Source organism: Roseomonas sp. USHLN139 (genome assembly GCF_037145735.1).
Taxonomy (GTDB): domain Bacteria; phylum Pseudomonadota; class Alphaproteobacteria; order Acetobacterales; family Acetobacteraceae; genus Pseudoroseomonas.
On sequence record NZ_JBBCWY010000004.1, the window covers coordinates 166323 to 219526 of the forward strand.

The following is a 53204-nucleotide window of genomic DNA, read 5'->3' on the forward strand; positions in this document are numbered from 1 at the left end:
CTGCATGGCCACGGGATTGCCGGTGTTCCTGACGACGATGACGTTCTTCACCGTCGGGCAGGATTTCATCGCCTCGTCGGCATTGGATTTCAGCGGCACGGTGCGGCCGCCGCGGCGGCCCTCATCGGCGGTGATGACCAGGACGCTGTCGCAATCCTGCACGCGGCTGGCCAGGCTGTCGGGGCTGAAGCCGCCGAAGACCACCGAATGCACGGCGCCGATGCGGGCGCAGGCCAGCATGGCCACCGCCGCCTCGACGATCATCGGCAGATAGAGGCTGACCCGGTCGCCCTTCTGCACGCCGAGCCGGCGCATCGCATTGGCCAGGCGGCAGACGCGCTCATGCAGGTCGCGATAGGTGACCTTGGCGTCGACGCTGGGATCGTCGCCTTCCCAGATGATGGCGGTCTGCTCGCCGCGCGTCGCCAGGTGGCGGTCCAGGCAGGAGACGGAGGCGTTCAGCACGCCATCCTCGAACCAGCGGATCGAGACGTCGCCGGTGAAGCTGGTGTTCTTGATCCGGGTCGGCGGCGTCATCCAGGCGATGCGCTTCGCCTCCTCGCGCCAGAAGCCCTCCGGGTCGCGGCGCGCCGCCTCGGTCATGCTGCGGTGGCGCGCGGCGTCGATCTTCGCCCCGGCCGCCAGTTCGGGCTTCACTGCGATCAGCGCATCATCGGCCATGGTCGGTCCCTCCGCTCGGCGCCCTGGCCCGGGCAGGGCGGCGCCGCTTTGTTCACCGCGCATTGGGACAAGGCGGCCGCATCCGCGTCAAGGGGGACAAGGCGACCGGGGAACGCCGACCGCGCCCCCACTGTCTTCAAATCGCTACAGTTTCGACGGCGCTTTGGTCAGGCCCCGGCATCGGGGGGCACCCAGACCCGGCCCTGCCCGTCGATCCGCGCCGGCACCTGCTCCAGGCTGTCGCCGGCGCAGGGGCCGGTGGTGCAGAAGCCGTCCTGGATGCGGAAGCAGGCGCCATGCACGGCGCAGACGATCATCCGCCCCCTCCCGTCGAGAAAGCGGTCCGGCACCATGTCCAGCGGCACGCCGATATGCGGGCAGGAATTGACGAAGACATGCACCGCCTCGCCCTGGCGCACGGCGAAGAGGCCGATGAAGCTGCCATCGGGCCCCGGGAAGCCCTTCGACTGGCCATCCACGATGTCTTCCAGGCGGCAGAGCAGGCGTTCGTCGGACATGGGCCGATGCGGTAGGCCAGCTTCCGGCAGCGATCAAGCCGGCCGCCACCGCGCCGCGGCGCGCCTTGTGCGCTTTACGATTTGGTCATCTTTTCCGCCCCACCATGAGGCTGCCGCCTTTCCGGCGGCCAGGAAGCCCGAGCCATGCCGCCCTCCGCCCTTCTCGCCGCCGCGCTGGCCCTCGCCCTGCTGGCCCCGGGCACGGCGCTCGCCCAGGGCAGCGTGCTGCGCGACCCCGGCTACGGGGCGCAGGGATACGGCAACCCGGGCTACGGCAGCCAGGTGCCGCCGGGTTATGGCGCTCCGGGGTATGGCGCTCCGGGGTATGGTGCGCCGGGTTATGGCCCGGCGCCGCGCGGCTATGGCGCCCCGGGATACCGGCCGCCGCCCTATCAGGAGCAGCAGGGCGGGCGCACCAACTACTACGGGGCGGATGGCCGGCTGCTCGGCTCGACCGAGCGCTCGGCCGGCGGCGGGGTGCTGCGTTCCTATGATGCCGAGGGGCGCTATCTCGGCCGGCGCGACATCCCGCGCGGCCAGGGCATGCCGCCCGGGCTGAACGGCCAGCCGCAGACCGGCCGGCCGGAGGTGCAGGTCTATGTCGATCCGGGCCCGCTGCTGACCCCGCCGCCGCCGCAGCCGCAGGACCCGCCGCCGCGCAACAGCACCCCCTGGTTCGGCGACCGCAACCGGCGCTGAACGCCCCGGCTGCGGCCGATCCTCACCCCGCCAGCCTCGCCGGGACGCCGCCCATCTGGCAGAGCAGCGCCCAATGCGCGTCGGAGACCGGCATCACCGACAGGCGCGACTGCCGGATCAACCCGATCTCGGCGAGTTCCGGCGTCGCCTTGATGGTCGCCAGGCTCACCGGCCGCGGCACCGGACCCAGCGCGCGCATGTCGGTGCAGACCCAGCGGCCGCTCTCGTCGGTCGGGTCGGGATAGGCCGCGCGGGCCACCTCGACGATGCCGACGATCTCCTTGCCGATGTTCGAATGGTAGAAGAAGGCCCGGTCGCCGGGGGCCATCGCCTTCAGGAACTTGGCCGCCTGGGCGTTGCGCACGCCGGTCCAGGGCTCGACGCCATTGGCCACCTGCTGCTCCCAGGAGAAGGCATCGGGCTCCGACTTGACCAGCCAGCGCGCCATGTCAGCCGACCCGCTGGCCGCCGGCATAGACCTGGCGGAAGGGGCGGATGCTGACCTTGGCGAAGAGGCCCGCCTGGGCATAGGGGTCGGCGGCGGCGAAGGCCTCGGCCGCGGCCTGGTCGGCGGCCTCGACGATCAGCACGCTGCCGCAGGGCTTGCCCTCGGCGTCCAGCACCGGGCCGGCCTGGACCAGCGCCTCGACCTGGCTGTCCAGGTATTCCAGATGGGTCGGGCGGGTGGCCAGGCGCAGCTCGAGGGCGGCGGGCTTGTCCTCGCAGACGATGGCGAACAGCATGGGTGGATCCTCTCCGTGTCGCGGGCGGCACAGTTCTGTGCGGCGCCAGGCTGTGTCATGACGTAACCGCGTGCGGCGACGGCTTCAATCCTCGGCCCACTGGCCCTAGTTTGCCGGCCGTGAGCAGCACCCCCCCCGCGCCCCGCCCGGCGTCCCCTTCCGCTTCGCGCTCCGCCGCATCGCCGCGCGCTGGCGGCGGGCTGCACCGCTTCGCCAATCCCGGCCGCTTCCTGCGGCTGACCGAGCGCGTCCTGCCCTGGCTCTGGGCCGCGGCGGGCCTGGTGCTGGGCATCGGTGCCGCCTGGGCGCTGGTCTTCTCGCCGCCCGACTGGCAGCAGGGCGAGACGGTGCGCATCATGTATGTCCATGTGCCGATGGCCTGGCTGGCCATGGGCGGCTACCTCGGCCTGGCCATCGCCTCGCTGATGTCGCTGATCTGGCGGCATCCGCTGGCCGATATCGCGGCGCGGGAGCTCTCGCCCGTGGGCGCCATGGTCACCGCGCTGTGCCTGGCCACCGGCAGCCTCTGGGGCCGGCCGATGTGGGGCACCTGGTGGGCCTGGGACGCGCGGATGACCTCCGTTCTCGTCCTCTTCTTCCTCTGGGTCGGGCATGCGGCGCTGGTCCGCGCCTTCGACGAGGAGGAGCGCGGCGCGCGCGCGGCGGCGATCCTGGCGCTGGTCGGCGCGGTGAACCTGCCGGTGATCAAGTGGAGCGTCGACTGGTTCAACACCCTGCACCAGTCGGCCTCGGTCACCCGGGTGGCGGCGCCGGGGCTGCATGTCGATATCCTCTATCCGCTGCTGACCTGCGCGCTCGGCTTCAGCCTGGCCTTCGCGGCGCTGGTGCTGGCGCGCGTGCGCGCGGCGGTGATGGAGAAGCGGCTGCGGCAGCTGCAGCTGGCCCAGGCCCGCCAGAACGATTCGCGCCAGAACGACTCGCGCCGCCCCGAGGCCGGCTGATGCCGCGCGACCTTCACGGCGGGCTCGGCTTGACCCACATCATGGCGGGATCCGGGAGCAAGGCCGCATGACGCAGCATTGGTGGCATGTGGCGATTTCCTGGGGGCTGGCCGCGGCCGGCTTCGGGGCCATGGCCTGGATGGCGGCGCGCCGTCATGCCAGCGCGAAGCGGCGCACCGCGCTGCTCGGCCCGCGCGAGAGGAGGCAGGGGTGAGTCTGAGCCGCAAGCAGCGGCGGATGTGGCTGGTGGTGCTGGCGGGGCTCGGCCTCGGCACGGCGACCGCCCTGACGCTGACCGCCTTCCAGGACAACCTTGTTTTCTTCCTCGCCCCTTCGGATATCGCGACGAAGAATCCGGGCCCGGATCGTGCCTTCCGCCTGGGCGGGCTGGTCGAGGCCGGCAGCCTGCAGCGCAGCCAGACCGCCGATGGCCGCCCCGAGGCGCGGTTCCGCGTCACCGACGGGCCGGTCACCGTGCCGGTCAGCTATGTCGGCGTGCTGCCCGACCTGTTCCGCGAGGGCCAGGGCGTGGTGACGCTGGGCCGGCTCGGCGCCGACGGCCAGTTCCGCGCCAGCGAGGTGCTGGCCCGCCATGACGAGACCTATATGCCGCCCGAGGTCGCCGATGCGCTGAAGCGCAGCGGCCACTGGGACCCGTCCAAGGGCGCCGCGCCGCCGGCCGCCAGCTGGAACACCCTCTCCCCCGGCCAGCCGGCAACCCCGGAGCGCAGCGGCGGATGATCGCGGAACTCGGCCATTTTTCCCTCTGCCTGGCCTTCGCGCTGGCCTTCGCCCAGACGGTTCTTCCCCTGTGGGGCGCGGCGCGGGGTCATTCCCGGCTGGTCGCGGCCGCGGCGCCGCTGGCGGTCGGGCAGCTGCTCGCCACGGCAGCGGCCTTCGCGGCGCTGCTGGCAGTCTTCGCCGTCAACGACACCAGCGTCATCAACGTGGTGCAGAACAGCCATTCGGCCAAGCCGATGCTCTACAAGCTGGCCGGCGCCTGGGGCAACCACGAGGGCTCGATGCTGCTCTGGGTGCTGATCCTGGCGCTCTGCGGCGGGGCGGTGGCCGGCTTCGGCCGCGACCTGCCGGGGCTGCTGCGGGCGCGGGTGCTCGCAGTGCTGGGCATGGTGGCGCTGGGTTTTCTCGGCTTCGTCCTGGCGACGTCGAACCCCTTCGGCCGGGTCTGGCCGCCGGCGGCCGATGGCCAGGGGCTGAACCCGGTGCTGCAGGATCCCGGCCTCGCCTTCCACCCGCCGCTGCTCTACCTCGGCTATGTCGGCTATGCGGTGACCTTCGCCTTCGCCGTCGCCGCGCTGATGGAAGGCCGGGTCGACGCCGCCTGGGGCCGCTGGGTCCGCCCCTGGGCGCTGGCCGCCTGGTGCTTCCTGACGCTCGGCATCGCGCTGGGCTCCTGGTGGGCCTATTACGAGCTCGGCTGGGGCGGCTGGTGGTTCTGGGACCCGGTCGAGAATGCCTCCCTCCTTCCCTGGCTGGCCGGCAGCGCCCTGCTGCATTCGGCGATCGTCGTCGAGAAGCGCGAGGCGCTGAAGGTCTGGTCGGTGCTGCTGGCGCTGCTGGCCTTCGGCTTCTCGCTGCTGGGCACCTTCCTGGTGCGCTCCGGCGTGCTGAACTCCGTCCACGCCTTCGCCAATGACCCGGAGCGCGGCGTCTTCATCCTTGGCCTGCTGCTCTTCTATGTCGGCGGCAGCTTCTTCCTGTTCGCCCTGCGCGCGCCGTCCATGGCACCCACGGGCATGTTCGCGCCGCTGTCGCGCGAGGGCGGGCTGGTGCTCAACAACCTGCTGCTCTGCGCCATGGCCGCCGTGGTGCTGACCGGCACGCTCTGGCCGATGTTCGCCGACCTGCTGTTCCAGCAGAAGATCTCGGTGGGCCCGCCCTTCTTCAACAGCGCCCTGCTGCCGCTGGCCGCCCCCCTGGTCGCCGCCATGGCGGCCGGGCCGATGCTGGCCTGGAAGCGGGCGAAGCTCTGGCCGGTGCTGCAGCGGCTGTGGTGGGCGGCACTGGCCGCCTTCGGCGCCTTCGCACTCACCCTCGCCTATGCCGGCTGGCGCATCGGCCCGGCGCTGGGCTTCGCCGCCGCGCTCTGGCTGATCGGGGGCGCGCTGGCGGACATCTTCGAGCGCATCGCGCTGTTCCGCCGCCCCGCCGCCGCCTGGTCGCGGGCGCGCGGCCTGCCGCGGGCGGCCTGGGGGGCGGCGGTCGCCCATGCCGGGCTCGGCGTCTCGATCCTCGGCATGGCGGGCATGGGGCTGGCGACCGACCGCCTGGCCGCCGTCACCCCCGGCCAGAGCATCGCCCATGCCGGCTATGAATGGCGCCTCGACAAGGTCGAGGACGTGATCGGCCCGAACTGGACCGCCCGCCGCGCCACCGTCACCGTGCTGCGCGACGGCGCCGTGGTCACCGTGCTGACGCCGGAGCGCCGCTTCTTCCCGGTCGGCCGGATGAACACCACCGAGGCGGCGATCCGCACCTCGGTCGGTGGCGATCTCTACGCCGTGCTCGGCGAGGAGCAGAACGGCCAGGCCGTGCTGCGCGTCCATGACAATCCGCTGGCGCCGTGGATCTGGCTGGGCGGTGCGATCATGGCGCTGGGCGGCGCGCTGTCGCTGTCCGACCGCCGGGTGCGGGTCGCGGCCCCTGCCCCGCGCGCCGCCGCCAGCGTGAAGGTCTGACGCCGATGGCCACCCCCTCCCGCCGCCTGCTGATGCTGGCGCCGCTCGGCCTGGCGGCGGCCGGCGGCGCCGGCTTCTACGCCATGCTGCGCGGCATGGGCACCGGCAGCTACGACCCCAAGGGCGTGCCCAGCGTGCTGGTCGGCAAGCCGGCGCCCGCCTTCGTGCTGCCGGCGCTCGACGAGGCCGGCGTGCCGGGGCTGGAGGATTCCGCGCTGCGCGACCTGCCGGCCCCCGTCCTGGTGAATTTCTGGGCCAGCTGGTGCGTGCCCTGCATCGTCGAGCATCCGCAGCTGATGACCCTCGCCCGCGAGGGCGTGCCGGTCTTCGGCATCAACTACAAGGACAAGCCGGCCGATGCCGCCGCCTTCCTGGCGCGGCGCGGCAATCCCTTCCTGCGCCTCGGCCGCGACGAGCCGGGCCGGGTCGCCATCGACTGGGGCGTCTATGGCGTGCCGGAGACCTATATCCTGGACCGCAAGGGCATCATCCGCTGGCGCTGGCCCGGGCCGGTGACGGCCGAGGTGCTGCAGCAGGACATCCGCCCGCTGCTGCGGCGCCACGCCTGATGCTGCGCCGCCTGACCCTGGTCGCGGCCCTGCTGGCCGGCCCCGCCTTCGCCGTCGGCCTGCCGTCCGAGATGCTGCAGGACCCGGCGCAGGAGGCCCGCGCCCGCGAGATCGGCCGCGAGCTGCGCTGCCTGGTCTGCCAGAACCAGTCGATCGAGGACAGCGAGGCGGGCCTGGCGCGCGACCTGCGCCGCATCGTGCGCGAGCGCGTCGCGGCCGGCGAGAGCGACGCCCAGGTGGTCGCCTTCGTGCATGACCGCTATGGCGACTTCGTGCTGCTGCGGCCGCCCTTCAACGCGGTGACCGCCATCCTTTGGGGCGCGCCGCTGCTGGCGCTGGGCGGCGGCGTGCTGGCGATCCTCCTGTCGCGTCGGCGCATGCGGGGCGCGCTGCTGGCCGAGGCGCCGCCGCTCTCGCCCGAGGAGCGCGCCCGGCTGGCGGCGCTCGAGCACTCAGAAGAAGACAAGCCCATCTCATGATCTGGCTGATGTTCCTCGGGCTGGCGGCGCTGGCGCTGGCGCCGCTCGGCTGGACGCTGTTCCGCCCGGCCCGGCTGCGCGGCCGGCAGGAGGCCGACCTGGCGCTCTACCGCGCCCAGCTGGCCGAGCTGGACCGCGAGGCGGCGATCGGAAGGCTGACGCCCGAGGCGCATCGGGCGGCCACCGTCGAGGTGCAGCGCCGGCTGCTGGCCGCCCCCGGCACGGCGGCGGCCGAGTCCGGCAATGCCAGCCGCAGCGCGGCCTTCCTGGCGGCGGTGCTGTTCCTGGCGCCGGCCGGCGGCTTCGGCCTCTATCTGTGGCGCGGCCAGCCGGAGATCCCGGCGGCGCCCTTCGTCGAGCGCCAGGCGGCGGCGGCGCGCGACGATGCGCTGCTCGGCCAGCTGCGGGCGCGGCTGGCGCAGGCGCCGGCCGAGGGCGAGGCGGTGCGGCAGGGCTGGATCCTGCTGGGCAATGCCGAGCGCGGCCGCGGCCGGGCGGAGGCGGCGATCGCCGCCTGGGAGAAGGCGCTGGCGATCCGCTTCGAGGGGCCGCTGGCCGCCGAGCTGGCCGAGCTGCAGATCAACCAGGGCCAGGTCGATCCGGCGCAGAAGCTGCTGGCCCGCGCCCTGCTGGAGGCGCCGAAGGAGCCGCGGCTGCGCTATCTCTCGGGCCTCGCCGAGGCCGAGGCCGGGCGCCCGGCCAATGCGCGCAGCACCTGGCGCGCGCTGCTGGACGAGGCGCCGGCGGATGCCCCCTGGCGCGGCGTGGTCGAGCGCCGGCTGCGCGAGCTGCCCTGATCCAGCGCCGGTCCCGGCCGGCCACACAGGAAGTTTGCCAAGGGCCGCGCGGCGCGGCGCTTTATTTTACGCATCCGCCACCCCTGCGGGCCTAGGCTTTGCGCCTGGGTCCGGAGGCCTGTTGCGCCGCCCGCCCTGGCTGCCTGGCCGCGCCGCGCTTTCCGGCAGCATGCCGTGGCGGGCCGGGGCCGCGGCGCCATGCCGGGGCCTGGTCCGGCCTATCTCCACCAGGGGCGCCGGGGGCATGGGCAGAAGGTCCGGCGATCGCGGCGGGCAGGGCTCCCCGCACAGGCCGGCGAGGCAGGAGGTCTCGGATGCGGCGACGTTCCTTGCTGGCGGCAGGTGGCCTGGCGACCACGACGGGATGGATGGGCGGCGCGGGGCTGCTGCTGCGGGCAGCGCCGGCCCATGCCGCCGAGCCGGTCGACGTGCTGCTGGTGCTGGCGGTCGATGTCTCCCGCTCGGTGGACGAGGACGAGGCGAGGCTGCAGCGCGAGGGCTATCGCGCCGCCATGACCGATCCGCGGGTGGTCGAGGCACTGCGCGGCGGCGCACTGGGCGGCATCGCGGTGGCCTATGTCGAATGGGCCGGCGCCGAGTACCAGCGGCAGGTGCTGCCCTGGACCCGCATCGCCAGCCAGGCGGAGGCGGAAAGCTGGTCGGCGGCGCTGGCCGAGGCGCCGCGCGCCTCGCTGTCCTGGACCTCGATCTCGGGCGCGATCGATTTCAGCCTGCGCCTGCTGGCGGAGGCGCCCTATGAGGCGACGCGGCGGGTGATCGACATCTCGGGCGACGGCGTGAACAATTCCGGCCCGCCGGTGGAGCCGCTGCGCGACCAGGCGGTGGCGCAGGGCGTGGTGATCAACGGCCTGCCGATCCTGAACGACCGCCCGAGCTTCGGCCGCCGCCCGTCGCTGCCGCTGGACCAGTATTATGCCGAATCGGTGATCGGCGGCGACGGCGCCTTCCTGGTGGCGGCGGAGGATTTCGAGGCCTTCGGCATGGCGGTGCGCCGCAAGCTGATCCGCGAGATCGCCAACCTGTCCGGGCCGGTGCGGGAATACGCCTGAGGCGGGTTGCCGGGAGAAGGCTTGCCGGGGCCGTCGCCAGGCCCCGGCGGTCAGCGCCTCAGCGCTCGATCTCCTCGATCGAGGCGCCGAAGGCGGCCAGGCCCTCGGCCAGCAGGTCGCCGGCCATGTCCATGCCGAGCAGGTAGCCGGCGGTGTCGCCGCCGGCGGCGCCGCGCTCCTTGGCCAGGCGCAGCGCCTCCTCCCATTCCTCGGCCTCGTAGTCGCCGCGGCCGATCCAGGCCAGGGCGACGAGGGCCGCCTGCTCGTCCTCGTTCATCTCCTCGATGAAGGAGGCCAGGGTGCCCTCGTCGAAGTCGTCGTCGCTGTCGTCGCCTCCGTCATCATCGGCATCCACGGATTCGCCGGGCTCGTCATCCTGGATGGCCCGGATATGGTCCACCACGGTGGCGACCGCCTCCAGGCTGATGCCCAGGTCGAACTCGCCGTCGTCATCCTCGTCACGGGACGTGTCGCTCATCGGGGGGGTCTCCTCCTCTGCCTCCAGGCTACGGCAACGCGAAGAGCGCAGGCCAGCCCGCAGTTGCAAAAAAGCTTTTGTGTTAAGTCGATGCTCAGCCTTCTGCGCAACGATGCTGAGCCAGCCTCGTTGATTGTGCATGCACCGAAACCTGATCCTCCCCCTGCTGGGGCTGGTCGTGATCGGAGCATCGGCTACGGCGCCGACAGCCCCCGCATCGTCGACCGACCACCAGATTCATGCCGACGGCCTCCCCCGGGCCGGCGTCCGCCCCACCGGCCTCCCCTCCCCCCGCTTCGAGGCCGCGGGCATCCAGACCATCGCCGCCCGGCCCGAGAACGGGCTGGCCCAGGCACCGGGCTGCGCCCAGTCGGCGCCGCTGTTCCGCTCGCACATGCCGCGCCTGGTGGCGTGGCAGGGGCAGGACCGGCCGCTCCGCCAGGATGCCACCCCCCTGCGCGTTTCCCAGGCGAAGGGACAGCCGGAAGGCTCGACCGACCGCCAGGGCCGGCCGCTGCCGGACGCCGAGGACCCGGCCACCACGCCGGCCATGCACCAGGCGGTGCATCTCTGCGTGGTGGACCGCTTCTCGCCCCAGCAGCCGCTGGGTGGCGCGTCGCGGGCCGTCTATCGACTCTGACCCCTGGCTATTCGAGGCCGGTGCTTCCCCCAGGAAGTGCCGGCCTTTTCATGTCCGCCCGAAGCCGGTGAAGAGTTGGCGACAGCCGGTGCGGTGCGCGGGGGAGTCGGAGCGCCGGCTGCCGAAGCGCGGCGGGCGATGGGCGGCCCACGCCGGAAAAAACCCCCGCCTCGGCAATGAAGGACCGGCAAAACCCTGGTGCGGCTCGGCTTTCGGGCTGGCGTGGCGGGATTCCGCTCGGGGCTGCCCTGCGCCGCGTGCCGGGGTCGGATGGCGGAAAGGCTCGCTTTTTGCCGCCAGCCATCCTATCTGTGCGCCGCAACAAGCCGCCAGGCCCGCCCGACCCGAACTCGCCGCATCCCTGCGGAGGGGTCGCCGGGCTTTGAGCACAGGCGGCGCAGCCCCTTGGAACTGCCCGCCTATGGAATTGCGCAACGTCGCCATCATCGCCCACGTCGACCATGGCAAGACTACGCTGGTCGACAACCTGCTGAAGCAGGCCGGGGCTTTCCGCGCCAACCAGGCCGTGGCCGAGCGCGCCATGGACCGGAACGACCTGGAGCGTGAGCGCGGCATCACCATTCTCGCCAAGTCCACCGCCGTCGAGTGGAAGGGCGTCAAGATCAACATCGTCGACACCCCGGGCCACGCCGATTTCGGCGGCGAGGTGGAGCGCATCCTGTCCATGGTGGACGGCGCCATCGTGCTGTGCGACGCCGCCGAGGGTCCGCTGCCGCAGACCAAGTTCGTGCTGACCAAGGCGCTGGCCCGCGGCCTGAAGCCGATCGTCGTCATCAACAAGGTCGACCGCCAGGACGCCCGCGCCGATGAGGTGCTGAACGAGGTGTTCGACCTCTTCGCCGCGCTGGGCGCGACGGACGAGCAGCTCGACTTCCACACCATGTTCGCTTCCGGCCGCCAGGGCTGGGCCGATCTGACGCTGGACGGGGCCCGCAAGGACCTGTCGCCGATGTTCGACCTGATCCTGAGCCATGTGCCGCAGCCGACGGTGAAGGCCGACGCGCCCTTCGCGATGAACGCGACGATCCTGGAGGCCGACAACTTCCTCGGCCGCATCCTGACCGGCCGCATCGAGCAGGGCGTCGCCCGCACCAACATGCCGGTGCGCGTGCTGCGCCAGGATGGCACGGTGGTGGAGACCGGCCGCCTGACCAAGCTGATGACCTTCTCCGGCCTGGACCGGGTGCCGGTCGACGAGGTGCAGGCGGGCGACATCTGCGCCATCGCCGGCCTGTCGGAAGCCACCATCCCCGACACCATCGCCTCCCCCGAGGTGGCCGAGCCGCTGCCGGCGATCCCCATCGATCCGCCGACCCTGAGCATGACCTTCCGCATCAATGACGGCCCGCTGGGCGGCCGCGAGGGCAAGAAGGTCACCTCGCGCCAGATCCGCGACCGCCTGTTCAAGGAGACGGAGGGCAACGTCGCCATCCGCGTGAAGGTCTCCGAGGAAGTCGACGCCTTCGAGGTGGCCGGCCGCGGCGAGCTGCAGCTCGGCGTGCTGATCGAGACGATGCGCCGCGAGGGCTTCGAGCTGACCATCGGCCGCCCGCGCGTGCTGACCCAGGTCAACCCGGAGACCGGCGAGAAGGAAGAGCCCTTCGAGGAAGCCGTCATCGACGTCGATGAGGAGTTCTCGGGCGTCGTCGTCGAGAAGATGTCGGTCCGCAAGGGCATGATGCAGGACATGCGCCCCTCGGGCGGCGGCAAGGTCCGGCTGGTGTTCCACATCCCGTCGCGCGGCCTGATCGGCTACCACGGCGAGTTCATGACCGACACCCGCGGCACCGGCATGATGAACCGGCTGTTCCTGGGCTATCGCCCCTGGGCCGGTCCGATCGAGGGCCGCATCAAGGGCAGCCTGATCTCCAACTCCGACGGTGAGGCGGTGCAGTACTCGCTGTTCTCGCTGCAGGAGCGGGGCACGCTGTTCGTCGATCCGGGCGCCAAGGTCTATGTCGGCCTGATCCTGGGCGAGCATTCGCGCGAGAACGACCTCGACGTGAATCCGATCAAGGAGAAGAAGCTGACCAACGTCCGTGCCGCCGGCAAGGACGAGGCGCTGCTGCTGATCCCGCCGCGCCGCATGAGCCTCGAGCAGGCGATCGCCTATATCGAGGAGGACGAACTGGTCGAGGTGACGCCCACCGCGGTGCGTCTGCGCAAGCGCTACCTGGACCCGCATGAGCGCAAGAAGCACGCCCGCCGCAGCGACAGCGAAGCGGCGTAATATCGGCCTGGCGCCCCCCCCCAGCGGGGGGGCGCGTGAGTCAGAAAAAAGATGGGGGTCCGGGGGAATTCTTTCCCCCGGCCTTTTTTTATGTCTCGACCGGATTGGTGATCCAGACGATGCGCGTCGGCGCGTCGGTCGGGTTGTCGAACATGTGCGGCACGGTGGAGGGGAAGCGGAAGCTGTCGCCTGCCTCCAGCAGATGCGCCTCGTGGTCCAGCCACAGCCGCAGCGTGCCGGCGAGCACGTAACCCGCCTTCTCCCCCTGGTGCTTGACGAAGTCGGCGCCCGAGGAGCCGCCGGCACTCAGCGTCAGCTCATAGAGCTCCATCTGTCCCGGCGCGTCCGGCGCCAGGCTTTCCTTCAGCACGCCCGAGGGGGTCAGCCGCAGCAGCCGGCGCTGGCCGCGGCGGACGATGTAGCGCGGCGCGGGCCCTTCGGCGCGTTCCTCGAAGAAGAAGGAGATCGGCACCTGCAGCGCCAGGCTGAGCAGGCGCAGCGTCCGCACCGAAGGGGTGGCGAGGCCGCGCTCCAGCTGGCTGATCATGCCGATCGACAGGCCGGCGCGGCGGCCGAGCTCCTGCAGGGAGAGGCCCATGTTCTGGCGCAGCAGGCGGACGCTCTCGCCCAGGCGGCGGTCGCTGGCGGCCTCGTCGATCTCGGGCGGGGTCCGGGCGGTCAGTTCTGCCTGATCTTTCATCCGTCCGCTCCTCCGCCCGCCGCGGGCTGCCGCCGCGGCGCGCAGGGGCGCGCGCCGGGACGACGACGATGGGTGTCATGCCGCCACAAGGCGATTGACAGCAAGCTTTCACCAGCGTGAACATACCGGCAAGAATTTTGATCCCGGTAAAAGCCGGGACTTCAAGGGAAAGCCTGCGCGGTTTCTGGACCAGCCGGATGACGGTTGCGCCGCCGTGCCCGGCTGAGCGGGAGACGAGACCATGACGCAAGACGACACCGCGCGCCTGTCGCGCATCCTGGCGCCGACGCGGCGCGGCCTCTTCGCCATCGGCGGCGGCGCGGCCGCGGCCCTGGCCGCGGGCCCGGCCTGGGCGCAGGGCCGCCCCGCCGGCCGCCCGCCGGAGAAGCCGCGCGGCCAGGTGGTGATCGGCCTCAGCCAGGAGCCGACGGTGTTCCACCCGCTGATGCCGGGCATCGAGGTCGACCAGGGCGTCTGGTGGAACCTGTTCAGCACGCTCTGGTACATCGACCCGGACGGCAAGTTCGTGCCCGACCTGGCGGCCGAGATGCCGAGCCAGAGCAATGGCGGCATCTCCGAGGACGGGCTGACCTGGAAGGTGAAGCTGCGCCGCAACGTGACGTGGCATGACGGCACCGCCTTCACCGCCGAGGACGTCAAGTTCACCCTGGAGCTGATCAACAACCCGAATTTCCGGGTGCGCAACCGGGTCGGGCACGGGCTGGTCAAGGACATCAAGGTCAATGCCGTCGACGAGATCGAATGGCGGATGGACGCGCCCTATGCGCCCTATCTGTCGATCCTGTCGCTGACCTTCATGGTGCCGAAGCACATCCTGTCGACGGCGACCGACCCGAACACCTCGCCCTTCAACAATGCGCCGGTCGGCACCGGCGCCTTCCGCTGGGGCAGCCGCACCGCCGGCGACAATGTCCAGCTGGTGGCCAACCCGGCCTATCACGGCGACGGCCCGTATCTGGAGCGGGTGGTGTTCAAGTACATCCCGGATCTGACGGTGATGTACACGCAGTTCCGCACCGGCCAGATCGACTATACCGGCATCTCCGGCATCAGCCCGAACTTCGCCCGCGAGGCGCAGGCGCTGCGCGGCAAGAAGGTGCATATCAACCCGACCGCCTCGGTCGAGAGCATCGCGCCGAACCTCGGCAGCCCGGCCTGGGGCGACAAGACGGTGCGCCAGGCGCTCTACATGAGCATGAACAAGAAGGCGCTGATCGACGCCATCTATTACGGCCTGCCGACGCCGACCGAGAGCTTCCTGCCGGCGCAGTCCTGGGCGATCAACCCCGACCTGCCGAAGCACGAGTTCAACCCGGCCAAGGCCAACGAGCTGCTGGAGGCCGCCGGCTGGAAGCGCGGCGCGGACGGCATCCGCGCCAAGGACGGGGTGCGGCTGGAATTTGCCAATTCCACCACCGCCGGCAATCCGGTGCGCGAGCAGGCGCAGCAGCTGCTGATGCAGGACTGGAAGGGCGTCGGCGCCGCCATGCGCATCCAGAACATGCCGGCCGCGGTGATCTGGGGCGAGTTCTGGCAGCAGTCGAAGTTCAGCTCGGTGATGGTCTCGGTGAACTACATGCTGGGCAGCGATCCGGACGTGACGCCGCGCTTCAGCAGCAAGGCGATCCCGGCCAAGGGCGGGCGCGGCCAGAACACCTTCCAGTTCGAGAACAGCCGCGTCGATGCGCTGCTGGAGACCGGCGCCACCCAGTTCGAGCAGTCGGCGCGCAAGACCACCTATGGCCAGATCCAGCGGATCATCCGCGAGGAGCTCGCCATCCTGCCGATCTTCCAGCAGGTGCTGGTCGAGGGCACCAAGGACAACCTGTCCGGCTTCCGCCCGAACATCAACACCTCCTCGAACTGCTGGAACGTCCGCGAGTGGTACTGGGCCTGAGGCCCGGTCCGCCGCGCCCCGGTCCGCGATGAAAGCGTAAGATCCGATGGCCCCCTATCTCGTCCGGCGCTTCGGCCAGGCGGTGCTGCTGCTCCTGGTGGTTTCCATGATCGGCTTCGCCATCCTGCACCTGGCGCCGGGGGGGCCGATGGCGCAATACGCCCTCGGCTCCAACATGTCGCAGGAAGACCTCGACCGCATCGCCAGCCAGCTCGGCCTCGACCGGCCGCTGCCGGTGCAATACGCGGAATGGCTGTGGCGCATGCTGGGGGGCGACTGGGGCAGCTCCTACCGCGACGGCCTGCCGGTGCTGCATGTCATCGGCTCGCATCTGGGCGCCACGCTGCAGCTGATGCTGACGGCGACGCTGCTGGCGATCTTCCTCGGCTGCTGGATCGGCATCCTCGGCGCCATCCGGCGCTACTCGGTCTTCGACTACCTGGCGACCATCGGCGCCATGGTGGCGCTGTCGATCCCGACCTTCTGGTTCGGCCTGGTCACCATCTTCGTCTTCTCGGTCGAGCTCGGCTGGCTGCCGGCCGGCAACCGCGAGACGGTGGGCGACGGCTCGCTGCTCGACATGCTGCACCACCTGATCGCCCCGGCCCTGGTGCTGGCCCTGGTCGAGACGGCGATCTGGAGCCGCTTCATGCGCTCCTCGATGCTCGATGTGGTCAACCAGGACTATATCCGCACCGCCCGCGCCAAGGGCCTGCCGCGCTTCAAGGTGCTGACGCGGCATGCGCTGCGCAACGCGCTGCTGCCGATGATCACGGTGGCCGGGCTGCAGATGCCCACCCTGCTCGGCGGCGCGCTGGTCACCGAGACGGTCTTCACCTGGCCCGGCATGGGGCGGCTGTTCCTCGATAGCATCAGCTACCGCGACTATCCGGTGGTGATGGGCATCCTGATGTTCTCGGCGGCCATGGTGCTGATCGGCAACCTGCTGGCCGACCTGCTCTATGCGGTGGCCGATCCGCGCATCCGCCTGGGCTGAGGAGAGACCGCCATGAGCTCCACGACGGGCGATTTCGCCGCGCGCGAGGCGGCCCTCCCGCTGCCGCCGCGCAACACCGCCTTCCGCCGCTTCTGCCGCCACCGCCTGGCCATGGCGGGCGCCATCATCATCGCGGTGCTGGTGCTGGGCAGCTATCTCGGCCCCTACCTGCTGCCCTTCGACGACACCTTCATCGACATCATGCAGCGCTTCGCGCCGCCCTTCTCGGGCGCGCATGTGCTGGGCACCGACGAACTCGGCCGCGACATGCTGGCCCGGCTGATGATGGGCGGGCGGATCTCGCTGGCGGTCGGCTTCACCGCCATGGTGATCAGCATGGGCATCGGCATCCTGGTCGGCGCCATCGCCGGCTATTACGGCGGCGTGGTCGGCGCGGCGCTGATGCGCTTCGTCGATGCGGTGCTGTGCTTCCCCTCGATCTTCCTGCTGCTGGCGCTGGCCGCGCTGATCGACCCGGGCGTCGGCTCGATCACCCTGCTGATCGCGGCGACCGCCTGGATGGATGTGGCGCGCATCGTCGAGGGGCAGATCCGCAGCCTGCGGGAGCGCGACTTCGCCGTCGCCGCCGAGGCGCTCGGCGCCTCGGACCTGCGCATCGTCTTCCGCGAGCTGGTGCCGAACGCAGTCGCCCCCATCGTGGTGGCGGCGACGCTGAACGTGGCCAAGGCGATCCTGCTGGAATCCTACATCAGCTATCTCGGCTACGGCATCCAGCCGCCGACGCCGAGCTGGGGCAACATGCTGAACAACGCGCAGATCTACCTGACCAGCGCGCCCTGGCTGGCGATCCTGCCCGGCCTGTTCATCACCCTGGCCGTCACCAGCTTCAACTTCCTGGGCGACGGGCTGCGCGACGCGCTCGATCCCCGCATGGAAAACCACTGATGGAGAACCACTGATGGCGGGCGAGCTGCTGCTCGAGGTGGACAACCTCGCCGTCAGCTTTCGCAGCCGCGGGGCGGTGGCCGATGCGGTCAGCGACGTCTCCTTCCGCCTGCACCAGGGCGAGACGCTGGCCATGGTCGGCGAGAGCGGCTCCGGCAAGAGCGTCACCTCGCTGGCGTTGATGCGGCTGCTGCCCGACGCCCCGCAATGCCAGGTGCGCGGCAGCGTCCGGCTGCGCGACAAGGCGGGGAGCGGCATGCTGGACGTGCTGACCCTGCCGGAGCCGGCGATGCAGGCGGTGCGCGGCAACAACATCGCCATGGTGTTCCAGGAGCCGATGACCTCGCTGAACCCGGTCAAGACGATCGGCGCGCAGATCACCGAGACCATCCGCCTGCACCGCCCGATGCCGGCCCGCGCCGCCGAGGAGGAGGCGGTCCGCCTGCTCGACCTGGTCGGCATCCCGGCGCCGCGGCAGCGCCTGGCCACCTATCCGCACCAGCTCTCGGGCGGCATGCGGCAGCGGGCGATGATCGCCATGGCGCTGTCCTGCGAGCCCTCGGTGCTGATCGCCGACGAGCCGACCACCGCGCTCGACGTCACCATCCAGGCGCAGATCCTCGACCTGCTGAAGCGGCTGCAGGAGCGGACCGGCATGGCGGTGATCTTCATCACCCACAATCTCGGCGTCGTCGCCGAGATCGCCGACCGGGTGATGGTGATGTATTCCGGCCGGGTGGTGGAGCAGGCCGATGTCGTGCCGCTCTTCCGGCAGCCGCTGATGCCCTATACGCGCGGGCTGCTGCGCTCGGTCCCCCGGCTGGACCTGGCCGGGCGGCGGGCGGGCGCGCTCTATGCCATCCCGGGCAATGTGCCCGATCCGAAGCTGCCGCCGCCGGGCTGCGCCTTCCACCCGCGCTGCGAATCCTTCGTCGAGGGGCGCTGCAATGTCGAGGCGCCGCGGCTCGACAGCACCGCCGATGGCCGCCAGGTGCGCTGCCTGCGCTGGCCGGAGTTCGTCGCATGACCGCCCTCGTCGAGATCGATTCCCTGCAGAAGCACTTCCCGGTCGGCGGCGGGCTGTTCGGGCGGGGGAAGAAGCAGGTGCGCGCGCTGGATGGCGTCTCGCTCTCGATCGAGAAGGGCGAGATCCTCTCGGTGGTGGGCGAGAGCGGCTCGGGCAAGACGACGCTCGGCCGCACCGTGCTGCGGCTGACCGATCCCACCGCCGGCGCCATCCGCTTCGAGGGGCAGGACATCACCAGCCTCTCCCGCCGGGCGCTGCGGCCGATCCGGCAGCGGATGCAGCTGGTCTTCCAGGACCCCTTCGCCTCGCTGAATCCGCGCCAGACGGTGGAGCAGATCGTCGCCACCCCGCTGGCCATCCATGCCGGCGGTTCCTCCTCGGCCGAGAAGCGCGAGCGGGTGGCGGAAATGCTGCGGCTGGTCGGGCTGCAGCCGCACCATGCCGACCGCTATCCGCATGAGCTCTCCGGCGGGCAGCGCCAGCGCGTCGGCATCGCCCGCGCGCTGATCCTGAACCCGAGCTTCCTGGTGGCGGACGAGCCGGTCTCGGCGCTCGACGTCTCGATCCAGGCGCAGGTGGTCAACCTTCTCCTGGAGCTGAAGGAAAAACTCGGGCTGACCATCCTGTTCATCGCCCATGACCTGGCGGTGGTCGGCCATATCTCGGACCGCATCGCGGTGATGTATCTCGGCCGCGTGGTCGAGGTGGCGGAGACCGGCGCGCTGTTCCGCAGCCCCCGCCATCCCTATACCGAGGCGCTGTTCTCGGCCGCCCCGATCCCCGACCCGACGCTGCGCCGCAGCCGCATCCTGCTGCAGGGCGATATCCCGAGCCCGATCGACCCGCCCTCGGGCTGCGCCTTTCGCACCCGCTGCCGCCATGCCCTGCCCGAATGCGCGGCCGCGGTGCCGCCGCTGCGCCCGGTCGGGCCCGGCCATCTTTCCGCCTGCATCCGCGACGACCTCGCGCTGCAGGCTTCCGTCGCCTGATCCTTCCTTCCGATAAAAGGACGCCCACCCATGTCGCCTCCCGTCGATCGCATCGCCAGCGATGAGTTGCTGCCGGAGGCGGTCGATGTCGTCGTCATCGGCGCCGGCATCATCGGCGTCGCCGCCGCCTATCACCTGGCGAAGAAGGGCCGCTCGGTCGCGCTGATCGAGAAGGGCCATGTCGGCGCCGAGCAGTCCAGCCGCAACTGGGGCTGGTGCCGCCAGCAGGGGCGCGACCGGCACGAGATCCCGCTGGCCCGCGTCGCGCTGGAGATGTGGGGCGGGCTGCACGAGGAGATCGGCGCCGATCTCGGCTTCCGCCGCCAGGGCGTGCTCTGGGTCACCAAGGACCCGAAGGAGCTGGCCGGCTGGGAACGCTGGGCCGATGTCGCGCGCGAGCAGCAGGTGCACAGCCGCATGCTGAGCGCCGCCGAGATCGCCGAGCGGCTGCCGGGCAGCACTGAAGGCTGGCTGGGCGGCATGGAGACCCCCTCCGACGGCCGCGCGGAACCCTCCATGGCGGCGCCGGCGCTCGCCAAGGGCGCCCGGGCCTTGGGCGTGAAGATCTTCCAGAACTGCGCGGCGCGCGGCATGGAGACCAAGGGCGGCGCCATCGATGCCGTGGTCACCGAGAAGGGCCGCATCCGCACCCAGGCGGTGCTGCTGGCCGGCGGCGCCTGGTCCACCCTGTTCTGCCGCCGCCACGGCATCGACCTGCCGCAGGCCATGGTCAGCGGCACCGCCTTCCGCACCACCGCCGCGCCGGCGATCACCGACGGCGCGCTGGGCACGCCGGGCTACTGCCTGCGGCGGCGTGAGGATGGCGGCTACACGGTCGCGCTGCGCGGCCGTGGCACGCTGAACCTGACGCCGGAGGGGCTGCGCTATGCCCGGCAGTTCTGGCCGACCTTCCGTACCCGCGCCGCCAAGCTGAAGATCCGCCTGGGAAAACCCTTCCTGGACGGGCTGATGACCGGGGCGAGCTGGTCCTTCGACAAGGAGACGGTGTTCGAGCGCAACCGCGTGCTCGACCCGGCGCCCGACATGCAGCTGGTCGAGGAGGCGATTTCCATGCTCGGCCAGGCCTATCCCGAACTCGCCGGCATCGGCTGCGCCGAGGCCTGGGGCGGCACCATCGACTCGACCCCCGACGCGGTGCCGGTGATCTCCGGCGTCGACAAGCTGCGCGGCTTCTACCTGGCGACCGGCTTCAGCGGCCATGGCTTCGGCATCGGCCCGGCGGCCGGGCGGCTGGCGGCGGATATCGTCACCGGCGACTCGCCGGTGGTCGATGCGCATCCCTATCGCTACACGCGGCTGATCGACGGCACCTACCTGGCGCCGGCCGGCGCGCTCTGACCTGGGCGCCCTGCGACGGGACGCCTTGAGCGGAAGTTGTTGGCCGGGAGGCTTGTCCCTCCCGGCCGGCAGGGCTACCCCCGCAGCGTGCGACACGATCTCTGGTCCTGGCTGACCCGCCAGGCATGGCCCTGCTGGCTGGCGCATGGCGTCGACTGGCAGGCCCGCGCCTTCCATGAAAGCCTCGACCTCGAGTCGAAGCGCTGCCCGGCGGAGCACCGCCGGCTGCGGGTGGTGGCCCGGCAGGTCTACAGCTTCTCGCTCGCCCACCGGCATGGCATCCCGCGCGCGGCGGAGGCGGTCGAGCTCGGTCTCGACTTCCTGCGCCGGCACGCGCGGCAGCCGGATGGCGGCTATGCCTGGCGCTTCGCCCTCGACGGGCGGGTGATCGACGACCGGCGCGACCTCTACGACCATGCCTTCGTGCTGCTGGCGCTCTCGGCGGCGACCGCGGTGCTGCCGGCGGCGCCGCTGCGCGCCATGGCCATCGCGCTGGATGATTTCGTCGAGCACAGCATGACCCATGCCGAGGGCGGCTATCTGGAAAGCCTGCCGCCTGCCCTGCCGCGCCGGCAGAATCCGCACATGCACCTGCTGGAGGCGCGGCTCGCCGCCTATGAGGCCTTCGGCGACCGGCGCTTCCTGGACGCCGCGACCCGGCTGGTGGCGCTGTTCCGCGCCCGCTTCTTCGACATGGCGAGCGGCACGCTGACCGAATTCTTCGACGACGACCTGCGCCCGCTGCCGGGTTCTCTGGCCGGCCCGGTCGAGCCTGGCCATCACTGCGAATGGCTCTGGCTGCTGGACTGGCATGCCCGCCTGGCCGGCGGCCATGCCGCTTTGGCCCAGGCCGGCGGGCTGCAACGCTTCGTCACCCGCTTCGGCATCCTGCCCGACGGCCCGCTGCGCGACGGCGTGGCGCCCGATGGCACACCGCTGGCCGATTCGGCCCGGCTCTGGCCGCAGGCCGAGCGGCTGAAGGCGGCGGCCCTGCAGGGCCCGGCGGCGCTGGCAGCGGCCGAGGCGGCGCTTTCCCCCTATCTCCGCCCGGACGGGCTGTGGCACGAGCGGCGTCTGGCGGATGGCAGCTTCAGCCAGGAGGCGGCGCCGGCCAGCAGCCTCTACCACCTGTCCTGCGCGCTGGATTTCCTCGCCCGCCGCGGCTGAGGCGGCCGGCGGGCCTCATTCGCCCAGCAGCACCACCCCGCCCCAGGACAGGCCGATGACCAGCACCACCACCAGCGCCGTCGCGGCGCCGGGGTTGCGGGCGGCGCGGTCCAGCAGCAGCCCGGCGGCCGAGGCGCCCAGCGCGAACAGCATCAGCACCGAGAGGAAACCCATCAGGGTGGGGTTCATCGCGGCATTCACCCGCGCATCGGATCCGGCAGCCGCGGGCCGAAGCCGGCGCGGCGCTGTACCGCCTGCGTCTGGCGCAGCGCCTGCCGCTCCTCGCGCGACAGGGCGGCATAGCGCTGGCGGGCGGCCCGCAGCCAGGCGGTGCGCTGACCGGGACGGAGGGCGTCATCGGCGCTCCGCTCGGCCTCCGGCTCCTCCAGCATCGCCGCGCGGCCGGGCTGGCCGCCCTGGGCTTCCGGCGGGTAGGCGGCCAGCCATCCCATCAGGGCCAGGGACCAGAGCCGTGATCCGGACATATCCGTCATGAGCCCCTCCGCGCCAAATTGCATCATGCGGTGCCGCACCGAGTTTTCCACCCTGGAGCGGCACACCATTATCGAGGGATGCAACGCCTTCATGGCCATCATGTGTCATCGCGTGACAAGATCGGCAGGAGAGGGTGCCTCGGGGCTTCACGGCTGCTTGAGAAAACGCCGGAGAGGTCATTCTGGATGAAGGAGCGACGAAACTTGGCGAAAGTCCTGGGCCTGCCACCGCTGCTCGCCGGATTGCGCCCTGGCCTGTCGCCGGCGCTGGACAGCCGCGGCGCCACGATTCTCCGCCAGGTGGTGGAGATGTATGTGGAAACCGGCGAGCCGGTCGGCTCCCGCACCCTGTCCCGCCGCCTGCCGCTGGCGCTGTCCCCGGCCACCATCCGCAACGCCATGGCCGATCTCGAGGAGGCCGGGCTGCTCTATGCGCCGCATACCTCGGCCGGCCGCCTGCCGACCGAGCAGGGGCTGCGCCTCTTCGTCGACGGTCTGCTGGAATTCGGCGCGCTCTCCGAGGAGGACCGCGACGCCATCGCGCTGCGCTGCGCCGCCTCCGGCCGCAGCATGGAGGAGACGCTGTCGGAAGCCGGCCAGATGCTGTCCGGCCTGGCCGGCGCCGCCGGGCTGGTGGTGGCGCCGAAGACCGAGGCTCCGATCAAGCACATCGAATTCGTGGCCTTGTCCCCCGGCCGTGCCCTGGTGGTGCTGGTCAACGCCCATGGCCAGGTGGAGAACCGGGTCATCGAGGTGCCGCCCGGCCTGCCGCCCAGCGCCTTCACCCAGGCCAGCAACTTCCTCAACGCCCGCCTCTCCGGCCGCACCCTGGAGGAGACCCGCACCAGGGTCGCCGACGAGATCCAGGCCAACCGCACCGCGCTGGACGACCTGACCCAGCAGATGATCGAGGCGGGCCTGGCCACCTGGGCCGGCGGCGGCGGCGGCTCGCTGATCCTGCGCGGCCAGTCGAAGCTGCTGGAGAATGTCGACCAGATCGCCCGGGTGCAGGAGATCCAGGCGCTGTTCGAGCGCCTCGAGGCGCAGGAGACCATGCTGCGGCTGCTGGAACTCGCCCAGCGCGGCCAGGGCGTGCAGATCTTCATCGGCGCGGAATCCGGCCTGTTCAGCAGCGCCGGCCTGTCGATGGTGGTGGCCCCCTTCCGCGACGGGCAGGAACAGATCGTCGGCGCCATCGGGGTGATCGGGCCGACGCGCATCAATTACGGGCGAGTTATTCCGGTGGTTGATTACACGGCTCGTGTGATTGGACAGCTTCTAGGGTGAAGTAAGACAGGCGAAGGCCAGGGGAATGAATTCCCCTGGACCCCTTCTTTTTTCTGTTTTTCAAGAACAGTTCTGCTGACAGGTCGCACTTTGACCGGGCCGGGCCACGTCCCGTCTCCACGTGGACTCGGCAGTCACCACAAAAAGAAGATGGGGGTCTGGGGGAATTCATTCCCCCAGCCTTGGAATTCTATTCTTCGATAGCCCCATGCTGCCTCAAGAACCCCAGCAGAGGCAGCAGCGGCAGCCCGAGAATGGCCGAATGCTCGCCCTGGATCTCGCGGAACAGCTGGACGCCGAGGCCTTCCAGCCGATAGGCGCCCACCGAGGACAGCACTGCCGTCCCTTCGCTGGCCAGGTAGCGATCCAGGAAGGCGTCCGAGAAGTCGCGCATCACCAGCCGGGGCGTCGCCACATGGTGCCAGACGCGCTGGCCGCCGCGCCACAGCACCATCGCGGTGTGCAGCGTGTGGCTGCGGCCGCGCAGCGCCTGCAGCTGGGCGCGGGCGGCGGCCAGGTCGGCCGGCTTGTCGAACCAGTCCTGGCCGCAGACCAGCAGCTGGTCGGCGCCGATCACCAGGGATTCGGTGTCGCGGCGGCCGATGCGGGCGGCCTTGGCCTCGGCCAGCAGGATGGCGGCCTCGCCGGGCGGCGCGCCCTCGGTGCGGGCGGCCTCCTTCAGCGCGGCCTCGTCCACCGCGGCGGGGCGGGCCTCGAATTCCAGCCCGGCGGCGCGCAGCAAGGTGGCCCGCGTCGCCGAGGAGGAGGCCAGCACCAGCCGGGTCATGCGCCGATCATCCCCGGCTTCGGCGCCGGATTGCCGCCACCGCCCAGGCTGCGCCGGGCGTGCCAGGCTTCCATCAGCTGCAGCACCGTCGCCGCCGTCTCCTCGATCGAGCGGCGGGTGACGTCGATCACCGGCCAGCCATGCGTGGTGCAGAGCCGGCGCGCCGCCTGGATCTCCGACTTCACCGCTTCGAAGTCGACATATTCATTGGTGTCCTGCCGCACCCCGCCGGCGCCGATGATCTTCAGCCGGTGGCGGCGGATGTCGATCAGCGCGTCGGTGGCGATGGTCAGGCCGATCACCGGGCAGGGCGGGTTCAGCAGCTCCTCCGGCAGGGCGGCGCCGGGGACGATCGGCACATTGGCCGCCTTGATGCCGCGATTGGCCAAATAGAAGCAGGTCGGCGTCTTGCTGCTGCGGCTGACGCCGACGAGCACGCAATCCGCCTCCTCGATGCCGGCGACGCCCTGGCCGTCATCATGCGCCAGCACGTAGTGCATGGCGTCGATGCGGCGGAAGTAGTCGGCGTCCAGCACGTATTGGGCGGCGCGCTTCTCCCGCGCCTGCTGGCCGAGCTGGGTCTGCAGCAACTCCATCACCGGGTCGAGCACCGAAAGATGGGCGATGCCGAGCTGCTGGCAGACCCCCTCCAGCGCATGCCGCAGCGAGCGGTCGACCAGCGTGAACATCACCGGCCCGGGCTCCGCCTTGATGCCTTCCAGCACCTGCTCGAGCTGCAGGTGGGAGCGCACCAGCGACCAGCGGTGATGCACCACATGCGCCTCGGCGAAGCGGGCCAGCGTCGCCCGGGCGATCGAATTCAGGGTCTCGCCGGTGCTGTCGGAGACGAGGTGCAGGTTGAGGATGCGGCTGGACATCGGCTCCGGCTTGCGGCTGACGGTGGCGAAAGGGGTGCCGTTTCCTGGGGGGGAAAGCGGGGATGGCTGTGGAGATTGGGGAAAACTTCACCGCCGACCAGCCCCCCCTGGGTGAATCGGGGATGGAATCCGCATTTTGGGTGGCTTGGGGACATTTGTGCCGATCGGCTGGTGCGAGTCCGGGGAAACGCGCGCAAACCGGCCTTTGAGCTGGGTTTCCACCCGATTCGCGCCTGTGGAGAAGTTTGTGGATTCAACGCGCGCCGAATTGCGTCCCCCTTATCCACAGGCCCTATAAGACCCCCATCTTTCTTAAAGACTCTTTTTCATAGAAAGGGGCGCCATGGAAAACGCGTCGAAGCCACTTCTGCGGGCCCTTGGCGGCGAGGCCGTCTGGCCGCCGCCCTTCTGGCTGATGCGCCAGGCCGGGCGCTACCTGCCGGAATACCGGGAGCTGCGGGCCCAGGCGGGGGACTTCATCAGCCTCTGCACCAACCCGGAGCTGGCGGCCGAGGTGACGCTGCAGCCCTTGCGCCGCTACGGCATGGACGGCGCCATCCTGTTCAGCGACATCCTGATGCTGCCCTGGGCCATGGGGCAGGGGCTGCGCTATGCCGAGGGCGAGGGGCCGCTGCTCGACCCGATCCGCGACGCCGAGGCTTTCTCGCGCCTGACCCCTGAAAACATTCGGAAAAACATCGCGCCGATCCTGGAGACGGTGGCGCGGGTGCGGGCGGGGCTGGCTCAGGAAGCGCCGAAGACCGCGCTGATCGGTTTCGCCGGAAGCCCCTTCACCGTCGCCTGCTACATGGTCGAGGGGAAGGGCGGCGGCGAATTCGCCCATGCAAGGCGCATGGCCTATGCCGATCCGGCGCTGTTCGGAAAGCTGATCCGGCTGCTGGTGGACAGCACCGTCGAATACCTGCTCGCCCAGGCGGAAGCCGGGGCCGAGGCGCTGATGCTGTTCGACAGCTGGGCCGGGCTGCTGTCGCCGGCGCAGTTCCGCCGCTGGTCGATCGAGCCGACCAACGCCATCGTCCGCGGCATCCGCAAGGTGCATCCGACCATCCCGCTGATCGGTTTTCCGCGTCTCGCCGGGCCCCTGCTGGTGGAATACGCGCAGCGCACCGGCGTCGGCACGGTGGGGATGGATACGGGGATGGATCCGCGCTGGGCCGCGGCGAATGTCCCCGCCAACATCGGCTTGCAGGGCAATCTCGACCCGCAGGCGGTGGTCGCCGGCGGCATGGCGCTGGAGGCCGAGGCGCGCTCGGTGCTGGCAGCGATGCGCGGCCGGCCCTTCGTCTTCAACCTGGGTCACGGCATCGTGCCGCCGACGCCGCCCGAGCATGTCGCGGCGCTGGCCCGGATCATCCGCATCGGGTGATTAGTTTTTCTAGGGGCTCGGGCGGAAGGCCGCTTCCGGGCCTCTGGAAAAATTTCCTAACGCTGTCCGCGGCGGGCTGGAGACGGTGCCAGGGCCTTTTGGCGGCCTGGCGCTCCCGTCGGGGCCGCCAAGGGTCCTGCCGGCCTCCAGCGGCCTTCCAGGGCCGGCTGAAGGGTCAGCAGGCTTCGGCGTGCCGCTCCTTCAGCAGGGTCAGCACCAGGTCGGGGTCCTGCTGCCACCAGCGATGCGACAGGATCTCGGCCTCGACGGCGCCGCGATAGCCGGCGGCCTCGACCATGCGGCGGATGCCGGGGATGTCGATCACGCCCTCGCCCGGCAGGCCGCGGTCGAAGACGGTGTCGGTGGTCGGCACCAGCCAGTCGCAGACATGGAAGGCAGCGATGCGGGTGCCGGCGCGGGCGATCTGCGCCGCCAGCGCCGGGTCCCACCAGATGTGATAGACATCGAGCGCCACCCCGGTGCCCGCCCCCAGCGCGTCGCAGAGGTCGAGCGCCTGGGCCGTGGTGGTCAGCACGCTGCGGTCGGCGCAGGTCATCGGGTGCAGCGGCTCCAGCGCCAGGGTGACGCCGGCGGCGCGCGCCTCGGGCAGGATGGCAGCCAGGCCGTCGGCGACCATCGCCCGTGCCCCCTCGAGGTCCCTGGAGCCCTCCGGCAGCCCGCCGCAGACCATCACCAGGCAGGCGGCGCCGAGCGCATGGGCTTCCGCGATGGCGCGGCGGTTGTCCTCGATGGCGGCGGCGCGGCCGGCGGCGTCCACCGCCGGGAACATGCCGCCGCGGCAGAGGCCGGAGACCGACAGCCCGGCCTCGCGGATCTGCCGCGCCGCCTGCGCCACCCCCATCGCCTGCAGCACGTCCCGCCAGGGGGCGATGGCAGGGATGCCGTGGCGGGCGCAGCCTTCGATGCACTGCGCCAGGTCCCAGCGCTGCTTCACCGTCACCGTGTTCAGCGACAGCGGGCCCATCGGCCTATTCCACCCCGTGCAGCGCCAGCAGCGTCCGCATCCGCCTCGCCGCTAACTCCGGGTCGGACAGCAGCCCGGCGGCATCGGCCAGGCGGAACAACTCGGCAAAATGCAGCAGCGACCGCGCCGATTGCTGGCCGCCCAACATACAAAAATGCGGCTGGTGGCCGTTCAGCCAGGCCATGAACACCACCCCCGTCTTGTAGAAGCGGGTGGGCGCCTGGAAGATGTGGCGCGACAGCGGCACGGTCGGCGCCAGGATGGCGTGGAAGCCCGCCAGATCGTCCTCGGCCAGGCAGGCCAGCGCGCCGCCCACCGCCGGCGCGATCGGGTCGAAGATGCCGAGCAGCGCGTCGGAATGGGCCTCGCCATCGCCGGCGATCAGCTCGGGGTAGTTGAAGTCGTCGCCGGTATACATCCGGACGCCCTTCGGCAGGCGGCGCCGCATGGCCACCTCCTTGCCGGCATCGAGCAGGGAGATCTTCACGCCGTCGACCTTGCCGGCATGCGCGCCGATCACCTGCAGCGCCGTCTCCATGGCCTGCCCGTGGTCGGCATGGCCCCAGTAGCCGTCGAGCGCCGGGTCGAACATCTCGCCCAGCCAGTGGATGATCACCGGCTGACGGACCTGCGACAGGATGCGGTCATAGACCCGGACATAGTCGTCGGGGCCGCGCGCCGCATGGGCCAGGGCGCGGGAGGCCATCAGGATGATCCGTCCGCCCAGGCCCTCGATGGCGGCGCATTGCTCCTCATAGGCGCGGATGACGTCGTCGATGGTGACGTCGGGCCCCGGTGCCAGGTGGTCGGTGCCGGCGCCGCTGGCCATGGCCGCGCCGGGGAAGTCCTGCATGGCGTCGAGCGAGCGGCGCACCAGTTCCTGGGCGGTGGTCCAGTCCAGCCCCATGCCGCGCTGGGCGGTGTCCATCGCCTCGGCGACGCCGAGCCCGAGCGACCAGAGATGCCGGCGGAAGGCGATGGTGCGCTCCCAGTCGATCGCCTGCGCCTCCCAGGGGTCCTGGGCGACCTGCGGGTCGACGACCATGTGGGCGGCGGCCAGCGCGATGCGCGGGAAGGGGGGTTTCGCCGCCGGGAAGCGCCGCGCCGGGCTCAGCGCGAAGGGCGCCAGCCGGCCATCGGCGCCGGGCAGCAGGAGGCGGTCCATGACAGGACTGGCCAGGGTCTGGCTGGACATGGCGGAGATTTCCCTGTTCCCGGGGGGCTCGGGCCCCCTCGTGCTTTCTGCGCGGGCAGTCTTTCTGCGCGGGCAGTCTGCGCGGAAACATCCGGGACAGGAATGGGCGGGCCGGCCTGCGCACAGCAAAAATCCGGCGCGCGGAGGCCGCGGCCGGATTCCCACCTCGAACCGGTATCAGCCGCCGGGCTCCCGAAGGAGGCCCGGCAGGGCGATCAGTTCTCTTCCTCGCGGTCGGTCTCGACCTCGATCTCGCCGTCGATATCGTCCTCGGCGTCGTCCAGGTCCTCGGCATCGTCGAGGTTCTCGTCGGCGTCGACATCCTCGATCTCGACATCGTCGCTGTCGGCCTCGGGCGCGATCACGCGCTTCTTCGGCTTCTCCTCGACGGCGGCGGCGGCGCGGCGCAGGCGCGGCTGCTCCGCCGGCTGCTCGGTGCCGCATTTCGGGCACACGGCGGGCTGGCGGGTCATGTCGTAGAACTTGGCGCCGCAGGCGACGCAAGTGCGTTTCAGACCCAGTTCGGGCTTGGCCATCAGCGTGAATATCCCGGGAATAGGCGGGCCAGGGATGGGCCGGCCGAGAAACACGCCGCGCATTGCCACGCACCCCGCCCCCATGTCAAACCCCGGCGTTGTGGGACACGACACGAAAGCAAGGCCGTTGCGCGCCACCCGGCCGCTCCAGGGCCTCGCCGGCCGCCTGACGGTCGCCGGCGACAAGTCCATCAGCCATCGCGCGCTGATGTTCGGGGCATTGGCCGTCGGCCGGACCGAGATCACCGGTCTGCTCGAGGGCGAGGATGTGCTGCGCACCGCCGCCGCCATGCGGGCGCTGGGCGCCACGGTGGATCGCCTCGGCGAAGGCCACTGGCAGGTCTCCGGCCGCGGCGTCGGCGGGCTGGTCGAGCCGGAGGACGTGCTCGACATGGGCAATTCCGGCACCGCCGCGCGGCTGATCTGCGGGCTGCTGGCCGGCCATCCGCTCTATGCCGTGCTGACCGGCGACGGCTCGCTGCGCAAGCGGCCGATGAAGCGGGTGATGGACCCGCTGGCGGCCAGCGGCGCCCGCTTCTCCTCGCGCGCCGGCGGCCGGCTGCCGCTGACCATCGAGGGCGCGACCGACCCGCTGCCGCTCGACTACCGCCTGCCGATGGCCTCGGCCCAGGTGAAGTCGGCGGTGATGCTGGCCGGGCTCTGCGCCCGCGGCGTCACCCGGGTGATCGAGCCCGAGGCGACGCGCGACCACACCGAGAACATGCTGCGCCATTTCGGCGCCACCGTCCGCGTCGCCGCCGAGGGCCATGGCCGCGTCATCGAGCTGGACGGCCAGCCGGAGCTGGTCGCGGCGCCGGTCGCCGTCCCCGGCGACCCGTCCTCCGCCGCCTTCCCGCTGGTCGCCGCCCTGCTGGTGCCGGGCTCCGCGCTGACGGTCGAGGGCGTCGGGCTGAACCCGCTGCGCACCGGGCTGTTCACCAGCCTGCAGGAAATGGGCGCCGACCTGACCATCTCGAACGCCCGCACCGAGGGCGGCGAGCCGGTGGGCGACATCACCGCCCGCTTCGGCGCGCTGCGCGCCGTCGACGTGCCGCCCGAGCGCGTGCCCTCGATGGTCGATGAATACCCGATCCTGGCGGTGGCCGCCGCCTGCGCCAGCGGCGTCAGCCGCTTCCGCGGCCTCGCCGAGCTGCGGGTCAAGGAGAGCGACCGCGTCGCCGCCACCGCCGCCCTGCTCGCCGCCAACGGCATCAGGGTGGAGATCGAGGGCGACGACATGCTGGTGCACGGCACCGGCGCGCGGCCGCCCGGCGGCGGGACGGTGGTTACCCATATGGACCACCGCATCGCCATGAGCGCGCTGGTGCTGGGCCTGGCCACCGAGAACCCGGTGACGGTCGATGACAGCAGCTTCATCGACACCTCCTTCCCCGGCTTCGCCGCGCTGATCAACCGCGCCAGCGGCGGCGACGCGCTGCGCCGGCTGAACAGCGGCCCCGCATGAGCAGGCCCGTTCCCCGTCCGGGCGTCGTCATCGCGGTCGACGGCCCGGCCGCGGCGGGGAAGGGGACGCTGGCGCGGCGGCTCGCGGCCACGCTGGGCCTGGCCTATCTCGACACCGGCCTGCTCTACCGGGCGACCGGGCGGCGGGTGCTGGATGCCGGCGCCGAGCCGCGCGACGCGGCGGCAGCCGAATCCGCCGCCCGCAGCCTGACCCCTGACGACCTGGCCCGCGGCGACCTGCGCGGTCCCGAGGCGGACCGCGCCGCCAGCGCGGTGGCCGCCATCCCGGCCGTCCGCGCCGCCCTGCTGGACTGGCAGCGCGATTTCGGCCGCCTGCATGGCGCCGTGCTGGATGGCCGCGACATCGGCACCGTCGTCTTCCCCGACGCCTTGGTGAAACTCTACGTCACCGCCTCCGACGAGGAGCGCGCCCGCCGCCGCCACCGGGAGCTCGCCGGCCGTGGCGTCGCCGCCGACCTCGCGGTGGTGTTGGAGGAGCTGCGCGCCCGCGACGCGCAGGATGCCAGCCGCGCCGTGGCGCCGCTGAAGCCGGCGAATGACGCCGTGCAGCTCGACACCACCACCCTCGATGCCGAGGCTGCCTATCAGGCGGCCCTGGATGTGGTGAGGCGGAAGCTGCCCGCCTGATCGCCCGCCGCGGCAGCCCGCCGCGCGCCGCCGATCACATCCGGGCCGCTCACGCCGGTTTTGCCGCCTCCCGCCGGGATGCCCCCTCGGCGCCGGGCGGCACCCCGCCTAGGCTGGCGGCAAGACATCGCCCGGGATCACCGCCGCCATGCGCAAGCTGCTGCCGCTCTGCCTGCTGCCCCTGATGCTGCCCGGCGCCGCTGCCCTGGCCCAGGTGCCCGCGCCGGAGATCGCGGCGGTGGAGCTGCCGGTGCGCGCCGTCACCCTCTCCTCCTCCGGCCTGGCGCAGATCGAGCGCAGCGGCACCCTGCCGGCCGGCGCGCCGATCGCCTTCCGCGCCCCGCTCGGCGATATCGACGACCTGCTGAAGAGCCTGGTGGTCTCCGACCCCGTGGGCAGCGTCGTCGGCCTGCGCCTGCCGGCGCGCGACCTGGCGGCCGAGGCCTTCCAGGGCCTGCCCGTCACGGCGGATGATTTCGCCAGCCGCGCCGCGCTGCTGACCGCGCTGCGCGGCCAGCAGGTCGAGGTCGCCGGCCAGTCGGGACGCCTGGCCGGCGCGCAGGAGACCGAGAAGGGGCTGCGCGTCACCCTGCTGACGCCGACCGGCCTGACGCCGCTGCTGCTGGAGGAGGGGGTCTCGGTCCGCTTCACCGACCCGTCCCTGGCCCAGCGGCTGGAGCGCGCGGCCGAGGCGGTCGCGGCCGGTGCCGGCGCCGACCAGCGCCGCATCGAGATCGCCATGCGCTCGGGCCGCATGCGTGCCGGGCAGGACCGCGCCGTCAGCCTGACCTATGTCGCCGGCGCGCCGCTGTGGAAGCCCTCCTGGCGGCTGCTGGCGCCACCCGCCGGCGCCCCGGCGGAAGCCCGGCTGCAGGGCTGGGCGGTGGTCGAGAACCGCTCCGGCGCCGACTGGAACCAGATCCGCCTGTCGCTGGTCGAGGCCGATTCGGCCGCCTTCCGCCAGCCGCTCTACGAGCCGCTGATGGTGCCGCGCATCGAGCTGCCGCTGCGCATGGCGGAAGCCCTGCGGCCGCAGGCCGATAGCGGCGCCCGCCCGGCGCCGCCGCCACCGCCGCCGATGGCCATGGCCCCCGCGCCCATCGCGCCCTCCGGGCCGATGCTGCGCCGCGAGCGCGCCGCCGCCGCCGAGGCCGCCATGCCCGCCCCGGCCGAGCTCGCCGCCCCGGCGCTGGCCGCCGCCTCGGCCGGCCGCGTCGCCTTCACCCTGCCCGAGCCGGTGACGCTGCGCGGTGGCGAGACGGCGAACCTGCCCTTCCTCGATGCCCGCCTGCCAGCCGAGCGCGTCTGGTGGGTGCAGGATCAGGCGGCGCGCCACCCACTGCAGGCGCTGCGCCTGACCAACAACGGCAATGCCATCCTGCCGGCGGGGCTGGCCGCGGTGTTCGGCACCGTCGGCGCCGAGGCAGGCGCCTTCCTGGGCGATGCCGAGATCCGCGCCATGGCCCCGGGCGAGACCCGGCTGCTGGCCTTCGCCCGCGACCGCGACGTGCTGCTGACCTCCGCCGCCGACCAGGCGGAGCGGCTGGTCGCGGCCGACCTGCAGGGCCACCAGCTGAAGCTGCGCTTCCTGCGCATCGACACGCTGTCCTTCGCCGTCGATCCGCGCGGCGCGCGCGGCCGGCTGCTCCTCGACCTGCCGCGCCGGCCCGGCAGCACGCCGCGCTTCAGCATCGCCTCCGAGGGCGATTTCGGCCTGCGCCACGAGGCGGTGCTCGACGGCAAGCCGACCACGCTCCGCCTCTCCTATGAGCGGGAGATGCGGCGCGACATGCCGCTCTGGGACCAGGCGCTGGGCGATCCGCGCCTGCTGGTCTGGCGCGACATCGACCTGGAGCGCGACGCCCGCCGCCTGCCTGGCGGCCCCGGCACGCTGGAGACGCTGCGCGAGCTGCAGGCCCGCATGCCGCCCGAGGATGCCGGCACCCTGGCCCGGCTGGTCGAGCGGATGGGCAGGCAGCGGGAACTGCTGGACGCCTTCCGCGCCGCCGCCATCGCCGCCCAGGCGGCCGATGCCGCCCTGGTCCGGGCGCGCGCGGCGGCCGAGGACCGCAGCGGCGGCTCGCGCACCGCGGCGCGGCAAGCGCTGAACGCCGCCTCGGCCGAGGCCGAGCGCACCGGTGCCGCCGCCGACCGCGCCTGGACCGCCTGGCAGCTGGGGGTCGAGGCGCTGCTCGGCGGCTGATCCGCCGCAGGGCGGGGGGCAGGGCCGGAGTCGCATGCCGGCGCCGCCGGCCCCTGGCTTGGCCGGTGCGGGCGCAGGCGGCCGGAGCGGCAGCCGGGCAGGGGCCGCGCGCGGGGCCGGCCCGGCGCCCCGGCCCATTAAAAAAGCGAATCAATCCACAAGCTGCGAAAGCTGCGGGGCGTGGTGAAAGCCGCCCCAGCCAGGGTGCAACGCACCGTTCCGCTTCGCCTCCGATTTCGCTTGACGGGTCCGCCGCCGCTGGCCTAGGGGCCAACGCTGAGCTGACGGGCCGCGAGGTCCGGCAGCGTCCGGCGGGGGGCCTGCCCCCGGGCTGCGCGTTGTCAGGGCCTCGCGCCCCGTGCCGCGCGTCCGTCGCCGCCGGACCGGAAAAGGCGGGCCGTACACCGTCTGTCGCAACCGGGCCGGTCGGCGCATCTCCTGCGGGAAGGGCGCCCGGTCACGTCGTGTCTGCCGTCGAGGGCCCTGTTCGACAGGCTTTCCTCTGCCGGTGGGGGCGCAGGAATCGGTCCGGATGCCTGTCCGGGCCGGTGTCAGGAAATTTCTGCTTCATGGCTAATGCCAACAGCCCTTCCACGACCTCGGCCGGCATGGAAGATTTCGCCGCCCTGCTCGACGCCTCGCTGGGCGCCGATACCGGCTTCGCCGGCTCGGTGGTGACCGGCCGCGTCGTCCGGGTGGATGACGATTTCGCGGTCGTGGACGTCGGGCTGAAGAGCGAGGGGCGCGTGCCCCTCAAGGAATTCGCGCCCCCCGGCCAGAAGGCCGAGGTGAAGCCCGGCGACATCATTGAGCTCTTCGTCGAGCGCTATGAGGATCGCGACGGCTCCATCGTGCTGAGCCGCGAGAAGGCCCGCCGCGAGGAAGCCTGGACCAACCTGGAGAAGGCGTTCAACGCGCAGCAGCGCGTCAACGGCGTCATCTTCGGCCGCGTCAAGGGCGGCTTCACCGTCGACCTCGGCGGCGCCGTGGCCTTCCTGCCCGGCTCCCAGGTCGATATCCGCCCGGTGCGCGATGTCGGCCCGCTGATGGGCAGCCCGCAGCCGTTCCAGATCCTGAAGATGGATCGCGCCCGCGGCAACATCGTGGTCTCGCGCCGCGCTGTGCTCGAGGAGACCCGTGCGGAGCAGCGTTCTGAGCTGATCCAGGGCCTCAAGGAAGGCATGATCCTCGACGGCGTCGTCAAGAACATCACCGACTACGGTGCGTTCGTCGACCTCGGCGGCGTGGACGGCCTGCTGCATGTCACCGACATCGCCTGGCGCCGCATCAACCACCCGTCCGAGGCCCTGACCATCGGTCAGCAGGTCCGCGTGCAGGTCATCCGCTTCAACTCCGAGACGCAGCGCATCTCGCTCGGCATGAAGCAGCTGATGTCCGATCCGTGGGAAGGTGTCGCGATCAAGTACCCGGTGGGTGCGAAGTTCAGCGGCCGCGTGACCAACATCACCGACTACGGCGCCTTCGTGGAGCTGGAGCCGGGCGTCGAGGGTCTGGTCCACGTCTCCGAGATGAGCTGGACCAAGAAGAACGTCCATCCGGGCAAGATCGTCGCCACTTCGCAGGAAGTCGACGTGATGATCCTGGACGTGGACGAGCCGAAGCGCCGCATCTCGCTCGGCCTGAAGCAGGCTCAGGGCAACCCCTGGGAGCTGTTCCTGGAGAGCCATGGCCCCGGCTCGATCGTCGAGGGCGAGATCCGCAACATCACCGAATTCGGTCTGTTCGTGGGTCTGGCTCCCGAGATCGACGGCATGGTGCACATGTCCGACCTGTCCTGGGACGTTGCCGGCGAGCAGGCGATGGCCGCCTACAAGAAGGGCGACGTCGTCAAGGCCAAGGTGCTGGACGTGGATATCGAGAAGGAGCGCATCTCCCTCGGTATCAAGCAGCTCCAGGCTGACCCGGCCGCCGAGGTCCTCGACCGCGTCCGCAAGGGCGATGTCGTGACCTGCACCGTGACCAAGGTCGAGCAGAACGGCATCGAGGTGAAGGTCGACGAGGTCCTGACGGGCTTCATCCGCCGCGCCGAGCTGGCCCGTGACCGTGGCGACCAGCGCCCCGACAAGTTCGCCATCGGCGAGAAGGTCGATGCGAAGGTGACCGCCGTCGACCGCGCCGCCCGCCGCCTGGCCCTGACCATCAAGGGCAAGGAAGTCGAGGAGGAGCGCGAGGCGATGAAGGAATACGGCACCGCCGATTCCGGTGCCTCGCTGGGCGATATCCTGGGCGCGGCCATCCGCCGCCGCAACCAGAGCTCCAGCGACGAGTAATCAGGGAAGCAAGGGCCGGGGGAAGGTATTCCCCCGGACCCCCTTCTATTTCTGATCTTCGGCGCTGGCGGCAACGGCAGCGCCTGACAAGGCCCCGGGGGGAAGCCCCTGGGGCCTTTTGTCATGCGGGGCTTTCCCTTGACCCGGCACCCCCCGCCCCCCATTCATGGGCGGCGATGAGCATCCCCCTCGAGCACGACCTGCTGGTCGACCGCCGCCGCCTGAAGCGCCGCCTGGCCTTCTGGCGCGTCGCCGCCGTGCTCGCGCTGCTGGCCGCCGGCGTCGCCCTGACCGCCCGCCTGGCCGGCAGCCTCGCCCCCGGCCACCTGGTCCGCCTCTCGGTCGAGGGCACCATCGGCGACGACCGCAAGCTGACCGAGGCGATCGCCGCCGCCGCCCGCGACGACGCGGTCAGGGGCATGATCCTGTCGATCGACAGCCCCGGCGGCACGGTCGCCGGCGGCGAGGGGCTGCACGACGCCCTGCAGCGCTTCCGCGCGACCGGCAAGCCGCTGGTCGCGGTGATGCGCGGCACCGCCGCCTCGGCCGGCTACATGATCGCCATGCCGGCGCAGCGCGTCTTCGCCCGCGAATCCACCCTCACCGGCTCGATCGGCGTCATCCTGCAGAGCTTCGAGGCCAGCCGGCTGATGGAGACGCTGGGGGTGCGGGCCGAGATGCTGACCTCCGGCGCCCTGAAGGGCGAGCCCAACCCCTTCCGCCCGATGACCGAGCAGGGCCGCGCCGTGCTGCAGGGCGTGCTGGCCGACATGCACGCGCAATTCGTCGCCATGGTCGCCGAGGGCCGTCACCTGCCGGTCGAGCGGGTCGCGGCGCTGGCCGATGGCCGCGTCTATACCGGCCGCCAGGCGCTGGCGGAAAAGCTGATCGACGCCATCGGCGGCGAGCCCGAGGCGCGCGCCTGGCTGGCCGCCGAGGCGAAGATTCCGGCGGAGACCCCGGTGCAGGACCTGGACCCGCGCAGCGCGGCCGAGCGGGCGCTCGGCTTCTCCCTGCGGATGGTGATGAAAAGCGTTGTTTCAGAATGGCTTGCGATTGACGGCGCCCGGGCCGTTTGGCAGCTTCAGCCGTGACCCTTTCTGCAGTGACCGGCGAGCCGGCCCCCCATTCCGACGACCGGCAGGAGAGCGCAGTGCCATGACCAAATCCGAGCTGATCGCGCAACTGGCGGCGGCCAATCCGCATTTGCGCCAACCGGACGTGGAACTGATCGTGGGCACCATCTTCAACGAGATCACCGCGGCGCTGGCGCGCGGCGACCGGGTCGAGCTGCGCGGCTTCGGCGCCTTCTCCGCCAAGGCGCGGGAGGCCCGCACCGGCCGCAACCCGCGCACCGGCGAGGCGGTCGAGGTCTCCAGCAAGGCCGTCCCCTATTTCAAGCCGGGCAAGGAGCTGCGCGAGCGCGTCAATGGCGGGCCGCTGCAGGCGCCGAAGCGCGCCCCCCGCGCGGTGCCCGCCCCATGATGCGGCTGATCGGTCTGCTGCTCACCGCCCTGCTGCTGCTGCTGCTGGTGCTCTTCGCCATTTCCAACAGCGGCGCCGTGCTGCTGCGGCTCTGGCCGCTCGACCTGGTCTGGGAGGTGCCGCTGGCCGGCGCCGTGCTCGGCGCCGCGGCGATTTCCTTCCTGCTCGGCGCGCTGGTCGCCTGGGGCGGCGCGCTGCGCTACCGCCGCCGCGCCTGGAAGATGCAGCGCGCCGCGCAGCTGCTGGAGGCGGAGCTGGCCGAGCTGCGCGCCCAGCAGGAGGCGGCGAAGAAGGCCGCGCTGCCCGCCGGCACCGCGCTGGCCACGCGCTGATGCGCCAGAAGCCCAACGCGGCCGGCATCATCGCCGCGCTGGACACGCCGGATGCTGGCCAGGCCGAGGCCTGGGCCGGCGCCGTCGCGCCGCATGTCGGCCTGGTGAAGGTCGGGCTGGAGCTGTTCTGCGCCGAGGGCCTGTCGGTGGTGACGCGCATCGCCCGCCACCGCCCGGTCTTCCTCGACCTGAAGTTCCACGACATCCCCAATACCGTGGCCGGCGCCGTCCGCTCGGTCTGCGCGGCGCGCCCGGCGATGCTGACGCTGCATGGCGGCGGCGGCGCGGCGATGATCGAGGCCGCCCGCCGCGCCGCCGAGGACAGGCTGGGCGAGGACCGACCGGCGATCCTGGCGGTCACCGTGCTGACCAGCTTCACCGCGGCCGGCCTGGCCGAGACCGGCGTCTCCGGCGGCCCGGCGCAGCAGGTGCTGCGGCTGGCGCGGCTGGCGCTCGCGGCCGGGGCCGATGGCCTCGTCTGCAGCCCGCACGAGGTTTCTCGTATCCGCGACGCCTTCGGCGGCGACCCGCTGCTGGTGGTGCCGGGCGTCCGCCCGGCCGGTGCCGCGGTCGGCGACCAGGCCCGCGTGGCGACGCCCGAGGAGACCATCGCCGCCGGCGCCGACTGGCTGGTGATCGGCCGGCCGATCATGGCAGCCGCCGATCCGGCCGCCGCCGCGGCCGCCATCGCCGCCTCGATCCGCCCGCGATGACGGCGCTGTCCTGATGCCGCACAACCTGCCCCGCATCCAGGTCAAGGTCTGCGGCATCAACGACGCCGAATCCTACGATGCCGCCTGCCGCGCCGGCGCCGACATGGTGGGCTTCGTCTTCTTCCCGGCCTCGCCGCGCTATGTCAGCCCCGAGCAGGCCGCGGCGCTGGCCGGGCGCAGCGGCACCGGCCGCCGCCCGCTGGCCGTCGGCCTGTTCGTCGATCCCGACGACGCGCTGATCGCCGAGGTGCTGGAGCAGGTGCCGCTCGGCCTGCTGCAGCTGCATGGCGAGGAGACGCCGGAGCGCTGCGCCGCCATCCGCGCGCGCTTCGGCCTGCCGGTGATGAAGGTGCTGGGCATCGCCACCGAGGCCGACCTGGCGCTGATCGACGCCTATGCGCCGGTGGTCGACCGCTTCCTGCTGGATGCCAAGCCGCCGCCGGGCGCCAGCCTGCCGGGCGGCAATGCGGTCAGCTTCGACTGGACGCTGCTGGCCGGCCGCAGCCTGCCGCGGCCCTGGATGCTGGCCGGCGGGCTGACCCCGCTGAACGTCGCCCAGGCGGTCCGCGCCAGCGGCGCGGCGGCGGTCGATGCCTCTTCCGGGCTGGAGCGGATGCGCGGGGTGAAGGATCCCGTGCTGATCGCCGCCTTCATTGCTGCGGCGCACTCGGCCTAGGCAACCCACGGCGCGGCCACTCCGGGCACGGCGCTCCGGTGCGTTTCCGGGATTTTCCTGAAAAAACCATGCGCGGGGGCGCTACCCCCTATCCTCCTTGCGCGCTAACACCATCTGGCACTTTGCGCGCAGCCTTCGCCGCGCATCTTGGAGGAATGGAGTGAACAAGCCTCTGCCAAATACTCTGCGCCAGGGTCCGGATGGACGCGGTCGCTTCGGTCAGTTCGGCGGCCGTTATGTCGCCGAGACGCTGATGCCCGTCATCCAGGAGGTCGAGCAGGCCTATAACGAGGCCCGCAACGACCCGGCCTTCATGGCAGAGTGGCGACGCTTGCTGAAAGACTATGTCGGCCGCCCGAGCCCGCTCTGGCTCTGCGAGCGGCTGACCGAGCACCTCGGCGGCGCGAAGGTCTATTTCAAGCGCGAGGAGCTCAACCACACCGGCGCGCACAAGATCAACGCCGTGCTGGGCCAGATCATGCTGGCCAAGCGCATGGGCAAGCCGCGCATCATCGCCGAGACCGGGGCGGGCCAGCACGGCGTCGCCACCGCCACGGCCTGCGCGCTGTTCGGGCTGAAATGCGTCGTCTACATGGGCGCCACCGATGTCGAGCGGCAGCAGCCCAACGTCTTCCGCATGAAGCTGCTGGGGGCGGAGGTGGTGCCTGTCACCTCCGGCGCCGGCACGCTGAAGGACGCGATGAACGAGGGGCTGCGCGACTGGGTCGCCAATGTCTCCGACACCTACTACTGCATCGGCACGGTCGCCGGCCCGGCGCCCTTCCCGCAGATGGTGCGCGACTTCCAGTGCGTCATCGGCGAGGAGACGCGCCAGCAGATCCTGGCCGCCGAAGGCCGGCTGCCGGACGCGCTGGTCTGCGCCGTCGGCGGCGGCTCCTCGGCCATGGGGCTGTTCCATCCCTTCCTCGACGATGCCGAGGTCGCCATCTACGGCGTCGAGGCGGCCGGGCGCGGCATGGAGAGCGGCGAGCACGCGGCGGCCATCGGCGGCGGCCGCCCCGGCGTGCTGCACGGCAACCGCACCTATCTGCTGCAGGACGATCACGGGCAGATCACCGAGGCGCATTCGATCTCGGCCGGGCTCGACTATCCCGGCATCGGCCCGGAGCATTCCTGGCTGCACGAGATCGGCCGGGCGACCTATGTCAGCGTCACCGACCAGGAGGCGCTGGAGGCCTTCCAGCTCTGCTCGCGGCTCGAGGGCATCATCCCCGCCCTCGAATCCGCGCATGGCCTGGCGCATGTGATGAAGCTGGCGCCGCAGATGGACAAGGATAAGATCATTATCCTCAACCTGTCCGGCCGCGGCGACAAGGACATCTTCACCGTCGCCAAGCACCTGGGAGAGACGCTGTGAGCCGCATCGCCCGGCGCTTCGCGGCGCTCAAGGCCGAGGGCCGCGGCGCCCTGATGCCCTTCATCGAGGCCTACGACCCCGACCCCGCCACCAGCATGGCGCTGCTGCGCGGGCTGCCGGGGGCGGGGGCCGACCTGATCGAGCTGGGCGTGCCCTTCACCGATCCGATGGCCGATGGCCCGACCGTGCAGAAGGCCGGGCAGCGCGCGCTGCAGGCCGGCGGCACCCTGGCCGGGGCGCTGGCCATGGTGCGCGACTTCCGCCGCGAGGATGACGACACCCCGGTCGTGCTGATGGGCTACGTCAATCCGATCCTGTCCTACGGCATCGACCGCTTCTGCCTGGACGCCGCCTCCTCGGGCGTCGACGGGCTGATCGTGGTCGACCTGCCGCCGGAGGAAGCCGACGAGCTGGCCATCCCGGCCCGGGCGCAGCTGCTGGACATGATCCGCCTGATCGCGCCGACCACCGACGAGAACCGCCTGCCCAAGGTCCTCGCCGGCACCAGCGGTTTTATTTACTACGTGGCGATCGCCGGCATCACCGGCACCCGCAGCGCCAGCAAGGACACGCTGGCCGAGGCCATCCCGCGCGTCCGCCGCTTCACCGACCTGCCGATCGCCATCGGCTTCGGCGTCCGCACGCCGCAGCAGGCGGCCGAGGCGGTGCAGGTGGCCGATGGCGCCGTGGTGGCCTCTGCGCTGATCGACACCCTGGCCAAGTCGCTCGACGACAAGGGCAGGGCGAAGCCCGATACCGTGCGCAAGGTGCTCGACCAGGTGCGCGACCTGGCCGAGGCGGTGCGCGGGGCGCGGGTGGCGGCCTGACAAAAAGGCCAGCGGAAAACAAAGGCCAGGGGGAATGAATTCCCCCTGGACCCCCTTCTTCTTTCTGCGGTGACTGCCGTCTCCAGGTGGGGACGGTCGGTGCAACGGCCGCCCGGCAGCGCGGCCTTCAGCTGTCCAGCCTGATCCCCAGCTCCCGGATTAACGGCCGCCACACGCCATTCTCGGCGGCGACGAAGTCGTTCAGCGCGGCAGGGGTCCAGGGCGCGCTTTCGATCCCCAGGCCGCGCATCCGCTCCTGCATGGCGTCCGACGCCACCGCGGCGCGCAGATCCTGGTTCAGCCGCCCGATCACCGCGGGCGGCGTGCCGGCCGGCGCGTGCATGCTCTGCCAGCCGAAGGCCACGGCCTTGTCGATGCCGAGCTCCAGCGCGGTCGGCACCGAAGGCGCCTGGGCCGAGCGGGCTTCCGACAGCACCACCAGGGCGCGCGCCTTGCCGTCGCGCAGGAAGGGGATGCCGGTGGCACAATCGATCAGCACGCTGTCCAGCGTGCCGGCCAGCAGGTCCTGCATGGCGGCCGGGCCGCCGCGATAGGGGACATGGGTGGCATCGAACCCGGCGCGGCGCTTCAGCATCTCCATCGCCAGGTGGTGCGGCGAGGCGACGGCCGGGGAGCCGTAGGTCGGCACCGTGGCGAGGCGGGTATAGGCGGCGAAGCTGTCGACCGGGCTGTCGGGGCGGACCACCAGGAACAGCGGGAAGCGGCCTATGAAGCCGACCCCGGTCAGGTCGCGGTCCGGGTCATAGGGCAGCCGGGCATAGAGCGCCGGGTTGTAGACCAGGTTGCCATTGTCGGCATGCAGCAGGGTATAGCCATCGGGCGCGCTGCGGCTGACCGTCTCGCTGGCCAGCACGGCACCGCCGCCCGGGCGGTTCTCCACCACCATGCTCTGGCCCAGCCGCGGGGTGATGAAGCCGGCGATTAGCCGGGCATAGGTGTCGCTCGGGCCGCCGGGCGGATAGCCCACCACCCAGCGCAGCGGGCGCTCCGGCCAGTTGGCGGCCTGGGCCTGGGCCGGGGCTTGGGCCGAGGCGAGGGAGGGCAGGGCCAGGCCAGCCCCCAGAACAGCGCGTCGTCGCAGCATCGCATGGTTTCCCGTGATGCGGCGCATCATGCGCTGGCCCCGGTCAGCGCGCCAGCAGCAGCACCCAGAGCGGCAGGCTGACCACCGCCGCCAGGTGCTGGGTGGTGATCATGGCGGCCATCAGCGGCGCGTCGCCGCCCATGCCGCGCGCCTGCACATAGGCGGTGGTGGCGGTGGGCTGCGCCATGAACAGCACGGCGACGGCCAGGCCCAGCGGCTCCAGCCCCAGCAGCCGGGCCAAGCCCAGCGCGATCAGCGGCATCACCAGCAGCTTCAGCACGCCGGTCAGCAGCTGCGTCACCGGCTGCGCCTGCAGCGCCCCCGGCGTCAGCGCCGCGCCGACGCAGAGCAGCCCGACCGCCAGCGATCCCTGCGACAGGCCGCGCAGCAGGCCGGACAGCCCGGGCGGCGGCCCGCCCAGCAGCGCCAGCACCATGCCGGCGGCGCAGGCCTGCAGCAGCGGGTTGGTCGCCATCTGCTTCAGCACCCGCCAGGGGCTTGGCCGCGCGCTGCCGCCGAGGGCGAAGACGATGGTGATCACCACCTGCACGAAGGGCACGATCAGCCCGGTGGCGATGCCGCCGAAGGCGATGCCGGCCGGCCCGTGCACCGCCCCCGTCACCGCGAAGGCCAGCAGGTTGTTGTAGCGGATGCCGCCCTGCAGCACCGAGGTCGCCGTCGCATGGCCATGCCCCAGCAGGCGCGCCAGGCCCAGCGACAGCAGCGTGCCGATCGCCAGGCTGCCCCAGATGGTGCCGGCCAGCGCCCCCAGCGGCAGCGCCGCCAGGTTCACCGAGCCGATCGAGGAGACCAGCAGCGCCGGCAGCAGCACGGCGAAGACCAGCTTCTCCATTCCCGCCCAGACCGCCGCATCGGTCAGCAGCCGCCGGCGCAGCAGCGCGCCGAGGCCGATCATGCCGAAGGTGGCGACGAAGGCGTCGAGCCAGGGGCCCATCGGGCGTTCCGGGCCTCAGCGGGGGGCGACGAGGGCCTTCAGGTCGGCCTGCGGCCGCGCGCCGAAATGGCCGATGCATTCGGCCGCCGCGATCGAGCCCCATCGGCCGCATTCCGGCAGGGCATGGCCGGCGGTCAGCGCCGCCAGGAAGCCGGCGGCATAGGCATCGCCGGCGCCGGTGGTATCGACGACCGTGGCGGGCGCCGCCTTGATCACATGCGTCTGCTCGCCGGCGACGACGACGCTGCCCTGCTCGCTGCGGGTCAGGGCGGCCAGCTTCACCTCGCCGCGCACCGCCTCCACCGCCGCCTCGAAGCTGTCCACCTCGTAGAGCGACATGATCTCCGCCTCGTTGGCGAAGAGGATGTCGACCTGGCGGGCGACCAGCGCGCGGAAGGCCTCGCGGTGGCGGCCGACGCAGAACGGGTCGGACAGCGACAGCGCCACCTGGCGCCCGGCCGCATGCGCCGCCGCCGCCGCCCGGCGGAACGCCGCCTGCGCCGCCGGCGGGTCGAACAGGTAGCCCTCGAGATAGGTCACCGAGGCCGAGGCAACGAGCGCGGTGTCGACATCCTCCTCGCCGAAGCTGACGCAGGCGCCGAGATAGGTGTTCATCGTCCGCTGCCCGTCCGGCGTCACCAGGATCAGGCAGCGCGCCGTCGGATCGCCGCCGGCGAGCGGGGCGGTCGGGAAGACCACGCCGGCGGCGCGGATGTCATGCGCGAAGGCCTGGCCCAGCGCGTCGTCGGCGACCTTGCCCAGGAAGCCCACCTTGGCGCCGAGCCCGGCGGCGACCGCGCAGGTATTGCCGGCCGAGCCGCCGCTGCTCTCGATCCCCGGGCCCATGGCGGCGTAGATCGCCTCGGCGCGGGCCGTGTCGATCAGCGCCATCGACCCCTTCACCATGCCCTGACCGGCCAGGAAGCCGTCCTCGGCGCGCGCCTGCACGTCCAGGATGGCATTGCCGATGCCGAGGATGTCGAGAGTGGTGCCGGTCATGCTGCGGTCCTGATCTGCCTGCGGCCTCCGCGATAGCAGCCGCGCGCCGGACTTCATAGGGCGCGGCGGCGCCGCCGCCGGAGCGCCCGCCGCCGCTCACATCTCGCGGCGCGGCACGCTTCCGCCGGCGTGACGAAAACGCCCATCCCCGCTGCTGCGGCAGGGGCTTTGCGCCGCGCGCAGCAGGCGAGAAAAGCGCAGGAATTTCAGCCGCAGGGCCCGCCCCCGGTTGTCCATCCCCCGCGGCCCGTGATAGCCCCGCTCAGACGCATCCCGCCGGCCCGGCGACGATTGCGCCAGGCTTCACCGAAGAACATGTCGAGCAGAGGGGGCACCGATGTCCATCTTCCGCCGCCGCGAAGAGCCCACACCGCCCGCGCCCGCTGCGGGAGGGACCGAGGATGCCGGCAAGGCGCCGACCACCGTGCCGGTGGCCCGCGACCCGGATCTTGCCGTTCCCCCCTTCCGCCCTGTCGCGCCCAGCAAGGAGGCCGCCATGACCCTGCCGCCGAAGCCCAGCCAGCCGCCCGCCGGAATGGGCATGCCGCCGCGGCCCCCGGTCAATGCCGGGATCGGCGCCGGTGCCCCCGTCGCCGCCCGCCCCGGCCAGCCGCCGGCCGCCGCCTCCGACCGCCGCACCATGGTGGTCGGCAAGGGCATCAGCCTGCAGGGCACGGTGACCGATGCCGAGCGCCTGGTCGTCGAAGGCACCATCGAGAGCCAGATGATGCACGCCAATGAGCTGATGATCAGCCATGCCGGCGTCTTCAAGGGCGAGGTCGAGGTCGACGATGCCGAGATCGCCGGCACCTTCGACGGCACCATCACCGCCCGCAACAACCTGGTGATCCGCGCCAGCGGCAAGGTGCTGGGCGTCGCCCGCTGCCGCCGCCTGCAGGTGGAGGAGGGCGGCCAGCTCTCCGGCCGCATGGAGATGCTGGGCGAGGGGGCCGGCGCCAGCCGCATCCCGGCGCCGCTCGCCGAAGAGGCCTGACCGACACGCCCGCGGGCCGCATTCCGGCCCGCGGCGCACCCCCTTCCGGACGCATGCGCCCCTCTCTCCTGCTGCCGATCCTGCTGTCGACCGCCCTTCTGGCCGCCTGCGCCCAGGAGCCCACCGTCGACCGCCATGCCGTGCTGCGCGACGTGCTGGAAAGCTACCGCAACAGCATCGCCGGCATGCAGCCCACCTCCACACCCGTCCTGCCGCAGCTCGAGGGCGCGCCACGCAGCGCCACGCAGCTGCTCGGCCAGTCGCCCGACGCCGTGCGCGGCTGGCTGGGCGAGCCCCGCCTGCGCCGCAACGAAGGCACCGCCCAGGTCTGGCTCTACCAGGGGCAGTACTGCAACCTGGACGTGGTGATGGACCGCGACGACACGCCGAACAGCCCCCTCCGGGTGAGCTACGCGGCCGCCCGGGCGAGCGGCACCGAACGGCGCACCGAAGCCGCCTGCATGAGCGAACTGCTGCGGCGCGGGTGAATACAAAAAAGGCCGGGGGAAGGAATTCCCCCGGACCCCCATCTTTTTTCTGTTCTCGAAGACAGTTCAGCGGCGGGACAGGTCGACCAGGCCGCAGAAGCCGGTTTCGGTGCCGAAGGCCAGGTGCGTCCCCGTGGGACTCCAGGCCAGGGCGCTGACGGGGCCGCGGCCGGGGGCGGCCACCGGCACGATCTTGCCGCTGCCGATCTCGGCCATCAGCACCAGCCCGTCGGCGAAGCCGGCGGCGACCACCTCGTGCTGCGGATGGCAGGCGACCTGGGTGCAGAGCACCCCGTCGCCGCCCGCCAGCTCCAGCGGCGGCTTGCCCATCGGCCCGCCGGCGAAGAACGGCCACAGCACGATGCAGTCCGCCCCGGCCGTCGCCAGCCAGCGCCCCTTGCCGCCGGTGAAAGAGAAACTCTTGATCTTCGAGGGGTAGCCGGACATCCGCATGTCCTGCTGGTCGGCCAGCCGCCAGCCATGCAGGGCATTCTCCTGCATCGCGGTCACCACATGGGTGCCGTCCGGGCTGAAGGCGGTCGCCTGGTGGCTGCCCTTCCAGGGCAGCACCTTGGGATTGTCGTCCTTGCTGTTGACGAACCAGACGCTGGCGCCGTTGTAGTGCCCGGCCGCGACCCGCTTGCCCTTGGCATCGAAGGCGACGCCGCCGACGCTGGAGGGATGCGTCAGCGCCTTCAGCTTGGCCCCGTCCTTGCCGAAGACATGCACCACCTTGCCGACCGAGGCGGCGCGCAGGCCGCTCGGATGGCTGGCCACGTGCTCGACCCACTTCATCATGCCGAAATTGGCCAGCGTGCTGGTGGTGCCGTCGGCGGCGATGCGCAGCAGCTTGCCGTCGTCGCCGCCCGACAGGAAGCCAGAGCCGGCATCCGCCACCATCGACAGGCAGGCGCCGTCATGCGCCTCCAGCCGGCGCCACGCGCCCTCCGGCGCCTTGGGATCGGCCAGGTGCACGGTGCCGTCGCCCAGCGCGAAGCCGGCCGCCTTGCCGTCGGCGCTGAAGGCCGCGCCGATCGCCCAGGCGCCGAGCTCATGCCCGGCGCCGCGCGTCCGCAGGATGTAGTCGGCGTCCTCGAGGTTGTCGGTCTCGCTCATGCCGCCACGCAGCCTTCGAAGCCGCGGCGCAGCTGCGGGCGGTTCAGGTTGCGGCCGATGAAGACGATCTTCGACTTGCGCGGATCGCCCTCCTTCCAGGGGCCGATGAAATCGCCATCGGCGATCATGTGCACGGCCTGGAAGGCGAAGCGGTTCTCCTCGCCCTGATAGGCCAGGATGCCCTTGGTGCGCAGCAGGTCCTGCCCCTTGGCCTGCAGCAGCTGGCCGATCCAGGCATTGAACTTCTCGGCGTCGATCGGCTGCGACACCTCGAAGGACATGCTCATGACATCCTCGTTGTGCTCATGCTCGTCGGACGTCAAAAAATCCGGCTCGCGCTCCAGGATGCGCTCCAGGCTGAAGGCCTCGCGCCCGACCACGCTGGAGACCGGCACGTCCGACTTGGTGGCGCGCTGCAACTCGGCATAGGGGTTGATGGCGCGGATGCGGGCCTCGACCTCGGCCGCCTCGGCCTCGCTGACCAGGTCCATCTTGTTCAGCACGATCAGGTCGGCGAAGGCGATCTGCTCCTCGGCCTCCTTCGAATCGGCCAGCCGGGCGATCAGGTTCTTGGCGTCGACCACGGTGACGATGGCATCCAGCCGGGTCGCGCGCTTGACGTCCTCGTCCATGAAGAAGGTCTGGGCGACGGGGGCGGGGTTGGCCAGGCCGGTGGTCTCGACGATGATGCCGTCGAACTTGCCGCGGCGCTTCATCAGCCCGCCCAGGATGCGCACCAGGTCGCCGCGCACGGTGCAGCAGATGCAGCCGTTGTTCATCTCGAAGACTTCCTCGTCGGCATCGATGACGAGGTCGTTGTCCACGCCGAGCTCACCGAACTCGTTGATCACCACGGCGAACTTCTTGCCGTGGTTCTCGGTGAGGATGCGGTTCAGCAGCGTGGTCTTGCCGGCGCCCAGATAGCCGGTCAGCACGGTGACGGGAACGGTCTCGGTGTCGCTCATCGGGTCTCTCCTGCCGGGGGGCGGCGTTCAGGGTGTTATATGATACGCTTCCCCGGCAAGGTCACGGGGGGCGCCGCGCGGAGTGGGCATTGCTGCTAGAAGCCCCGGCATGACCGACCTGGCTTCCCTGGCCCTCCGCCCGGCCCGCGCCGAGGATGCGCCGGCCCTGACCGCCCTGCTGCGCCGTTCCTGGCTCACCACCTGGGCGCCCGAGCTGCCCTTCACGGCCGTGCAGCGCTTCGCCGCCGAGGACCCGGCGGCGGGCTATGTCGCCGGCCTGGCGGCCGAGTTCCTGGTGGCGGAGCGGAAGGGCGTGCTGCTCGGCATGGCGCATGCGATGGGCGACCTGCTGGCGGCGCTGCATGTGGATCCGCGCGCCTGGGGCCAGGGGCTGGGCGCCGCGCTGCTGGCCGCCGCCGAGCGCCGCATCGCCGAGGGCCATGCCGAGGCGCGGCTGGAGGTGCTGGCCTTCAACGCCCGGGCGCTGCGCTTCTACCGCCGCCAGGGCTGGGCCGAGCAGGCGCGCCGGAGGGGCGACGAGTACGGCGCCCCGGTGGAAGTGGTGGCGATGCGCAAGACATTGTCCCGCTGAAGGCGGGGTCCGGGGGGACAGGCCCCCCCGGCCGAGGGGTCTGGGGAGGCAGAGCCTCCCCAGGGCTTGTCAGGCAGCGGCCTTGATGGCGTCCGACAGCGTGCCGAAGATCCGGTCGATATGGCTCTTCTCGGCGATCAGCGGCGGCGAGAGGGCGATGATGTCGCCGGTGGTGCGGATCAGCACGCCCTTGTCGAAGCAGTCGCGGAACACGTCGACGGCGCGCGCCGCCGGCTTGCCCGGGCGGGATTCCAGCTCGATGCCGCAGACCATGCCGATCGAGCGGATGTCGATGACGTTCGGCAGGCCGCGCATCGCATGGGCGGCTTCCTCGAAATAGGGCTCCATCGCCTTGGCGCGACCCGGCAGGTCCTCCGAGACATGCAGGTCGAGCGTCGCGATGGCGGCGGCCGAGGCCAGCGGATGGCCGGAATAGGTATAGCCGTGGAACAGCTCGATGCCGTCCGGCGAGCCGTTGACGATGGCGTCGTAGATGGCGTTGTTCACCGCGACCGCGCCCATCGGCACGGCGGCGTTGGTCAGCCCCTTGGCCATGGTCATGATGTCGGGGGTGACGCCCAGCCGCTCGGCGCCGAAATTGGTGCCGATGCGGCCGAAGCCGGTGATCACCTCGTCGAAGATCAGCAGGATGCCGTGCTTGTCGCAGAGCTCGCGCAGCCGCTGCAGATAGCCCACCGGCGGCACCAGCACGCCGGTCGAGCCCGCCATCGGCTCGACGATCACCGCGGCGATGGTGTCGCCGTGCAGCGTGACCAGGCCCTCCAGCGCATCGGCCAGGTGGGCGCCGTGCTCGGGCAGGCCGCGGACGAAGCTGTTCTGCTTCGGCAGGTGGGTGTGCGGCAGGTGATCCACATACGGCAGCATGGCGCCGAACTGCTTGCGGTTGCCGCCGATGCCGCCGACCGACATGCCGCCGAAGCCGACGCCGTGATAGCCGCGCTCACGCCCGACCAGGCGGACGCGCTGCGCCTGGCCGCGCGCCTTCTGGTAGGCGAGGGCGATCTTCAGCGCGGTGTCGGCGCTCTCGCTGCCGGAATTGGTGAAGAAGATCCGGTCGAGCCCGGTCGGCGTCATCGCCGCGACGCGCGCCGCCGCCTCGAAGGCCAGCGGATGGCCGAGCTGGAAGGTCGGCGCGAAATCCATCACCGCCGCCTGCTTCTGGATCGCCTCGGTGATCTCGCGGCGGCCATGGCCGGCGTTGCAGCACCAGAGGCCGGCGGTGCCGTCGATCACTTCCTGCCCGTCCGCGGTCCAGTAGGACATGCCCTCGGCCCGCGCCAGCAGCCGCGGATGCGACTTGTAGTAGCGGTTGTCGGTATAGGGCATCCAGAAGGCGTCCAGATTGTTCGGACGCGAGACGGCGATCTGGTTCATGGCGATCCTGCGCAGGCAAGGGCGTAAGCCAGCGAGGCTAGGCCCGATGTGCCCGGCTGGCGAGGGCCGATGCGCCGCCGGGGCCGCAGAAAACACTGTTTTTCCCCATGGCCGGCGCACCGCCTGCGCCGGCCAGGGGCGCCGCCTCAGCCCTGGCGGCGCCCGGCGAGGCAGCCCTCGGCCAGCAGGCGGAAGGCGTCGGCGCGGTGGCTGATGCGGTGCTTCTCGGCCTTGTCCATCTCGGCGAAGCTCTGGCTGTGGCCGCGAGGCACGAACATCGGGTCGTAGCCGAAGCCGGCCTCGCCGCGCGGCGGCCAGATCCACTCGCCCATGGCGCGGCCCTCGAAGGCCTCCGTATGGCCGTCCGGCCAGGCCAGGACCAGGGCGCAGGTGAACCAGGCGCCGCGATCCTCATGTGGCCGGGCCAGCTCGGCGACCTTCGCCATGGCGCCGGCGTAGTCGCGGCTGCCATCCGGCTGCTCGGCCCAGTCGGCGGTATAGACGCCCGGCGCGCCGTCCAGCGCGGCGACCGAGAAGCCGCTATCATCGGCCAGCGCCACCAGGCCGGAGGCGCGGGCCGCCGCCAGCGCCTTGATCGTGGCATTGCCGATGAAGGTCGTCTCGGTCTCCTCCGGCACCGGCAGGCCGAGGTCCTTCGCGCTGACGATCTCGATGCCGTATTCGGCGAGCAGGGCGGCGTTCTCGCGCACCTTGCCGGCATTGTGGCTGGCCATGACGATGCGCGTCTCGGTCAGCGGGCGGCGGGGGGTCACGGCGCTCACCGGCCGATCGCCCGGCGCTGGGCGGCGAAGAGGCCCTCGCTGCCTTGGCGGGCCAGCGCCAGCATGGCCTGGAACTGCGCGTCGTCGAAGGGCGCGCCCTCGGCGGCGGCCTGCAGCTCGACGATGCCGCCCTTGCCGGTCAGGACGAAATTGGCGTCGGTCTGCGCCGCGCTGTCCTCGGCATAGTCGAGGTCCAGCACCGTCTCGCCCTTGTAGATGCCGCAGGAGACGGCGGCGACCTGGTCGCGCAGCGGGTTGCGCGACATCAGGTTCTTCAGCACGCAATGCTCGAAGGCCTGGTGCAGCGCCACCCAGGCGCCGGTGATGGCGGCGCAGCGGGTGCCGCCATCGGCGGTCAGCACGTCGCAATCGATGGTGATCAGCACCTCGCCCATGGCCTTGCGGTCGATGACGGCGCGCAGGGCGCGGCCGATCAGGCGCTGGATCTCCTGGGTGCGGCCGGACTGCTTGCCGCGGGCCGCCTCGCGCTCGCCGCGGCTGTGGGTGGCGCGCGGCAGCATGCCGTATTCGGCGGTGACCCAGCCCTCGCCCTTGCCGCGCATGAAGCCGGGGACGCGGCCCTCGACGCTGGCGGTGCAGAGCACCTCGGTGATGCCCATGCGGATCAGGCAGGAGCCCTCGGCGTGGCGGGCGGCGCCAGGCTGGAGCGTGACGCTGCGCAGCGCGTCGGCAGCGCGGCCGGAAGGACGCATGGCGGGGGGACTTTCCTGCGGTTCTTGCTGGGGGGCGCTGATGCGCTGGGGCGGGGGTGGCTGTCAAACAGGGTCAAGGTTGGGGGCCCCGGCCCTGGCCAAGGCAGCGTTTCACGGGAAACATTCGCGCGCGGCAGCACAGGCAGAAAAAAGATGGGGTCCAGGGGAATTCCTTCCCCTGGCCTTTCTTTTTAAATTAAATACTTAAAGACCAATCAGCCGCAGCATCTCGGCAAACAGCGCCTCCCGCTGCCCTGCCAGCGAGGCGTCGCGCTCGCGGGTCAGCGCCAGGATCGCCGCCGGATCGGCCAGCCGTTCTGGCGGCGTGAAGCCGATCCAGTCGGCGATGCAGCCGGCATGCGCCTCGGGATGGAACTGCACGCCGAGAGCGCGGCGGTGGCGGAAGGCCTGGATGGTGTCTTCCGAACGCGCCAGCACCTCGGTCCCCGCCGGCACCGCCACATGGTCGCCGTGCCAGCGGATCCAGGGGCCGCGCCAGACGGGGCCGGTCACCTCGGCGGTCTCCATCCAGCCCTCGTGGAAGCGGCCGATGGCGGAGACGCTGCCGCCGATGGCGCTGGCGATCATCTGCGCGCCGAAGCAGATGCCGATCACCGCGCGGCCCTCCTCGATCCAGCGGGCCAGCAGGTCGCGCTGCGCGGCGATCCAGGCATCGGCGTCATAGGCCGCCTTGGGCGAGCCCAGCGTCACCAGCAGGTCCGCCTCCGGCAGCGGGGCGCCGGCCCTCAGGTCCGGTCCGGCCAGCGTCTGCAGCGCCGCGCCGCGGGCGGCCTGCAGCCAGGCGCCGAAATGGCCGACCGGGGCCAGGGGGGAGTTCTCGAGGACGAGCACGCGCATCGCACAGCTTCCATGCAGAAGCCGGCAGTTTCCCATCCCGCGCCCCGGGTGGAAACTGCCCGGATCATGATCGTGCGCAAGCGTCCCGGGCCGCTCGGCCTCATCTTCACCCTGCGCGGCTCGATCGTGCCGCGGATCTTCGGCCGGCTGGTGGCGGTGACGCTGCTGGCCACCCTGCTGACCGTGGCCGATCTCGGCTGGCCGCAGATCTTCCCGCAGATCACCGCGCTGCCCTTCACCTTCATGGGCCTGGCGCTGTCTATCTTCCTCGGCTTCCGCACCAACACCTGCTACGCGCGGTGGTGGGAGGCGCGCGGCCTCTGGGGCCGGCTGGAAATGGCGGCGCGCAGCCTGGCGCGCGACATGGACGCGCTGTTCCCCGACGATCCGGCGCTGCGGCAGCGGGTGGTGCGCCGGCTGGTGGGCTTCACGCTTGGGCTGGCGGCGCAGCTGCGCCAGGGCCGGGCGGCGCCGGCGCTGGCCCCCTGGCTGCCGGAGGCGGAGGCCGCGGCGGCATTGACCCTGCGCAATCCGCTGCAGGCCACCCTGCGCGCCATCGCCCGCGACCTGGCCGAGGCGCGTCGCCAGGGCCGCCTCGGCGAGCCGCTCTACGCCCAGCTGGAGACCCAGCTCGCCGTGCTGACCGAGGCGCAGACCGGCTGCGAGCGGATCCGCAACACGCCCACCCCCTTCGCCTACTGGCTGCTGCTGAACCGCACCGCCTGGCTGTTCTGCCTGCTGCTGCCCTTCGGCTATGTCGGCGCGTTGGGCCTGGCGACGCCGGCGGTGGTGGCGATCCTGGCCTATACCTTCTTCGGCCTGGACGAGCTCAGCGACGAGCTGGAAGAACCCTTCGGCACCGCGGCCAACGACCTGCCGATCGACGCGCTCGCCCGGCTGGTGCAGATCGACCTGCTGGAATCGCTGGGCGAGACCGACCTGCCGCACCCCCTGGTGCCGGTGCGCGACCTGCTGCTGTAGCTATCGCAGCCTCTTCCTCATGTGGATGACGGTGCCGAGCGGCGGC

58 protein-coding genes (2 of these 58 cut by a window edge) are annotated in these 53204 nt (G+C 71.6%); 35 read left to right on the plus strand and 23 right to left on the minus strand.

The window, feature by feature from the left end:
* Together acs and WFI16_RS13575 are read right to left on the minus strand one after the other, a co-directional pair.
* Positions 1–681, minus strand: partial view of an acetate--CoA ligase gene (acs, locus tag WFI16_RS13570; protein WP_419898346.1) — the 5' portion only. The gene continues 1254 nt to the left of window position 1, outside the view; 681 of the gene's 1935 nt are visible here — the first part of the coding sequence; it begins with the start codon at positions 679–681; the stop codon falls past the left edge of the window.
* A 167-nt stretch (positions 682–848) separates the two neighbouring features.
* Positions 849–1199: a Rieske (2Fe-2S) protein gene (locus WFI16_RS13575; protein WP_419898347.1), complete on the minus strand. Its 351-nt coding sequence runs from the start codon at positions 1197–1199 to the stop codon at positions 849–851.
* Between the two features lie 144 nt (positions 1200–1343).
* Here WFI16_RS13575 and WFI16_RS13580 point away from each other — a divergent pair, with 144 nt between their 5' ends.
* Entirely contained in the window at positions 1344–1898 is a 555-nt protein-coding gene (locus WFI16_RS13580) for a hypothetical protein (RefSeq protein ID WP_419898348.1), read from the plus strand.
* 22 nt (positions 1899–1920) lie between these two features.
* On the opposite strand, the gene WFI16_RS13585 is transcribed toward WFI16_RS13580, so the two are convergent.
* Positions 1921–2346: an EVE domain-containing protein gene (locus tag WFI16_RS13585; RefSeq protein WP_419898349.1), complete on the minus strand. Its 426-nt coding sequence runs from the start codon at positions 2344–2346 to the stop codon at positions 1921–1923.
* 1 nt (position 2347) lies between these two features.
* Entirely contained in the window at positions 2348–2641 is a 294-nt protein-coding gene (locus tag WFI16_RS13590; protein ID WP_419898350.1) for a YciI family protein, read from the minus strand.
* A 119-nt stretch (positions 2642–2760) separates the two neighbouring features.
* Between WFI16_RS13590 and WFI16_RS13595 the strand changes: the two genes are divergently transcribed.
* The 8 genes from WFI16_RS13595 (at position 2761) to WFI16_RS13630 (ending at position 9217) form a co-directional block, all read left to right on the plus strand.
* Positions 2761–3603 carry a heme ABC transporter permease gene (locus WFI16_RS13595; RefSeq protein ID WP_419898351.1) on the plus strand — a complete coding sequence of 281 codons (843 nt, stop codon included), beginning with the start codon at positions 2761–2763 and terminating at the stop codon, positions 3601–3603.
* A 67-nt stretch (positions 3604–3670) separates the two neighbouring features.
* On the plus strand, positions 3671–3817 hold the full coding sequence (locus WFI16_RS13600; protein WP_419898352.1) for a hypothetical protein: 147 nt from the start codon (positions 3671–3673) through the stop codon (positions 3815–3817).
* A gap of 2 nt (positions 3818–3819) precedes the next feature.
* Positions 3820–4344 carry a cytochrome c maturation protein CcmE gene (gene ccmE, locus WFI16_RS13605; protein WP_419898603.1) on the plus strand — a complete coding sequence of 175 codons (525 nt, stop codon included), beginning with the start codon at positions 3820–3822 and terminating at the stop codon, positions 4342–4344.
* Positions 4341–6302 carry a heme lyase CcmF/NrfE family subunit gene (locus tag WFI16_RS13610; RefSeq protein WP_419898353.1) on the plus strand — a complete coding sequence of 654 codons (1962 nt, stop codon included), beginning with the start codon at positions 4341–4343 and terminating at the stop codon, positions 6300–6302. The genes ccmE and WFI16_RS13610 overlap by 4 nt, the downstream gene beginning before the upstream one ends.
* A gap of 5 nt (positions 6303–6307) precedes the next feature.
* The gene (locus WFI16_RS13615; protein WP_419898354.1) at positions 6308–6871 is read left to right on the plus strand and encodes a DsbE family thiol:disulfide interchange protein; all 564 of its coding nucleotides are present in this window, start codon (positions 6308–6310) and stop codon (positions 6869–6871) included.
* Complete coding sequence (locus WFI16_RS13620) at positions 6871–7350, plus strand: cytochrome c-type biogenesis protein (RefSeq protein ID WP_419898355.1); 480 nt, start codon at positions 6871–6873, stop codon at positions 7348–7350. Before WFI16_RS13615 ends, WFI16_RS13620 begins: the two co-directional genes overlap by 1 nt.
* Positions 7347–8147 carry a c-type cytochrome biogenesis protein CcmI gene (gene ccmI, locus WFI16_RS13625; RefSeq protein WP_419898356.1) on the plus strand — a complete coding sequence of 267 codons (801 nt, stop codon included), beginning with the start codon at positions 7347–7349 and terminating at the stop codon, positions 8145–8147. The genes WFI16_RS13620 and ccmI overlap by 4 nt, the downstream gene beginning before the upstream one ends.
* A gap of 314 nt (positions 8148–8461) precedes the next feature.
* Positions 8462–9217, plus strand: coding sequence for a DUF1194 domain-containing protein (locus tag WFI16_RS13630; RefSeq protein WP_419898357.1), 756 nt, complete (start codon positions 8462–8464; stop codon positions 9215–9217).
* Between the two features lie 58 nt (positions 9218–9275).
* Here WFI16_RS13630 and WFI16_RS13635 read toward each other — a convergent pair whose 3' ends face one another.
* Complete coding sequence (locus WFI16_RS13635; protein WP_419898358.1) at positions 9276–9695, minus strand: DUF3775 domain-containing protein; 420 nt, start codon at positions 9693–9695, stop codon at positions 9276–9278.
* A gap of 139 nt (positions 9696–9834) precedes the next feature.
* On the opposite strand from WFI16_RS13635, the gene WFI16_RS13640 reads away from it, so the two are divergent.
* Both WFI16_RS13640 and typA read left to right on the plus strand, forming a co-directional pair.
* Entirely contained in the window at positions 9835–10335 is a 501-nt protein-coding gene (locus tag WFI16_RS13640; protein WP_419898359.1) for a hypothetical protein, read from the plus strand.
* Positions 10336–10756: 421 nt separating this feature from the next.
* On the plus strand, positions 10757–12586 hold the full coding sequence (gene typA / locus WFI16_RS13645) for a translational GTPase TypA (protein ID WP_419898360.1): 1830 nt from the start codon (positions 10757–10759) through the stop codon (positions 12584–12586).
* Between the two features lie 88 nt (positions 12587–12674).
* On the opposite strand, the gene WFI16_RS13650 is transcribed toward typA, so the two are convergent.
* Entirely contained in the window at positions 12675–13286 is a 612-nt protein-coding gene (locus WFI16_RS13650) for a helix-turn-helix domain-containing protein (protein WP_419898361.1), read from the minus strand.
* 241 nt (positions 13287–13527) lie between these two features.
* On the opposite strand from WFI16_RS13650, the gene WFI16_RS13655 reads away from it, so the two are divergent.
* From WFI16_RS13655 to WFI16_RS13685, 7 genes are all read left to right on the plus strand, one after another.
* Positions 13528–15204 (plus strand): peptide ABC transporter substrate-binding protein, encoded by a 1677-nt coding sequence (locus tag WFI16_RS13655; RefSeq protein ID WP_419898362.1) that lies wholly within the window; start codon positions 13528–13530, stop codon positions 15202–15204.
* Between the two features lie 46 nt (positions 15205–15250).
* Positions 15251–16201, plus strand: coding sequence for an ABC transporter permease (locus WFI16_RS13660; protein ID WP_419898363.1), 951 nt, complete (start codon positions 15251–15253; stop codon positions 16199–16201).
* Positions 16202–16213: 12 nt separating this feature from the next.
* Complete coding sequence (locus tag WFI16_RS13665; protein ID WP_419898364.1) at positions 16214–17107, plus strand: ABC transporter permease; 894 nt, start codon at positions 16214–16216, stop codon at positions 17105–17107.
* A gap of 13 nt (positions 17108–17120) precedes the next feature.
* Entirely contained in the window at positions 17121–18134 is a 1014-nt protein-coding gene (locus WFI16_RS13670; protein WP_419898365.1) for an ABC transporter ATP-binding protein, read from the plus strand.
* The gene (locus tag WFI16_RS13675; protein WP_419898366.1) at positions 18131–19123 is read left to right on the plus strand and encodes an ABC transporter ATP-binding protein; all 993 of its coding nucleotides are present in this window, start codon (positions 18131–18133) and stop codon (positions 19121–19123) included. Before WFI16_RS13670 ends, WFI16_RS13675 begins: the two co-directional genes overlap by 4 nt.
* Positions 19124–19153: 30 nt before the next feature.
* A complete protein-coding gene (locus WFI16_RS13680; RefSeq protein ID WP_419898367.1) occupies positions 19154–20482 on the plus strand; it encodes an NAD(P)/FAD-dependent oxidoreductase in 1329 nt (442 codons plus the stop codon).
* 87 nt (positions 20483–20569) lie between these two features.
* Positions 20570–21649, plus strand: a complete 1080-nt coding sequence (locus tag WFI16_RS13685; RefSeq protein ID WP_419898368.1) for an AGE family epimerase/isomerase — start codon at positions 20570–20572, stop codon at positions 21647–21649.
* A gap of 15 nt (positions 21650–21664) precedes the next feature.
* Here WFI16_RS13685 and WFI16_RS13690 read toward each other — a convergent pair whose 3' ends face one another.
* Both WFI16_RS13690 and WFI16_RS13695 read right to left on the minus strand, forming a co-directional pair.
* Positions 21665–21838, minus strand: coding sequence for a hypothetical protein (locus tag WFI16_RS13690; protein ID WP_419898369.1), 174 nt, complete (start codon positions 21836–21838; stop codon positions 21665–21667).
* A gap of 8 nt (positions 21839–21846) precedes the next feature.
* Complete coding sequence (locus tag WFI16_RS13695; protein WP_419898370.1) at positions 21847–22143, minus strand: hypothetical protein; 297 nt, start codon at positions 22141–22143, stop codon at positions 21847–21849.
* Positions 22144–22329: 186 nt separating this feature from the next.
* On the opposite strand from WFI16_RS13695, the gene hrcA reads away from it, so the two are divergent.
* Positions 22330–23430, plus strand: coding sequence for a heat-inducible transcriptional repressor HrcA (gene hrcA, locus WFI16_RS13700; protein ID WP_442970690.1), 1101 nt, complete (start codon positions 22330–22332; stop codon positions 23428–23430).
* 190 nt (positions 23431–23620) lie between these two features.
* Here the strand turns inward: hrcA and WFI16_RS13705 are convergent, their stop codons facing one another.
* Both WFI16_RS13705 and WFI16_RS13710 read right to left on the minus strand, forming a co-directional pair.
* The gene (locus tag WFI16_RS13705) at positions 23621–24217 is read right to left on the minus strand and encodes a Maf family protein (RefSeq protein WP_419898371.1); all 597 of its coding nucleotides are present in this window, start codon (positions 24215–24217) and stop codon (positions 23621–23623) included.
* A complete protein-coding gene (locus WFI16_RS13710) occupies positions 24214–25095 on the minus strand; it encodes a pyruvate, water dikinase regulatory protein (RefSeq protein WP_419898372.1) in 882 nt (293 codons plus the stop codon). The genes WFI16_RS13705 and WFI16_RS13710 overlap by 4 nt, the downstream gene beginning before the upstream one ends.
* Positions 25096–25438: 343 nt before the next feature.
* Here WFI16_RS13710 and hemE point away from each other — a divergent pair, with 343 nt between their 5' ends.
* On the plus strand, positions 25439–26482 hold the full coding sequence (hemE, locus tag WFI16_RS13715) for a uroporphyrinogen decarboxylase (protein WP_419898373.1): 1044 nt from the start codon (positions 25439–25441) through the stop codon (positions 26480–26482).
* Between the two features lie 175 nt (positions 26483–26657).
* On the opposite strand, the gene WFI16_RS13720 is transcribed toward hemE, so the two are convergent.
* From WFI16_RS13720 to WFI16_RS13730, 3 genes are all read right to left on the minus strand, one after another.
* Positions 26658–27467, minus strand: coding sequence for a sugar phosphate isomerase/epimerase family protein (locus tag WFI16_RS13720; RefSeq protein ID WP_419898374.1), 810 nt, complete (start codon positions 27465–27467; stop codon positions 26658–26660).
* A 4-nt stretch (positions 27468–27471) separates the two neighbouring features.
* Positions 27472–28662, minus strand: a complete 1191-nt coding sequence (locus WFI16_RS13725; protein WP_442970691.1) for a dihydrodipicolinate synthase family protein — start codon at positions 28660–28662, stop codon at positions 27472–27474.
* A 215-nt stretch (positions 28663–28877) separates the two neighbouring features.
* Positions 28878–29198, minus strand: a complete 321-nt coding sequence (locus tag WFI16_RS13730; RefSeq protein WP_419898375.1) for a TIGR02300 family protein — start codon at positions 29196–29198, stop codon at positions 28878–28880.
* Positions 29199–29280: 82 nt separating this feature from the next.
* Between WFI16_RS13730 and aroA the strand changes: the two genes are divergently transcribed.
* From aroA to trpA, 11 genes are all read left to right on the plus strand, one after another.
* Positions 29281–30663 (plus strand): 3-phosphoshikimate 1-carboxyvinyltransferase, encoded by a 1383-nt coding sequence (gene aroA / locus WFI16_RS13735; protein WP_419898376.1) that lies wholly within the window; start codon positions 29281–29283, stop codon positions 30661–30663.
* Entirely contained in the window at positions 30660–31310 is a 651-nt protein-coding gene (gene cmk, locus WFI16_RS13740) for a (d)CMP kinase (RefSeq protein ID WP_419898377.1), read from the plus strand. The genes aroA and cmk overlap by 4 nt, the downstream gene beginning before the upstream one ends.
* Before the next feature lie 148 nt (positions 31311–31458).
* A complete protein-coding gene (locus WFI16_RS13745) occupies positions 31459–33513 on the plus strand; it encodes a hypothetical protein (protein ID WP_419898378.1) in 2055 nt (684 codons plus the stop codon).
* Positions 33514–34082: 569 nt separating this feature from the next.
* Positions 34083–35804, plus strand: coding sequence for a 30S ribosomal protein S1 (rpsA, locus tag WFI16_RS13750; protein ID WP_419898379.1), 1722 nt, complete (start codon positions 34083–34085; stop codon positions 35802–35804).
* 176 nt (positions 35805–35980) lie between these two features.
* Positions 35981–36898, plus strand: a complete 918-nt coding sequence (gene sppA, locus WFI16_RS13755) for a signal peptide peptidase SppA (RefSeq protein WP_419898380.1) — start codon at positions 35981–35983, stop codon at positions 36896–36898.
* Positions 36899–36962: 64 nt separating this feature from the next.
* Positions 36963–37289: an integration host factor subunit beta gene (gene ihfB, locus WFI16_RS13760; protein WP_159994831.1), complete on the plus strand. Its 327-nt coding sequence runs from the start codon at positions 36963–36965 to the stop codon at positions 37287–37289.
* A complete protein-coding gene (locus tag WFI16_RS13765; protein ID WP_419898381.1) occupies positions 37286–37621 on the plus strand; it encodes a lipopolysaccharide assembly protein LapA domain-containing protein in 336 nt (111 codons plus the stop codon). Before ihfB ends, WFI16_RS13765 begins: the two co-directional genes overlap by 4 nt.
* Positions 37621–38334, plus strand: coding sequence for an orotidine-5'-phosphate decarboxylase (gene pyrF, locus WFI16_RS13770; RefSeq protein WP_419898382.1), 714 nt, complete (start codon positions 37621–37623; stop codon positions 38332–38334). The genes WFI16_RS13765 and pyrF overlap by 1 nt, the downstream gene beginning before the upstream one ends.
* Before the next feature lie 13 nt (positions 38335–38347).
* Entirely contained in the window at positions 38348–39010 is a 663-nt protein-coding gene (locus WFI16_RS13775; RefSeq protein ID WP_419898383.1) for a phosphoribosylanthranilate isomerase, read from the plus strand.
* A 160-nt stretch (positions 39011–39170) separates the two neighbouring features.
* Positions 39171–40388, plus strand: coding sequence for a tryptophan synthase subunit beta (gene trpB, locus WFI16_RS13780; protein ID WP_419898384.1), 1218 nt, complete (start codon positions 39171–39173; stop codon positions 40386–40388).
* Positions 40385–41215, plus strand: a complete 831-nt coding sequence (trpA, locus tag WFI16_RS13785; RefSeq protein WP_419898385.1) for a tryptophan synthase subunit alpha — start codon at positions 40385–40387, stop codon at positions 41213–41215. Before trpB ends, trpA begins: the two co-directional genes overlap by 4 nt.
* A 127-nt stretch (positions 41216–41342) precedes the next feature.
* On the opposite strand, the gene WFI16_RS13790 is transcribed toward trpA, so the two are convergent.
* The 3 genes from WFI16_RS13790 to WFI16_RS13800 are packed head-to-tail and all read right to left on the minus strand — an operon-like array spanning position 41343 to position 44274.
* Positions 41343–42320: a Bug family tripartite tricarboxylate transporter substrate binding protein gene (locus tag WFI16_RS13790; protein ID WP_419898386.1), complete on the minus strand. Its 978-nt coding sequence runs from the start codon at positions 42318–42320 to the stop codon at positions 41343–41345.
* Positions 42321–42363: 43 nt separating this feature from the next.
* The gene (locus tag WFI16_RS13795) at positions 42364–43275 is read right to left on the minus strand and encodes an AEC family transporter (protein WP_419898387.1); all 912 of its coding nucleotides are present in this window, start codon (positions 43273–43275) and stop codon (positions 42364–42366) included.
* Positions 43276–43290: 15 nt separating this feature from the next.
* On the minus strand, positions 43291–44274 hold the full coding sequence (locus WFI16_RS13800) for an adenosine kinase (RefSeq protein ID WP_419898388.1): 984 nt from the start codon (positions 44272–44274) through the stop codon (positions 43291–43293).
* A gap of 337 nt (positions 44275–44611) precedes the next feature.
* Here WFI16_RS13800 and WFI16_RS13805 point away from each other — a divergent pair, with 337 nt between their 5' ends.
* Positions 44612–45268 carry a bactofilin family protein gene (locus WFI16_RS13805; protein WP_419898389.1) on the plus strand — a complete coding sequence of 219 codons (657 nt, stop codon included), beginning with the start codon at positions 44612–44614 and terminating at the stop codon, positions 45266–45268.
* A gap of 53 nt (positions 45269–45321) precedes the next feature.
* Positions 45322–45756 (plus strand): hypothetical protein, encoded by a 435-nt coding sequence (locus tag WFI16_RS13810; RefSeq protein WP_419898390.1) that lies wholly within the window; start codon positions 45322–45324, stop codon positions 45754–45756.
* Positions 45757–45822: 66 nt separating this feature from the next.
* On the opposite strand, the gene WFI16_RS13815 is transcribed toward WFI16_RS13810, so the two are convergent.
* Together WFI16_RS13815 and WFI16_RS13820 are read right to left on the minus strand one after the other, a co-directional pair.
* Positions 45823–46872 (minus strand): WD40 repeat domain-containing protein, encoded by a 1050-nt coding sequence (locus tag WFI16_RS13815; protein WP_419898391.1) that lies wholly within the window; start codon positions 46870–46872, stop codon positions 45823–45825.
* The gene (locus WFI16_RS13820; protein ID WP_419898392.1) at positions 46869–47837 is read right to left on the minus strand and encodes a CobW family GTP-binding protein; all 969 of its coding nucleotides are present in this window, start codon (positions 47835–47837) and stop codon (positions 46869–46871) included. Before WFI16_RS13820 ends, WFI16_RS13815 begins: the two co-directional genes overlap by 4 nt.
* Before the next feature lie 109 nt (positions 47838–47946).
* Between WFI16_RS13820 and WFI16_RS13825 the strand changes: the two genes are divergently transcribed.
* Complete coding sequence (locus WFI16_RS13825; protein WP_419898393.1) at positions 47947–48429, plus strand: GNAT family N-acetyltransferase; 483 nt, start codon at positions 47947–47949, stop codon at positions 48427–48429.
* Between the two features lie 69 nt (positions 48430–48498).
* Here the strand turns inward: WFI16_RS13825 and WFI16_RS13830 are convergent, their stop codons facing one another.
* The 4 genes from WFI16_RS13830 to WFI16_RS13845 all read right to left on the minus strand — a co-directional run bounded on the left by WFI16_RS13830 (position 48499) and on the right by WFI16_RS13845 (position 52177).
* Positions 48499–49824 (minus strand): aspartate aminotransferase family protein, encoded by a 1326-nt coding sequence (locus WFI16_RS13830; protein WP_419898394.1) that lies wholly within the window; start codon positions 49822–49824, stop codon positions 48499–48501.
* A gap of 146 nt (positions 49825–49970) precedes the next feature.
* Positions 49971–50558, minus strand: coding sequence for an RdgB/HAM1 family non-canonical purine NTP pyrophosphatase (gene rdgB / locus WFI16_RS13835; protein ID WP_442970696.1), 588 nt, complete (start codon positions 50556–50558; stop codon positions 49971–49973).
* A gap of 44 nt (positions 50559–50602) precedes the next feature.
* Complete coding sequence (gene rph / locus WFI16_RS13840; RefSeq protein ID WP_419898395.1) at positions 50603–51319, minus strand: ribonuclease PH; 717 nt, start codon at positions 51317–51319, stop codon at positions 50603–50605.
* 204 nt (positions 51320–51523) lie between these two features.
* Positions 51524–52177, minus strand: a complete 654-nt coding sequence (locus tag WFI16_RS13845) for a type 1 glutamine amidotransferase (RefSeq protein ID WP_419898396.1) — start codon at positions 52175–52177, stop codon at positions 51524–51526.
* Positions 52178–52243: 66 nt separating this feature from the next.
* On the opposite strand from WFI16_RS13845, the gene WFI16_RS13850 reads away from it, so the two are divergent.
* A complete protein-coding gene (locus WFI16_RS13850) occupies positions 52244–53158 on the plus strand; it encodes a bestrophin family protein (protein ID WP_419898397.1) in 915 nt (304 codons plus the stop codon).
* Here the strand turns inward: WFI16_RS13850 and WFI16_RS13855 are convergent, their stop codons facing one another.
* A protein-coding gene (locus WFI16_RS13855; RefSeq protein ID WP_419898398.1) for a GNAT family N-acetyltransferase crosses the window boundary here: on the minus strand, positions 53159–53204 show its end. 425 nt of this gene lie beyond the right edge of the window; only the last 46 of its 471 coding nucleotides appear in the window; its start codon lies off the right edge, out of view; it ends in the stop codon at positions 53159–53161.

What these genes read in the sequence shown, in the direction of transcription:
- WFI16_RS13575 (WP_419898347.1), bottom strand. Translation starts at nt 1,199, where the DNA reads ATGTCCGACGAACGCCTGCTCTGCCGCCTGGAAGACATCGTGGATGGC.
- WFI16_RS13580 (WP_419898348.1), top strand. Translation starts at nt 1,344, where the DNA reads ATGCCGCCCTCCGCCCTTCTCGCCGCCGCGCTGGCCCTCGCCCTGCTG.
- WFI16_RS13585 (WP_419898349.1), bottom strand. Translation starts at nt 2,346, where the DNA reads ATGGCGCGCTGGCTGGTCAAGTCGGAGCCCGATGCCTTCTCCTGGGAG.
- WFI16_RS13590 (WP_419898350.1), bottom strand. Translation starts at nt 2,641, where the DNA reads ATGCTGTTCGCCATCGTCTGCGAGGACAAGCCCGCCGCCCTCGAGCTG.
- WFI16_RS13600 (WP_419898352.1), top strand. Translation starts at nt 3,671, where the DNA reads ATGACGCAGCATTGGTGGCATGTGGCGATTTCCTGGGGGCTGGCCGCG.
- WFI16_RS13610 (WP_419898353.1), top strand. Translation starts at nt 4,341, where the DNA reads ATGATCGCGGAACTCGGCCATTTTTCCCTCTGCCTGGCCTTCGCGCTG.
- WFI16_RS13615 (WP_419898354.1), top strand. Translation starts at nt 6,308, where the DNA reads ATGGCCACCCCCTCCCGCCGCCTGCTGATGCTGGCGCCGCTCGGCCTG.
- WFI16_RS13620 (WP_419898355.1), top strand. Translation starts at nt 6,871, where the DNA reads ATGCTGCGCCGCCTGACCCTGGTCGCGGCCCTGCTGGCCGGCCCCGCC.
- ccmI (WP_419898356.1), top strand. Translation starts at nt 7,347, where the DNA reads ATGATCTGGCTGATGTTCCTCGGGCTGGCGGCGCTGGCGCTGGCGCCG.
- WFI16_RS13630 (WP_419898357.1), top strand. Translation starts at nt 8,462, where the DNA reads ATGCGGCGACGTTCCTTGCTGGCGGCAGGTGGCCTGGCGACCACGACG.
- WFI16_RS13635 (WP_419898358.1), bottom strand. Translation starts at nt 9,695, where the DNA reads ATGAGCGACACGTCCCGTGACGAGGATGACGACGGCGAGTTCGACCTG.
- WFI16_RS13640 (WP_419898359.1), top strand. Translation starts at nt 9,835, where the DNA reads ATGCACCGAAACCTGATCCTCCCCCTGCTGGGGCTGGTCGTGATCGGA.
- typA (WP_419898360.1), top strand. Translation starts at nt 10,757, where the DNA reads ATGGAATTGCGCAACGTCGCCATCATCGCCCACGTCGACCATGGCAAG.
- WFI16_RS13650 (WP_419898361.1), bottom strand. Translation starts at nt 13,286, where the DNA reads ATGAAAGATCAGGCAGAACTGACCGCCCGGACCCCGCCCGAGATCGAC.
- WFI16_RS13655 (WP_419898362.1), top strand. Translation starts at nt 13,528, where the DNA reads ATGACGCAAGACGACACCGCGCGCCTGTCGCGCATCCTGGCGCCGACG.
- WFI16_RS13660 (WP_419898363.1), top strand. Translation starts at nt 15,251, where the DNA reads ATGGCCCCCTATCTCGTCCGGCGCTTCGGCCAGGCGGTGCTGCTGCTC.
- WFI16_RS13665 (WP_419898364.1), top strand. Translation starts at nt 16,214, where the DNA reads ATGAGCTCCACGACGGGCGATTTCGCCGCGCGCGAGGCGGCCCTCCCG.
- WFI16_RS13670 (WP_419898365.1), top strand. Translation starts at nt 17,121, where the DNA reads ATGGCGGGCGAGCTGCTGCTCGAGGTGGACAACCTCGCCGTCAGCTTT.
- WFI16_RS13675 (WP_419898366.1), top strand. Translation starts at nt 18,131, where the DNA reads ATGACCGCCCTCGTCGAGATCGATTCCCTGCAGAAGCACTTCCCGGTC.
- WFI16_RS13680 (WP_419898367.1), top strand. Translation starts at nt 19,154, where the DNA reads ATGTCGCCTCCCGTCGATCGCATCGCCAGCGATGAGTTGCTGCCGGAG.
- WFI16_RS13690 (WP_419898369.1), bottom strand. Translation starts at nt 21,838, where the DNA reads ATGAACCCCACCCTGATGGGTTTCCTCTCGGTGCTGATGCTGTTCGCG.
- WFI16_RS13695 (WP_419898370.1), bottom strand. Translation starts at nt 22,143, where the DNA reads ATGACGGATATGTCCGGATCACGGCTCTGGTCCCTGGCCCTGATGGGA.
- hrcA (WP_442970690.1), top strand. Translation starts at nt 22,330, where the DNA reads ATGAAGGAGCGACGAAACTTGGCGAAAGTCCTGGGCCTGCCACCGCTG.
- WFI16_RS13705 (WP_419898371.1), bottom strand. Translation starts at nt 24,217, where the DNA reads ATGACCCGGCTGGTGCTGGCCTCCTCCTCGGCGACGCGGGCCACCTTG.
- WFI16_RS13710 (WP_419898372.1), bottom strand. Translation starts at nt 25,095, where the DNA reads ATGTCCAGCCGCATCCTCAACCTGCACCTCGTCTCCGACAGCACCGGC.
- hemE (WP_419898373.1), top strand. Translation starts at nt 25,439, where the DNA reads ATGGAAAACGCGTCGAAGCCACTTCTGCGGGCCCTTGGCGGCGAGGCC.
- WFI16_RS13720 (WP_419898374.1), bottom strand. Translation starts at nt 27,467, where the DNA reads ATGGGCCCGCTGTCGCTGAACACGGTGACGGTGAAGCAGCGCTGGGAC.
- WFI16_RS13725 (WP_442970691.1), bottom strand. Translation starts at nt 28,662, where the DNA reads ATGTCCAGCCAGACCCTGGCCAGTCCTGTCATGGACCGCCTCCTGCTG.
- WFI16_RS13730 (WP_419898375.1), bottom strand. Translation starts at nt 29,198, where the DNA reads ATGGCCAAGCCCGAACTGGGTCTGAAACGCACTTGCGTCGCCTGCGGC.
- aroA (WP_419898376.1), top strand. Translation starts at nt 29,281, where the DNA reads ATGTCAAACCCCGGCGTTGTGGGACACGACACGAAAGCAAGGCCGTTG.
- cmk (WP_419898377.1), top strand. Translation starts at nt 30,660, where the DNA reads ATGAGCAGGCCCGTTCCCCGTCCGGGCGTCGTCATCGCGGTCGACGGC.
- WFI16_RS13745 (WP_419898378.1), top strand. Translation starts at nt 31,459, where the DNA reads ATGCGCAAGCTGCTGCCGCTCTGCCTGCTGCCCCTGATGCTGCCCGGC.
- rpsA (WP_419898379.1), top strand. Translation starts at nt 34,083, where the DNA reads ATGGCTAATGCCAACAGCCCTTCCACGACCTCGGCCGGCATGGAAGAT.
- sppA (WP_419898380.1), top strand. Translation starts at nt 35,981, where the DNA reads ATGAGCATCCCCCTCGAGCACGACCTGCTGGTCGACCGCCGCCGCCTG.
- ihfB (WP_159994831.1), top strand. Translation starts at nt 36,963, where the DNA reads ATGACCAAATCCGAGCTGATCGCGCAACTGGCGGCGGCCAATCCGCAT.
- WFI16_RS13765 (WP_419898381.1), top strand. Translation starts at nt 37,286, where the DNA reads ATGATGCGGCTGATCGGTCTGCTGCTCACCGCCCTGCTGCTGCTGCTG.
- pyrF (WP_419898382.1), top strand. Translation starts at nt 37,621, where the DNA reads ATGCGCCAGAAGCCCAACGCGGCCGGCATCATCGCCGCGCTGGACACG.
- WFI16_RS13775 (WP_419898383.1), top strand. Translation starts at nt 38,348, where the DNA reads ATGCCGCACAACCTGCCCCGCATCCAGGTCAAGGTCTGCGGCATCAAC.
- WFI16_RS13790 (WP_419898386.1), bottom strand. Translation starts at nt 42,320, where the DNA reads ATGCTGCGACGACGCGCTGTTCTGGGGGCTGGCCTGGCCCTGCCCTCC.
- WFI16_RS13795 (WP_419898387.1), bottom strand. Translation starts at nt 43,275, where the DNA reads ATGGGCCCCTGGCTCGACGCCTTCGTCGCCACCTTCGGCATGATCGGC.
- WFI16_RS13800 (WP_419898388.1), bottom strand. Translation starts at nt 44,274, where the DNA reads ATGACCGGCACCACTCTCGACATCCTCGGCATCGGCAATGCCATCCTG.
- WFI16_RS13805 (WP_419898389.1), top strand. Translation starts at nt 44,612, where the DNA reads ATGTCCATCTTCCGCCGCCGCGAAGAGCCCACACCGCCCGCGCCCGCT.
- WFI16_RS13810 (WP_419898390.1), top strand. Translation starts at nt 45,322, where the DNA reads ATGCGCCCCTCTCTCCTGCTGCCGATCCTGCTGTCGACCGCCCTTCTG.
- WFI16_RS13815 (WP_419898391.1), bottom strand. Translation starts at nt 46,872, where the DNA reads ATGAGCGAGACCGACAACCTCGAGGACGCCGACTACATCCTGCGGACG.
- WFI16_RS13820 (WP_419898392.1), bottom strand. Translation starts at nt 47,837, where the DNA reads ATGAGCGACACCGAGACCGTTCCCGTCACCGTGCTGACCGGCTATCTG.
- WFI16_RS13825 (WP_419898393.1), top strand. Translation starts at nt 47,947, where the DNA reads ATGACCGACCTGGCTTCCCTGGCCCTCCGCCCGGCCCGCGCCGAGGAT.
- WFI16_RS13830 (WP_419898394.1), bottom strand. Translation starts at nt 49,824, where the DNA reads ATGAACCAGATCGCCGTCTCGCGTCCGAACAATCTGGACGCCTTCTGG.
- rdgB (WP_442970696.1), bottom strand. Translation starts at nt 50,558, where the DNA reads ATGGCCAGCCACAATGCCGGCAAGGTGCGCGAGAACGCCGCCCTGCTC.
- rph (WP_419898395.1), bottom strand. Translation starts at nt 51,319, where the DNA reads ATGCGTCCTTCCGGCCGCGCTGCCGACGCGCTGCGCAGCGTCACGCTC.
- WFI16_RS13845 (WP_419898396.1), bottom strand. Translation starts at nt 52,177, where the DNA reads ATGCGCGTGCTCGTCCTCGAGAACTCCCCCCTGGCCCCGGTCGGCCAT.
- WFI16_RS13850 (WP_419898397.1), top strand. Translation starts at nt 52,244, where the DNA reads ATGATCGTGCGCAAGCGTCCCGGGCCGCTCGGCCTCATCTTCACCCTG.